The following is a 53,744-nucleotide window of genomic DNA, read 5'->3' on the forward strand; positions in this document are numbered from 1 at the left end:
AGAATCAGTTGGTGCCCGGGCCTTGGTAGCTCAAGGCATCGCGCTGATTCCGGCCCTCTTTTTAATTTCCTACAACAACGGCCCTATTGGTTGGCTCTTGCTAGCGCTTTCATTTGCCTCTGGGGCAGTCGCATTTGTGTCAGGCGTCTGGAATTGCATTTCATCCCGGTCGTTTGGCGGGGCCGGGCTATCCGCTGCAGCTCTTTTTATCGGCTTCTTCTCATTCCTAATCGGGGCTACTCTTGCTTTCAAAGTTGTCACAAAGTAGCGTCGTGCCTAACAATTCATTCCAGCGGAACAACACGGCTTGCAGCCGCGTTGTCCGCTAAATTCAGGCGTTAGGCCTTTGAGAAGAGTGGCAATCTACTGTTGGTCGATCTCTGCAGGAACTATTGGCTTTTTTATTGGGCTAGCGTTTCTTGGCAGCTATCATACTTTTGAGAATTGGCAAGTTGGCCTAGGCGGCTTCATAACCGCACTAGTTCTGGCAATTCCCGTGGCCATGGCCGTTTCTTTTTCTGCCAGAAAGCTCTCAACTTTCTGGCTTCGCTTGCTTGGCACCATTGGGGCGCTGCTCCTTTTAACCACGCAGGTCATGTTCTGGCAGACAGTAGTTCACTAGGCCAATCCATTTGCAGCGTACTGGCCTAACAATTCATTCCAGCGGAACAAAACGGCGAGCCGTTTTGTCCGCTAAATTCAGGCGTTAGGCCACAATGATTTCAGCACTTTCTCGCATCCCAGATTCTTATTCGAGGCCAAAAGCGCTCGCGCTCTTGTCTTGGATTGCGGGAATCCCTGGAGCGCTGATAGCTTGCGCAGGCATCGCTCTCCACTCCAACATGGTATTCCTAGTCGGCTTCTGGCTGGTCGGTCTAGCAGGTTCGGCGTTCTTCGTGTTTTTTGGCTGGGGCGTATGGGAATTTGTTACTGGCCGTCGCACTCCTTGGCGGCGGCCTAACTAGTCATTCAAGCCGACGCCTTCGGCGCGGCTTAACTCAGGCGTTAGGCCCTAGGAGCAAAGCATGTCCGCGACGGCAAAAATGTACGTCCTCGAAGAACACCATATTCCTGCCTTAGTCGCCTCTGCTCGCCCGGTAAAGCGATTCTTCTTGGCTCCGAAGGACGGATTCGTTGAACTACTTTCGGCCAATGCATTGGCCATTCCGTTCGACGCCGGATCCGGCTATATCTTTGCAACCCTGCTCCCGTTCCTCCAGACTCAGGGTGTTGATTTGTTGGGCGGAGCTTGGCGTTCCATTGCTGAGAATATTCAATCCGAGCGACGAGGCCTGCTCTACTTCTTTCTCACTCCTGAGCATCATTCGGCTCTGACAAGCTCAAGCCTTATACGCGAGGCATCAGCCGATTCCATGGCAGCGTTCTACTTTGACTTCAATGAATCGGACGATGCCAATGCAGGTCAGGAAATGGCCTTGGCGCTAGAATTCTTGATTTCAGCTGCCAGTCGAGTTACCAGCGGCAAGCTTGGCTTAGTTGCCATCAACTGATTGCGGCCTAACAATTCGTTCAAGGGGACCGCCCACCGCGGGGCGCGGTCAAAGCGTCATTGCATTATGCTTTGCTCGCGCCCCGCGGTGGGCGGCCCCTTAACTCAAGCGTTAGGCGCGAAAACAAATGCGAGCAGTGAACAGAATTCGGAGATGGGCAAATAGAGACGACGGACGGATATTTCGGGTTGGAAATGATTCCGTCAGCCTCGTTGCTGTTTTTGGGCTGCTCTTTCTCGTGGGCGCCCTCACTCTTTGGCAAGTTCACACTCAGATTGGCATGAGCGGCGTCTGGGCTGTCATTGTCGGCATTGTGGCCGCTTTGGTTTTCTTAATTGGGCTCGCGTTCAAAAAATGATCGCGGTAGCGCCTAACAAGTCATTGCAGCGGACGGCCGACGTCTGCCCGATTTCATTCAATGCTGCGGCGCGGCCGCCGCTAAATTCAGGCGTTAGGCGCCAAAAGCATTTTCCATGCGAATCAAGATTCTTCTCGCGGCAACACTGCTACTGGCAATTGGCCTGCTCTACTTCCCTGTCCGGTTCGCGCTCACGTTTGAGCTCTTCGGCAACGCAGTGCGGTCTCCCACTGCCGGCTGGCTCGGCCCTACTCCACGGAATGCTGGCAATTGCGCGTTGGATATCGGCAAGGTTAACTCCTGGCGGTGCGCAGACACCTCTGTGTTTTCAGAGCATCGCTATGGCTGTCAGTTGTGGCTTCGGGCTTTCGGCTACAGTGGCGCCTAACAAGTCATTCCAGCGGACGGCCGACGTTATGCTGATTTCAATCCACTGCTGCGGCGCGGCCGCCGCTAAATTCAGGCGTTAGGCGACATGAGCGAGCGCTCCACCGAAATTGAAGCCTGGGCAATGGCTTACATTGAGCTCTACGAAAGCGGGGCCCCGGTAAACGAGAAGCACGCGCTTTGGTGGGCCGCGGAGCAGTTCATGTTGCCCGAGGACGAGGCTGCCGCCGAGAAGTCTTGGGAGACAATTCTTGCAATAGTCGCTAGGAATCCATCGGGTACTGTGCTGAGCGTTCTAGCGGCCGGCCCGTTGGAAGACCTAATTCACTATTTTGGCCCCCTATTTGTCTCGCGAATTGAGCAACAGGCGCGAAGTGACCAAACATTCCGAGATCTGTTGGGCGGCGTATGGGAGTCTGGCCAGCCTGATATTTGGAAGCGCGTCGCAGCTTCGCGCGGACCGATTTGGTAGTGTCGCCTAACAATTCGTTCCAGCGGACGGCCGGGTGCGAGTTCGGCCGATCCAACCGTTCGCGGCCGGCCGCCGCTGAATTCAGGCGTTAGGCCTCAATAACCATGTACCCTGCGTACTTTGAAGACAGGTGGGCCGAGCTTCGCCGTCGGAAGCGCATTGAGCGCACTGGGTGGCTGGCCACCGCCTTACTTGGAGTTGGCGGCGGCTACATATCTGGCTTCCTTGAGGCATCTTGGGTCTTCTACGTTTTGGCCGGGCTGGGCGCACTCATCTTCATCGCTGTGTCCAACTACCGTCTTGCATTTCGCTGTCCCGGATGTGACAACCACTTCTTCTACTCCACTTTTTGGAGCAACCCGTGGTCTCGAAAATGTGCTCATTGCGGCCGGCATGTAGGCTGCTCGGCCTAACTAGTCATTCAAGCCGACGCCTTCGGCGCGGCTTAACTTAGGCGTTAGCCCCCATGTCCGACCAAAAGATGTCGCGCCCATCGCGGTACAAAGGCCACTTGTTTGTCGCGACGTCTGATCAGGTAGCAGCGATGGATCTTCTGGTCGGTCCAACGAAGCCGATGACTCCCCCAGCTACAACGCGAAGACAAGTTCCCTTCCGGGAGTGCTCCATTCCCGAAACGTATCCTCCAAATCTATTCAACGTCATGATCTCAGCCGTCATAAAAGACCCTGATTGCCAAAAGCTCAAAATGGTTAGGGAACAGGCTCAATTTGCTGTGTACATGTTTCCCAAAGAGGCGACCGATCTACTGTCCGCGTTAACGCCGAGCAGGGCAGACTTCACACGCCAAGAAGTGTTGGACATCACAAACCGAATGGCCCAGCACCCTGATGTTCAAGAGTCCTACGAGCCAACTGGTATTTCAACGGCGCTCCTTATTGTTCGTGGCCACGCATTGAAGGCCGTTCCCAGGCCTGGGCCGCTAGAAATGTATTATTGGTGCTCCAATGGGGGCTAACAATTCGTTCCAGCGGACGGCCGAGTGCTTGCTGGTTTCAAGCAACTGCCGCGGCGCGGCCGCCGCTGAATTCAGGCGTTAGGCCCTCAATGGAAAATCGGCAGAATATTGTTCCAAAGGCAGCACTGGCCATTACAGTTGGTTTCTTCTTCTACGCTTGGCTGACCGTTCCGAACAATACTGAGGGCAGTCCAGTTGCAGTTCTTGGCTGGGCAGGCGCGGCTTTCCTATACGCGGCAATTCTCGCTACCTTTGCAACTATGTTCGTCGCCGCCCGCCGCGCATATCATGCAGACAGCTGGCCCTGGGTTCTTGTCGTCATACTTTTCTGGCCGCTGAGCTATGTCTACGCGCTCGCGGTCAACCGCGGCGAGCAACGGGCCTAACAATTCATTCCAGCGGACGGCCGACGTCTGGCCGATTTCAATTCACTGCTGCGGCGCGGCCGCCGCTAAATTCAGGCGTTAGGCGTCATGAATCGACATCAGCCACCTGACGATGGGATATTTAGTTGGCTCGGCTTGGCTGCGTCGTGCTATGGGATGGGTGCGGCGCTAAGCAATTCACTAGCAACATTTGGGGTGACCGATTTTCCCGGCGATCACAGAGGAGAATGGGGTCTGGTAGTGACTCCGCTGCTTTCAATTGTCTCAGGATGCGCACTTCTCCTTTTCTATCGGTCGCTTGTAAAAAAACACTATTCGCGCCGGCTCGTCTGTTCTGTTTCCTTTATCGGCGTTGCTGCTTCCGCAATCTATCTAACCTGGCGATTTGCAAATGCCGCCTAACAAGTCATTCCAGCGGACGGCCGACGTCTTGCTGGTTTCAATCCACTGCTGCGGCGCGGACGCCGCTGAATTCAGGCGTTAGGCCTGGTCGGGCCCGGTCAATTTGAAAGCCATTCTTCAACAAATTCTTCAGTCGGCTTTCGCAGTTTCTGTAGCCTTTGCTGCCTTTATGCTCGCTCTGGTCGCAGCAATCTTAACCAGGATGTGGTGGCATCAATCCTGCCTCGGCCAGAGCAATGACAGCTCGTATTTGTGCCACTGGGCATTTGCTGCTTCCGACTGGTACTGGCGTTATTGGGTCTTCTTGTTCATCGCCTCTCTCCCAGCTGCGATTTGGTATGGCTTTCACAAGAAAGCCTAACAACTCATTCCAGCGGAAGAACGCGCCTTGCAGCCGCGTTGTCCGTTGAATCCAGGCGTTTGGCCGCACGCATCCTCGCCAAAAGCACCACAACAATATTTATAACCGTAAAAGCGCGGACTCTCGACCGGCGTTTGTGCTCGCCTGGCGCTTCCCTCTCCGTTAAGCTATCGATGTGCAGGAGGGTCGTTCGTTAGCCCTCCGCTCCCATCCTGAACAAGCCGCTTTTATCCTGCTCGTTCGTCAACAACCAGGCCTTCGTTGGCATGTGGAGACTCCCTGTGTTCCCAAAGGATGAAGAGCTTCCCACTTGGTTGCACTCTGCCCTACTTGCCATCGTGGTGGCGCCTTTCTCTGGCTTCCTACTGTTTCACGGTGTGCGCGCCATCTTCCGCGCACATCTGCCTGAAATCGAGGGACCTGACTTTGGCATCTACCTGGTCAGGGCGCCTCTTTTCGGCTCCCGCGCCGTGGTCGCAGGCATCGGACTTTTGTTCCTGTCATCTTCGTTTCTTGGCCTGGCCTACGCATACTCCAGATTCAGCCGTGATCATTGGCCAGGCAAGGTCTTGCCTTGGGTGCTGCTGGCAATCGGGCTGGGAATGCTAGTCGCCGTTCAATGAATCGACACCACCTAACCATTCGTTCAAGCTGAGATCGCTCTAAGGAATTCAGGCGTTACGCCTCGCGACCGCCCGTAGTGCATGCTAGCTGTTCGAATATCGATGCAACCCACTAGTCAGCTGTCCATCTCTTTGATCCGGTGCGCTCAGAGGAATGCATGAACAAGCCCTACTCGCTCGAACTTTTCTTTCTTTGCCTGGTTATGCTGATCAGCCTAGTCGGCTTCTCAAGCCTGTTTGTTGGCAGTGACGCCAGTATCACGGCGTACCATGTTGTGCATGTCATCACCATTCTGGGATGGCTCACACTCTTGGCGATTCAGCTATTTCTCATTCGGCAGGGCCGCTTCGACAGCCACCGCATCGTGGGCAAGACCATCTTCGTCGCCGGCCCGGTGCTGGTGGCTACCTTGACGTTTCTGACCGTCCACTCGGCAGCCAAGGATGCGGCGCTGGGTCGAGCTGACTTTATGGTGGTCCAGAACGTCATGGTCACGCTGGAGGTGGCGCTACTGGTACTTCTAGCATTCGCCCTGAGACGGAACCGCCGCATTCACGGTGCCTTGCTCCTGAGCACGGGCTTGCTGTTCATGGAGATTGCACTTTTTTTTGCCCTTATCAGCTATGCCCCCGGGTTCCGCGCATCAGGGCCAGGCGCTCCACCTAGTTTTGCGGCGGCCGGTCAGACCATCACCTGGGTCGGCGGCGGTGTCGCGCTGCTGTTTTTCTTCAGGAACTGGCGCATCGGCTGGCCGTGGCTGCTCGCAGGATCGTTCGCCTTTGTAAACGGACTTCTGCAGATGCTCTTGGCACGGTCCGAAGGCACCAAACCGCTGACCCTACTCGTCGCTTCCATCGGCAGACCGTCCGCCTTCGCCCTGGGCCTGCTGGTCTTCGCAGTACTGCTTTGGCTGGCATGGATCGCCGCCTCCCCAAAGCGGAGCCTGACTGCTCGCCCTGGTTGACTCCTTCATGGATACCCCGGCCCCAATTGGTTTCTTTGTGTCAATGTAAAGTAGGGTCCAACAAGTCATTCCAGCAGACGGCCGACGTCTGCCCGATTTCAATCCACTGCTGCAGCGCGACTGCCGCCACATTCAGGCGTTAGAGGCATTGAAGAACTGCCCACACTGCGACGAACCTGCCTTCCCGACGTGGCGCCTATGCATCGCACCCGGCCTTCTTTATTGCCGACGATGTCATAAGAGAAGCACGCTGTTGGAGGCAAAGCCAACTGCAGCGCAAATTGTTTTTGCAATGACGGCAGTGACATTGTCGCTTTTCTTCGGGATTGCATTTCTTGGCACTCGTTTTGCCTGGGCTGCCTGGTTGGCGTTTTCCTTCGGCCTCTTATCAGTCTTGTATTTCGAGAAGCAGCGAACTCTGTCCGCCACCCTGGTTCAGTCCGCCGATTCGTTGCCCGCCATTCGTACGGCGATGGCATCAATCCCCCTATCCTTTTGGCTGCGAATGCTGCTTTTCATGGTTGCAATACCTGCTTGGTTATACTTGGTGGCGCATGCAGCCCTGACATTCCATAGATGGCTCTAACGTTCGTTCAACCCGACCGCCGGAGTCGGACTAGTTGTTTCCCATTGACTCGGGCCGGCGACGGGTTATTTCAGGCGTTAGGCCACTATGCGAAAATTTCTTGGACGACTGTTTTCCAACTCAAAAGCGCACCTTTTGAGCGTCGCTGCCATTCTTCAATTCCCCGATGATGTCCAACGCCAGATGCGCAAGGCCAACGACGAGGAGTGTGAAAGCATCTTGCTGTCCCAAGCAGAAGGACGCCATGGCGGCCCCGTTGACTGGCGCGGCACTGCGGAAGACGTCTATGCGGTTGTCAGCCCCTGCCTCGCTGATGCGGAGCGCGCGCTCATGCCCCCGCTGTCTGGCCTTCCGGCTCAATCACCCGCGCAGATCGTTGCCGCCCTGGATGCACATCTTCTTCAAGGCCCGCGGGCACTGCGTGCACTCGAATCTTTCGGCGACTTCGTTATCGTGCTATTGGTTCCACGGCAGAAACTCCAAGAGTTTGATGATTCAGTAGGGTCATGGCTCGCGTAACCGGGACGCGGCCCAACCATTCACTCAAGCGGCAGCCGCTGCGCGGCCCGGCTTAATTCAGGCGATAGGCAGCAAAGCCATGTCACATCTGATCCTGCTAGCAGCTCTCCTCATCTACGCCGTCGGCCTCCTATACCTGTTCCGCCGCTTCGGCATTGGTCTTGCCATGTCGCTGGCGTCGGGTGTGGCTACGGTGGCTTTTGCCTGGGGCGCCCTGTATTTGGTGTACGCCTCTGACGTGCTGTATGCGCTTGGGGTCGCTGATATGCCGGCCGCCGTTCTTGCCACGGATGCTCGCTTTGGCTGGCTCCTGCGCTACATCGCCGTGAATGGCTGGATTGTTGGCATCGTGTATTTCGTGCCCATTTGGCTAGCGGCTGCGCTCATCCAGCTGCTGCGTCCAAACAACGCGTTCCGGTCGACCGCCGGGCTCGGTCGGCCTTGACTCGAAAGGCGAGCCATTACTCCCGGCGGATGGCCGCCGGCTTGCTGATTTGAGTCCGCGGCTGCGGCCACGCCGCCGCGATATTCTGGCGTTGGACGGCAATAGCAAGCATTGATAGCCTAACGGGCCATGACGACCACTCACCCCATCCGCTGCCGTTGCGGCGCATTCGAAGCGGCGGTGGACCGCCCTGACCTCGGCACGCGGGCTGTCTGCTATTGCCACGATTGCCAATCGTTTGCGCACTTCCTTGGACTCCCCGATGGGATGCTGGACAGCCTCGGAGGAACCGATATCGTCGCGGTCCGGCCAAGGCACGTCACGCTCTTGCGCGGAGTCGAGAATCTGACTTGCATGTCACTGTCGCCGAAGGGCACGCTTCGCTGGTACACAAGCTGTTGCCGTACCCCGATCGGAAACACGCCACGCGACTATCGACAGTCACATATCGGCCTGGTCCATACCTGCCTCGAACGCGGCGAAGCCAGCTTGGACGAATCCTTCGGACCGATACGCATGCGCGTCAACGTGCAAGGTGCCAAGGCTCCGCCACCGAAAGGTTCACGGATTGGCTTTGTCTTTGCCGTGCTGCGCTACCTGGCATCGATGACCTGGTCTCGCCTGAGCGGAAAATACCGGCTCAATCCGTTCTTCAAGCCCGACGGCAGCCCGAGTGCGGAGCCGCTCGTGCTCAGCCCCGGCCAGCGCACGACGCTGCGTAGTGATGTCTAGCCCCTCGCCAGAGTGGATCTGCACCCGCGGGGACCGCTTGGTTGGAACGTCTCTCATTACAGGGCAGCACGCCTGATCGCAGGGCCATTGAGATGCCGTCTTCCTACCTTTATTGGCTGATCATCGGGTGCGAAGTTTCATTTTGGCTGGTGCTCTTTTCGGGTCTTGCTGCGCGCTATCTGCTGCAGCACAGAAAGCTCAGTCACATTCTTCTGCTCGCCTTGCCCGCAATAGATTTGTCTCTGCTTGCATTCACTGCCATTGATCTGGGCTCGGGCACTCCTGCGAGCTTTGCGCATGGCCTGGCTGCTGCCTATGTGGGCTTCACGGTTGCTTTTGGGGGTATTGCCGTCTCCTGGGCGGACCAGCGTTTTGCGCACCGGTTTGCCAATGGGCCGGTTCCATCCAAGGCACCCACGCGTGGTTGGCCAGCGCTTCGTTATGAGTTGTTGCTGTGGTTTCGCTGCCTCGTCGCGGTAGCGATCACCCTGGTTTTACTTGCTGGCTTGATAGCCTTCGTCAACAATGAGCCTGCTACTGAAGCACTGAAGGAGTGGTTTGGAATCGCCATCGGCTGTGCAATCCTCTGGTTCCTCTTCGGCCCCGTGTGGGCACTGGTCTTCTCGTCTTGGCGCCGCCAGCCTGAGGGCTGACCACGCGCTTCAGAGGCCCTCCGTGGGACCAGCGGATTCAACCCGGTTATCATTGGGTGCGGAAGTTCCGCGTCTTGGGTGTCAGGTGCCATGAAGGTCCTGTACGAGTATCCATTTACCAAGCTGGGACTGCCTCCCGACGAGACCATTGTTTGGTCGGCGATGGACCGCACTTTCCATCGGGGCGGCGACTACGCACTGCTGGTCACCAATAGGGCTCTGTACTTGTACTCTCCATTCTGGATGTGGTTTTCCCGCTGGCGCCGGCTGGAATTTTCCGAGATTGAAGAGGTAGCGTTTCGTGATTCGAGATGGCGCCCCCAATTGCAGATTCGTCTGACCAACGGCAGGGCTACGCTCAGTACGCCGCCAGGCAGGAAAGATGAGATGGACTACGACCGAAGCAATCTGGCTCAAGCGGCGAATGTGGTGGCAAGGCAAATGCAGCAGACGCTGTCCTGATTTTTTTGCCAAGTCGCTCATTCATGCCGACGGCAGGGAATGGGCCCGATCACCAGCAAGCAATCACTTCCGGGAGCCATCATGAACCGCTCAAAGTCCTTGCTCCCCATGGCAGCGCTTTTATTTGTGATTGGCGCTTCTGGCCTATCTCACTACTCTGGCAATGTGAGGTTGCTTAATGTCGTCGGCCTGTCCGGCGCTGGATTTGCCATCGGCGTTGGGTTCGTTTTTCTCATACTGCAGTTTTCGAACAGAACCAGGCCGTAAGGAAGCGACGCCGGTGCACCCCTATCGTCTTGCCCTATTGAATGCCGTCTTTGCGTTGGCGATTTCGCCCGCGGCGCTTGCGTCAAGCAGCGGATGGCCTTTGGCACAAAGCCCCGCAGGCGCGTCTCAGCAGGCGCCCGCATCCGCGAATTCCCTGCCTGCAATGCGTTACACGCAGGAAGTGCCGTTGTGGCCCGAAGGCTCTAAAGTTCTGCTGGACGGAATCAGGGAACTCGCTGCCGAAAAATCACCTATCACGCGTCCGACATTTCTGCTTTATCGCCCGCGAGGAAAATCGACTCGATCTGCCGTCCTCGTCTTTGCGGGAGGCGGATACAAAGCCCTGGCGATTGGGCCACAAAGCACGATTGGATTGTACGGTGCGGATGTATGCAAATGGTTGACCGACGCCGGCGTCACCTGCGTTCTTGTGAAGTATCGCGTTCCCAATACTGGCTGCCATTGGAATGAAGTCACCCGCCGGCATGAGACCCCTCGCATTCCCATGGCCCTGCAAGACGCTCAAAGAGCGATTTCCATCGTGCGGTACAACGCAGCCAGATACGGTATTGATCCGAACAAGATTGGCGTCATGGGGTTTTCAGCCGGAGGAAATCTGGCGGTGCTTTCCAGCACGGCTTTCAACAAGCGATCTTATGCTCCGATTGATCGCATCGATCAAATCAGCAGCCGTCCCGACTTCGCGATTCCTGTTTATCCGGGGCACATGACGATGGAGCACAAGAACAAGACTCCAAAAGCAGTCGCCGCCCAAGAGTTGAATACCGACATCGAGATTTCAACTGAAATACCACCCACGCTTCTCATACACGCAAAAGATGACCCGGTAGATCCGGTTCATTATTCGGAAGTTTATGCGAGAGAGTTGAAGAAGGCTGGCGTCAGCGTGGACCTCATCATCTATCCAACCGGCGGACATGCTTTTGGGGTCAAGAAGCAGGGGAAGGCTACTGATCGATGGACGGATGATGCGCTCGCGTGGCTTAGGGCAATCAAAATGCTGTGACAGGGCAATTTCCAGTATAAGTTCACCTGCGTGCGCGCCCAACCACACGCCTGTTGCGACGTCCGTGTAAGACCAGTTTCCGCGTCTCATACCCGGTGCATCAGCACTTTATTGCGATTTTTTGCCCCCCCTTTGCGAAGAAGACCCCATGAACAACGAAGACCAGGTCGTCGCTGTGCTGAATCAAATTCTTGAAGTACAGCGCCAGACACTTGCCAACCAGCAGCAGGCCATTGCGCAACAACAAGTCGCCATTCAACGCCAGGCGACACACCTTCGCCTCTATAAAGCCGTCCTGATCGTGTCTGCTCCGGTCATTGCCTATTTCGTCTACACGTTTGTCATGCTGCTTCCGTCATCGCACTGAGCGACGGCCAAACCAGGGATCAGGCGCCATGCAAATCACCGCTGCCCAGCCCGCCGACCTCGAGCAGACCGTGAACTGCCTGGCCGCCGCATTCGCGGAGGACCCGATTACGGGATTCCTCTTGCAGACCGGCCCGAACTACCGAGAGCATTTGACGCGGTTCTTCTCGCTGCTGATGCGAGCCCGCATTGCGCTGGGCATGCCGGTGCTGATTGCGCGGGACCCCGGCGGCATTCATGGCGCGGCGATGGGGAATGCCGCCGCGCCGCCACCTTGGCCAGATGCGTTCGAGGAAGAATGGGGCGGCCTCGAGATGGCCATTCCCGGTTTCAATGATCGCTCGGCGATCTACGATGAGATCGCGCATCAAAGCAAGCCGGACGTGCCGCACTACTATCTTGGCGTGATCGGCATGGACCCGCGCATGCATGGCCTCGGCATCGGGACGCGGCTCCTCCAGTCGTTCTGCGACTTGTCGGCGTCTGACGAGAAATCCCGAGGTGTCTACCTGGAGACCGCGAACCCATCGAATGTCCGCTTCTACGAACGCGCCGGCTTTGCGGTGACCGGCCAGGGACGTCTTGGCAGCGCCAATCTATGGTGCATGTTCCTGCCCCATGAACAGCGCCGTTGAGCACGGTTTACACTCACGCAGTCAATCGCGGACGATAGCAAGCACGACAAGACTGCTCCCCGGAGAGAAGCCTCCATGCAAATGGCAAACATCCCCTTCGGAACCACCGATTGGTCGGCGATCGAGAAAACCGAGCGCCCGGGTGAGCGCGGCTCGGCTTTCTGGCGTACGCAACAGTTCGGCTCCGTTCGCGTTCGCATGGTCGACTACACGCCGGGCTATGTCGCCGATCATTGGTGCATCAAAGGCCATATCCTCCTGTGCCTTTCCGGCCGGCTCGACACCGAACTCGAAGATGGTCGCAAGTTCACGCTGACGCCGGGCATGTCTTACCAGGTCGCAGACAACGCGGAGCCACATCGCTCGTCCACTGAGTTGGGTGCGACGTTGTTTGTCGTTGATTGAGCAAGTGTTTGTCAGGAACACCCGAGCGCAGGAAGATTCCGAATTTCGATAACGCTGCTGGAGACTGCAAATGAGCACCCTTCCCGCTGGCACCGAATTCATGCGGCCGTTCCTGCCGGCGAAGGATTTTGAGTTGTCCAAGAAGTTCTACGAGGCGCTGGGCTTTGAGAAGCTGCTCGACGCCAGCGTGGCCATCTTCCGAATGGGGCGCGGCGAGTTCCTGCTCCAGCCCTACTATCAGAAGGACTGGGCCGAGAATTTCATGATGCAGCTCATGGTCGATGACCTCGACCTGTGGTGGCGCCACATTCAATCTCTGGACCTGGCGAGGCGCTTCGGCGTCGGTGCGCCCAAAGCCCCCGCCTTGCAGCCCTGGGGACTGCGCGTTGCCTATGTGACCGACCCCGCAGGCGTCTTGTGGCACGTGGCGCAACGGCGACCCGATGCCGATCACGATTGAGCCCAGCCAAATACGACGAACGAGACAGACGTTGGCCCTTACAAGCTGCGACGCGGCCGCCACCAAATTCAGCCCTTGGACCCGAACGGAGGCGACAGTGACGGCCTTCGTTGGACCAAGGCCGGCTCATGAGTGCCTTCTCCTTCTCCGAGTCCTGGGCGACGTGGGAGCGACATCCCGCCGGCGAAGAATTGGTCCTGCTGCTGTCGGCGGCGATGACGGTCGGGCTCGACGAATCCGGCCAGGAACACGCCATAGCACTGGATGAGCCAGGCGCGTATGTTCTGGTGCCGAGAAACCTCTGGCACACCGCCAGGACTACCGTCCCCCCCCCCCCACCGTGCTGTTTCTGACGCCCGGCGCCGGGACGGAGCATAGGGCGGTGGCGGCAAGCTGATTCCACCGTCATGCACCACACGCACCCAGGAAGGAGATCCCATGGCAACGCGAGAACAGGAAAACATCCAGCTAATCCGGGAATACCTGAAGGCGCTGGAATCGGCCGCGACAGGCGAGAACCTGGCCCGGTTCTTCACGACCGATGCGGTACAGGTGGAACTTCCGAATCGGCTCAACCCGCAGGGGGGCCGCAGTGATCTGGCCACGCTCTTGCGTCGCGCCGAGCTGGTTCCCAACCTCTTGCGATCCCAGAATTACGCTATTGTCTCCGAGCTGGCCGCAGGCGAGCACGTTGCCGTCGAGGCGACATGGTCGGCGACGCTTGCCACGGGCTTCGGGTCGGTCGCGGCAGGAACGGAAATGAGGGCACATTTCGCCATGTTTTTCCGGATCGAGAACGGTCGCATCCAGTCGCAACGCAACTACGATTGCTTCGAGCCTTGGACATGAGCGTCGCCGAGCAGATCAAGAACTATATCGCCGCGCAACCAGAGCCCAAGCGAAGCGATCTTCAGGCGCTTCACGACCTAGTTCTTGAGATCATGCCGAACGGCCGCCTATGGTTTCTTGACGGCAAGGATGAGAGCGGCAAGACGGTGGCCAACCCCAACATCGGCTATGGCGTTCAGACGATGCCCCTCGCCGGCGGCAAGAGCCGGGAGTTCTATCAGATCGGCACCAGTGCCAACACGACCGGCATCTCGGTCTACATCATGGGCTTGAAAGACAAGAAGGCCTTGGTCGAAAAATTCGGGAAGAAGATCGGCCAGGCCAGCGTCACCGGGTACTGCATCAAGTTCAAGGCCTTGCAGAACATCGATGTCGGTACCCTCGCCGATGCCATGCGCTATGGCATCGAACAGACGCGCCGCTGACGAGTCGTTCGCACGGTCATGACCCACGACCTCGCCTCTCTGTGCCTCGCCATCGCCGTCGGGTCTGATGCCGGCGATGATCCTCGGCCTGGCCACGGTCGCCATTCCGTTTCTGGCCTTTGGATTTTTGATGTGAAGTCCGCTTTGCTGCTGGTTGTCTGGCTCGGCTTCCTGTCCGGTGCGGCCCAGGCCGCCGACCTGTACAAGTGCAGCGTCGGTGGACACACGTCGTATCAGGACCGTCCGTGCGCGCCGGCGAGCCGTCAAACCCGCGTGGACACGCGCCCCGCGGGATCGATGGTCGGGTGCTACGTCGCGAAATTCTCGGCTTTCGACGGCGGGGGCAGCGGCAGGTCGGAGCGATTTGAAATCCGGGCCACGGCGCCCTCCGAATTCGAGCTGCGGATGCAAGGCGAAACCCTGCCCATGAAGACGGCGACACCCGAGGAGCTGCGTGACCTGTCCAAAGGGTTTCAGGTGCGCCTGCTCGACGGCGTCAGCATGAAATGGCCGGCGGGGACGCCCGATCAGAAGCCGGTCGGTGTCTATCGCGGGCGCGACAAGGACGGGAAGGAGCTGATCCTGGCTTTTTTCTTCCTGAGCAATGGCCCAGCGACCCGGGTCGCCTGTCACTGAGCGCAGTACTGTCTCACGGAGTACGAAACACCCTCATGCTCAAGATCATCGTGCTGGCGCTGCTGGTCATTCCGCCCTGGGTGGCGAGCGAATTCGATGCCCCGAAATGGGTCCTCATCGTCTCGGCCGCGCCGTTCTTTCTTTACGCGATGACCCTGGACGATCCGGACGAACACCTGCTCGGCGAAGCCTCGGGCGCTTTCCGCAAGGGCGCCCTGGTGGGACTGGGCATCGGCGGGCTGGTTCTGGGTATCGGTTTCTATATTCTCTGGAAGGCGCTGGTCACCGGTGCGTAAGCCATCAGCACCCCCACTGCAGGAGGACACGACGATGAGCAAAGAAGACTGCCTCGAACAGCAATTGGCCCATCACATCGCGTGGTTCGAAAGGGAATCCACGGCGCATAAGCGCCTGCATCGCCGACTGCGCTACATCGTCTTTTCGCTGACGGCCCTGTCCACGGCCCTCGCCGGACTGGCGTTGGCCATGCCCGAACTGCAACGGCCCAGCAATATCGCCATCGTGCTGACCACCGCCGCCGTCGGCCTGGTCACGTCGATCGAGGGCCTGCGCAAGCCCAGTGAACTTTGGCTACACGAGAGAACGCTTTATTACTCGCTAAAAGATCTGCAGCGCGACCTGCAGTTCCGTACGGCCGAAGGCAAGGACCCGAAGGTCGTCGAAGTCATTTTTGCGCAGATGCAGGATGTGCTCGGCTCGGCGCGCGATCGTTGGAGCCGACAGGTGTCGGGAAGTTCGAAACCCGAACCCTGACTTTCTTGGACCTATCATGGCCCCTGCGCCAAACACCGTTTCCACGCCGCCGATGCGAAACCCCGACGAATTCGTGTACGTCAACCAGGATGGCTCGGTTCGCGAACTGACGCCTGATGAGCGCCAATATTTAGCGGAAGACTTCGAACCCGGCGATGGTGCGCGTCCCTACATCAAATGTTTTTTCAGCAGTCGGAACGGCTGGGGCAGCCTGTCGGGATTTCTGCCGCGCAAGCGTGTTCCGCGCAAGCACCTGATCGAACCTGCCAATCCCGACTACCGGCCTGTGGAAGTCGATACGCTTCGCCAGCACATCGCGGACGGCCGGCTGGTCGGCGACCTCGTTACCGAGAACGTTGATGGCTCGGTCACTGTCGCACCCAACCCCCACATTTCGCGCCAGGAGCGGTTCGACCGGCTGCGCAAACTGCAACTGAGCCGCGAGCGGGAACGTGAGAAACTCGCCAGACATCCCGACACTGCTCGCGAGCCCTAGATGCGCGCGTCGGTCAGGCGGCGCGAATCGCTGCCGCCACGGATCACTGGATTTTCTGTTCGTTCTCGACACACCGCTTAACCCGCAAGGAGCCGTCCATGAAAGCCGTGAGCATCGCCCTGTTGGCCTGCGTGATCGTCACCGCGTGCGCGAGCACAGGCTGGCCGTCCAAGACCGATCCGTCGGTCATTTCCGGCACGCCGGATCATTTCCTGGTGTTCGACGCGGCCTCTGGGGCCTTGTCGGAGCCCGCCGGTCCAGATTGCCGCAACCCGATGACCGATCCGCGGGACGGCACCCGCCTGACCCTCATCCGGTCGAAGGCGGGCTTCGGCGACTACCAGACGACCACGCCCAAGTACGGCCTGACGGGCGACCAGTTGTTGCGCATCGACTGTCGTGACGGCCGTCCGGTTGGCGCGACGCAGGGCGCGTCCTGAACATCGGTGGCGGGCGGCGGCGAACGCCATGACCCGGGTGTCCTTGCGCACGTGGGCGCGCGCGCTGAAGCAGCAGACCCTGGTCATCTACTTCGTGGCGCGCAACCCGAAGACTCCCTGGCCGGTGCGCCTGCTGGCCCTGCTCATCGCGGCCTACGCCCTGAGTCCGATTGACCTCATCCCCGACTTCATCCCGGTCATCGGCTACCTGGACGATCTCATCCTGATTCCGCTGGGCCTGGCATGGGTGATCCGGCTGACGCCACCGGACATCGTTGAATCGTCGCGCGCGCAGGCGCAGCGGGCGTCACAGAAGCCGGTCAGCTATCCGGCGGCGGCATTTATCCTCGTCCTGTGGCTCGTGCTCCTGGGGTGGCATGGACGGTGGTTGCTCGGTATCGTGCATTCGACGTAGCGCTGGGCCGCGGGCCGCGCGGCAAGACTTCAGGAATGGCTCCGATGAATCCACCCCTCTGGCTTTGTGGCGTTCTTGCCCTTGCGTCGCAGTGCGCCCTGGCCCAGGACTGTGTCGTCGTGGACTGCGGCAAGGGCGACCGGTGCGACGTGGCGCCAACGCACCTGACAGCAACATTGCCGGCGGGCTTGGTCATCCGGTCCATTCGCGGCGACACCCAGCTTTTCCTGCGAGATGGCGCGAGTGATACAACGTGTCGACGCGTGACTCGCCTGTCGGCTCCGGTATCCCTGGATCATTCCCGTGTCTACGGCGCGATCGCGCTCACCGGAACGCTCCGTGTCCGGGGCCTGGTTCGGTTCGAACCTAACGATGGTGGGGTATTGGAGTTTCGGCCGGCGAAAAGAACCTTCCTGCGCACCGGGAAGTTCTTCAACGCCAACTTCCAACGCATCAAGCTCGACGAGGCCATGCCGCCCGTGCACCTCGTTCCGCCGAAACGCCTGGGCAACGCCGACTGTTGGCAGGCGAGCGCCACGGCGGAGCTTTCCGGCTTCCACGTGCTCGTCGGTGATTCATCCTCGGCGGGATCGTACGCGCAACGCGCACGCCTCACGAACCTGGGCGACTTCACCCGGTGCCAGTGGGGTGGCGACTAAGGCCTGACGGAGGACGTATGACTCACGATCCGATGTATCACGAAGGGATGCGGCGGCTGCAGGATGCGCGCGAGACCCGCGTGCTGGCAGACCGTCTCGAACAGGTGGTCGTGCGTACCGCCTTCACTGAGGAAGATCGCGCGTTCATCGCGCGCTCGGCGATGTTCTTCATCGCGACCGCGGACGATCACGGCAGCCCGGACTGTTCCTACAAAGGCGGCCTGCCCGGATTCGTGCGCGTGGTCGATGACCACACGCTCGCGATCCCGGACTACGACGGCAATGGCATGTACCGCAGCTGGGGCAATGTGCTCGTCAATGCCCAGGTCGGACTGCTGTTCCTGGATTTCGAACAGCCCAAGCGGCTGCGCGTGAACGGCACGGCGGTGGTCGTGCAAGACGATCCGCTTTGCGCGGAATTGCCAGGTTGCGTGTTCGTAGTGCGTGTCACGGCCGAAAGAATCTTCCCGAACTGCCCGCGCTATCTGCACAAGATGCAGTTGGTGGAGCACTCGACTTACGCGCCCCGCCCCGACTACACACCGCCCGTCCCGGCCTGGAAGACGTATGAGGTTTTTCGTGATTCCCTGCCGACCCGGGATCGATCGGGCAACGAGGACGCGAAGTAGCACCTGTGGTTCCGCGCATGGACGGAAATCCCCGCGATTCCCGTCTACTTGAACGGGGCATTGCGACGCGACTTTCCGCGCCCGCCCTTTGAGATCCAACCCATCAGGAGCAGGCACATGGCGTGGAAGAAAGTGGAGAGCTACAGCTTCGGCTACCGGCACAGCGACAAGAAGTTCTGGGTCTACTACACCCTGGAGAACACCAACACCACGACCCAGCTGTTCGTGACGCCCACGCAGTTCACGGCCTTGGCGCAGTTGTTCACGTCCAGCCAGTCGGTGAACTACGAAACGACCGGCGGCTATTTCTCCACCGGCGCGCATACGCTGGCATGAGCGCGGTCGCGTTCAAGAATTCTCTCGAGCCGGCGCCGATTCTCGGCCCGGCTCTTTTTCTCGTTTAGACCATGCCCCCACTCCTGCGCAAACTCCTGCTCGTCCTCGGCGCGATCCTCATCGTGATCGGCCTGACCTGCCTGCCTTGGCTGATCCTCGATCACCTGACCGGCCCGATCAGCACCTTCGTGGGCATGACGGCGATCCTCTGGGCGCCACTCGCGCTGATCCTCGGCGTCCTGCTGGGCGGCTTGTTTGCCATGATCCTCTGGCCCCGGGAATACTGAGCGCGACCCTGCCGGCGCAGTACACTGGCTCCAGACCCCACATCGGAGACGCTCATGAAGCGAGTCACGGGAATCGGCGGCATCTTCTTCAGCGCGAAGAATCCGGCGGCGCTGCAAGCCTGGTACAAGCAGCATCTGGGCATCGATGTGCAGTCCTGGGGAGGTGCCGCGTTCGACTGGGTCGACGCCGACGGCAAGCCGACCCCCGGGACAACCGCGTGGTCGATCGGCGCCGACGATGGCAAGCACTTCGCGCCGAGCCAAGCGACCTTCATGGTCAATTACCGCGTCGACGATCTGGACGCCCTGCTGCAGGCGCTGCGTGACGAAGGCTGCCACGTCCTGGACAAGGCCGACGACTCCGAATACGGAAAGTTCGGCTGGGTCATGGACCCCGAGGGCAACAAGGTCGAGCTCTGGGAGCCGCCGGCAGGGCAATAAACTCTTCGAAAGCAACGGCCTTGTAACGGCCTCATTCCAGAATCCAACTCAGACTGCGAGAGAGCACCATGACTGAAAGAACTGGCCGCTGCTTGTGCGGCGCTGTGAGTTTCACGCTGAGTGCGGAGCCGTTGGCGGTGCGTGTGTGCTGGTGTCGGGATTGCCAGCATCTCGCGGCGAACGGAACGGTGAACCTGTTGGTCGCGGCGGATGCGCTGACGGTGTCCGGCACGCTCTCCGAATTCCTCAAGACCGCGGACAGCGGCAACGAGATCTCGCGACAGTTCTGCGCGACCTGCGGCACGCATGTTCTCGCCAGGTCCTCCGCGCGACCGCAGTTCCGCGTGCTGCGCGCGGGCAATCTGGACGAGCCCTCGTCCATTCGTCCGAACATGAACATCTGGGCCGCGAGCGCGCCCGACTGGGCTTGCCTGGATCAGGCACTGGAACGCATCGAGCAGCAACCGCTGCCGCCCAAGCCCGCGCCGTCTGCAGAGGCCTGACTTTTCATCGCCCCCCGTAGGAGAACGACCCATGCCCACCGGCACCGTGCGACTCCACCGCGTTCTGCGCGCCCCGCCCGATCGCGTCTACCGCGCCTTTCTCGACGCCGAAGCTTTGGCGAAATGGCTGCCGCCTTACGGTTTCACCTGCAAGGTTCACCATCTGGACGCCCGAGTAGGCGGCACATTCCGAATGTCGTTCGCGAACTTCACCACCGGCAATGGCCACGCGTTCGGCGGCGAGTATCTCGAGCTCGTGCCCGGCGAGCGACTTCGCTACACCGACAAGTTCGATGACCCGAACCTGCCCGGCGAAATGCAGGTCACCGTCGTGCTGGGCAAGGTCGCCTGCGGCACCGAACTTCACATCGTGCAGGAAGGCGTGCCCGAGATGATCCCCGTCGAGATGTGCTACCTGGGCTGGCAGGAATCGCTGGCGCAGCTGGCGACTCTGGTCGAGCCGGAAATTCCGGATTGAGCTGCCGTCGACCGGTCGCGCTTCTCCGCCGGTCCCCGTTCACGGCGCTACACTGACGCCATTGCGTCAGCTGCCTCCCGGAGGATCCCCATGGCTGCTCTCGTCGGTTTCCTGCTCGCCGTCGCGGTAGGGATATTCGCCACTGCACTTCGCCTGGATCGTGACCGGGCGTTCTATCCGGTGGTGACGATTGTCGTCGCGGCGTACTACGCCTTGTTCGCGGTGATGGGTGCGTCCACGCAGACCCTGGTGCACGAAGTGCTGGCCGGCGCGGTGTTTCTTTCCCTCGCTGTCGTGGGCTTCCGGAGCTCGTTGTGGATCACGGCAGTGGCGCTCGCCGGGCATGGCATTTTCGATTTTTTCCATGATGCGGTCATCGCCAACCCCGGTGTGCCGTCGTTCTGGCCTGCGTTCTGTGGCAGCTACGACGTGACGGCGGGCGTATATCTCGCGGGCTTGCTGTGGAGTGGAAGAGTGCGCGCGACCGCGTCGGAATCGGATAGCATCTGACCTCGAATCCGGCCCTGTCCCGAGGACACCATGAAGTTTTTGCTTGCCACCGTCGTCGCCTTGACGGTGCTGTGCGCGCCGCCAACGCTGCGTGCGGCCGATGACATTTCCGCAACAGCCGTCGAAAGCCGGCAAGCGACACGCTGTGCGGTGTTCTATCTGCTGATGGCGAAGATCCCGGCCTTGTCGAACGAGTCCGCGCGATTCAATGCCTTGGTCGATCGCCTGGGGGCGATCGCCGTGCGCAATGCCGCGACGGGCGAAGACATCGATCGCTGGGCCAAGGAATTCATGACAGAAGCCACCACGAACGCGCAGCTGCCCGCCAGCACCTTCAACCAGGATCAGTCGGGGCTCTGCCAGTCGTTTCTGGACAGTCACGCCGCCACCGCCCCGGTGCCTGCGACGGCGGTAGCGCCGGTCGCACCGGCGACGGCATCGACGAATGGCGTCGTCGACCGGCATCCGGACGGACGGCCCGCCACGATCGCGACTGGGGGACAGCGCGTGAGTTTTGACACCGGCCGCGGCGCCTCCTGCGACGCCCCGGTCGGGATGACGAATGCCGAGAACAGGGAAGCGCGGATCCGCTCGCAGTATGTTTGGCTGGACGACGTGTCGCCGGGATGGAAACTCGTGAGCCGGGCCACCCGCTACAGCGAACCACCGAACGAGGCGAACATCGACCGTGTGCGGATCTACTCCTGGTTTTCCCTCACGGACAACGCCGGAAAGCCGTTCGAGGTCTGTTTCGACACGACCCAGGGCATGCTACCCACGCTCAAAGCCCTCACCCGCTAACCTCCAAGGCATGCCCATGAAAACGTCGGACGCCATCTCGGGCCCAGCGGCCTCGGAAAAAATTACGAAGCGCATCGCCGAACTCGGCGACTGGCGCGGAACCACGCTGGCGCGAATGCGTCAGCTGATCCACGAGGCCGATCCCGCCGTCGTCGAGGAATGGAAATGGATGGGCACGCCGGTCTGGTCGCACGACGGCATCCTGTGCACCGGCGAGTCGTACAAGAAGGCCGTGAAACTCACCTTCGCCAAGGGCGCCTCGCTGAAAGATCCCAAGGGCCTGTTCAATGCGAGCCTCGACGGCAACACCCGCCGCGCGATCGATATCGTCGAAGGCGCAGACGTCGATGCGACCGCTTTCAAAGCGCTCATCCGCGAAGCGATCGCCTACAACGCCGCGAACCAGCCGAAGTGCGCGAAGAAAAAGAGCCCCTGAGCGCCCGACTGCCGATGCCGCGCCCGACCACGATCGCCGAATACCTCCAGGCCGCTCCGCGCGAAGGCCAACCGCATTTGCGTCGCCTCTACGCACTGCTCAAACGCGTCGCACCGAACGCGCAGGAAGCGATCAAATGGGGCAATCCGTTTTTCGTCGAGCCCCGGTTCGTGTTCGCATTTTCCGCGCACAAGGCGCATGTCAATTTCGTCCCGTCGGCGGCGAGCCTGGCCGCCTTTGGCGAGGAACTGAAGTCCTACCGCACCACGCAGAACATGCTTCAGCTTCCCTATGACCAGCCACTGCCGGAGGACCTGATCCGCCGGATCGCCGAGCATTGCGTCCAGACGGTCAGCGAACGCGAAGACGCGGGGTTTTGGTAGTGTCGCCAGCCTCTGCTACCGCCGGGAATGCGCTGTCGGCGAACCAGGCGATTGTTCTGTTGATCGTGCTGCATGCCCTGTTCGGAGCGGGCCAGGGGCTTGCCATTGGCGAGGAGGGGGCAGGCAACGTCCTGGAAGTCCTCCACTTTGTCGCTACGGCGGGCGTGATTTTTTATTGGGCCTCGCTCGACGCCCGCGCCCGACCACAGGCGCTAAGCGCGATGCAAAGCGTGGGTATCGTATTGCTCGGCTACTTCGCAATGCCGTTCTATCTGGCTTCCGCGCGCCCACCCGACACCTGGCCGCGGTGGCTGAGCAAAGGCCTTGCGGCCTTGGCCTGCATCATCACGGCATTTTTCGTCGCGTTTTCCCTGGCAGCTCGCTACCTGGGTTAAGCCGCCACGCAGACCATGACTTAGGGCACACCCCCTGCGCTCCACATCGCCGTACCCTTCTCGCGAACCGATCCGGTTTGTGCTCGCCGACAGGAACCCTCCATGTTCAAGAAAATGGCCATCGGTTTTCTCGCGGTCGCGATCGCCTGCGGGCTCGCCGCGTCGGGCTATTCGTTCGGCAAGTACCTGGCGGAGCGCGACAACGCTGGCGACGCGAAAGAGCAAGCGCGCGCCTGAGCAGGCCGCGGTCGGCAGGACGGCGCCCACGCGTTTTCCATTCGCCTGCCGAACGGGGATTGGTTAACCTTTGGGGCAACCTCGACCTGACGCCTTCGCGCCCGGGAATCGCCGCATGAAGATCACCGTTGAAACCACGATCCACGCGCCCGTCGCCGACGTCTGGCGCGCCTGGACCACACCTGACGACATCAAACAATGGAATGCCGCGTCGGACGACTGGCATACCACGCAGGCCTCGGTGGATCTGCGCGTGGGCGGCGGTTTCTCCTCACGCATGGAAGCCCGGGACGGCAGCATGGGCTTCGACTTCGCGGGCACCTACACCGCCGTCGTGATACATGAGCGGCTCGAAGCGGTCTTCGGCGACCGGACCCTGCGCGTGGACTTCATCCCCGGCGATCACGGCGTGACCGTGCGGGAAACCTTCGACGCAGAAACCACCCACCCTATCGAACAGCAACAAGCGGGCTGGCAAGCGATCCTCGATCGTTTCGCGCGGCACGTGGAAAGCCAAGCCCCCTCCCCCTCGGACCTCCCATGAACAAGCCCAACAGCAAGTACCTCCTGATCGCGCTCGTACCCGCCGTGCTCACACCGATCGCGTTGCTGATCGAGAAGCAGCACCAGGCGACGTATTTTCTCGGCCTGAGCTCGAGCTTCTGGTCCGGCACGGCGATCGGCGTGTCGATCGGCGCCGGCGTGGTGGCGATCGCGTTGCTGGCGCGCGCGATGCACAGCGACGGCGGACGCCCCTCCGCCTCATGAGGATCGAGGTCGACGACCTGTCGCGTCCGGAAATCCATGCCCTGCTCAACGAACACCTGCAGAGCATGCATGCACTGTCGCCGCCGGAAAGTGTGCATGCCCTCGACCTGGACAAGCTGCGGCAGCCCGAAATCACCTTCTGGTCCGTGTGGGAAGGTGCGCAGCTGCTCGGCTGCGGCGCGCTGAAGGAACTCGATGCCCGGCATGGCGAAGTGAAATCCATGCGCACGCCTGCCGCGCTGCGCCGCACCGGTGCCGGGCGCGCGGTGCTGGCGCATATCATCGAGGTCGCGAAATCGCGCGACTATGCGCGCCTGAGCCTGGAAACCGGATCGATGGAGGCGTTCCGCCCGGCGCAGGCGCTCTACGAAAGTTTCGGTTTCAGCTATTGCGGGCCGTTCGGCGATTACACGGACGACCCGAACAGTGTGTTCATGACCAAAACGCTGTAGTTGCCCGGCGACCGAATTGATGCCGGACCTGACCGACGTCCTGTGTTACGGCTCGGCCGTCCTGGTCGAACCGCTGCCGCCGGCGTGATCCGCGCCATCCCGCGGTCGGGGCGCAGGGCTTAGACTGCGACGATGCAATATCAACTTGTCCTGCGATTCCGCAAAGCCTCGATCGAGAGCCCGGACACGATGCCGGCGCTCGAGCGTGCCCTGGCCGAAGCGCTAGGCGAGCTCGCGCGCCTCGACGGCCACGACACCGGCGCGCGCGACATCGATCTTTTCATGCTGACGGCCGATCCGGCGACGGCGTTCCGGCGATCGAAACCGGCGCTGGAAAAGCTGGCCCTGCTCGATCGGGTGACGGCCGCGTATCGCCTGGAAGGCGGCGCCCGCTTCACGGTAGTCTGGCCGCTCGGCTACGGCCGCAAATTCACGCTGTCCTGATCCGGTGAGTCGCAGATGATCTTTTTCGTCATCCTCTTCCTGTTGGCCGGCATCGCGCTGGTGATCGGCGGTCGCCAGCAGGCAACCGAGGCGCTGCGGGCCACGAAATGGCCCGTCACCGAAGGAAAGCTGGAACAGTGCGAGGTGGTCGTGTCCCCCGGCATCGGTTCGGACAGCTACAGCAGCTGGCGACTGCAGTTGCGCTATTCCTATGTGGTGCGCGGCGTCACCTACCACTCGACGCGCTACGCGATCGGCTACAGCGAAAGCGCCGATCACACCCAGCATCGCGATATCGCCGAAGAACTCAACCGCAATCCCACCGTGTCCGTGCACTACGACCCGGCCCATCCGGCGCAAGCCGTGCTCAGCGTCGCCCCCCAGGGCAATGTCGCCTTGCTCGGCTATTGGTGCCTGGGATTGGCGGCCCTGTCGGCCGTGATCGCGATGGTGTCCGGCTGATGCGCAGCGTGTCGGCATGAGGCTGATCGGTTTCAGGAATCCCGTCTGGCGCAAACGCGCCTGGACCCTGGCAACGATCGTCCTGGTGATCGTGCTCGCCTCGCATCCCGAATTGCGCCTGCTGGTGCCGTTCCTCGAGGCGATCGGGCTCGATGTTTTCTTCGCCTTGGCGGGATTGCAGATCGTTTCTGCACTGTCCGGCGCGTTGATGCCGGTGATCTTCGCCGTGTGGCGCAAGAGCCTTCCGTCCCTTCGCCGGGCCCATCGGCTGTCGTTGACGGTTTTTCCGCTGGCGTTCCTGCGGGAGTTTGCGCGCTACGCCGTTTTCCACTGGCTGGGCGATCCGGGACCCCGGCTCTGGCTGCGGTTGCACACCCTCGGGCGGCTGGCGAGACTCGGTCCTAGGCCGGCCTGGGGCCCCGCGCTCCGCCAAGAAACGGCCTAAAACACTGAATTGACTGAAAAATATCCCGGAGCAGGCCAAGAGAGCCTGTTCGGCTTGTGGCGGTTGACGTACTGTGTGTCTCACAGTACTGTGCCGACCATGGTGACCTGGCACCCAGGCTCGCCGCCGTTCGAGGAGCCCGCCATGACCACGCCCGCCACAGACCGCTTCCATGCGCTCGACGCCGCCCGCGCCTTCGCGCTGCTGCTCGGCATCGTGCTGCACGCGACGATGTCCTTCTTCCTGCCGATCCCCGCGCAGGATGTTTCGCAGAGCACGACGCTGGCGGTGAGCTTCTACGTGATCCACAGCTTCCGCATGAGCCTGTTCTTTCTCATCGCGGGATTCTTCGCACACATGGCTTTCCATCGCCGCGGTCTGCGCGCGTTCGCGAAGGACCGTGCGAAGCGCATCCTCGTGCCGATGACGGCGGGCTGGCTGGTGCTGGCGCCGATCACCGTGGCGATCCTCGTCTGGGGTCTGTCGCGCACCTTTCCGACGGCGACCGCGACCGACGCGGCGGCCGCGCCGCAGGGGTTCCCGCTGACGCATCTGTGGTTCCTGTACTACCTGTGCGTGTTCTACGTATCGGCGATCGCACTACGGGCGGCCTTCGTCGCCGGGATCGATCGCGACGGCGCCCTGCGCGCTCGTCTGGACACCGTGCTGCGTGCGGCCTTGGCCAGCACCCTCGCACCGCTCGCCTTCGCGCTACCGCTGTTCGCGGTGTTGGCTTTCGATCCGGCCTGGCCGGTGTGGTTCGGCATCCCGACCCCCGACACCGGACTGCGTCCGCAGCTGCCCGCGCTCGCGGGATTTGGCACCGCCTTCGTGCTGGGCTGGCTCGTGCATCGGCAGACGGACCTGCTCGAGATCTGGCGTCGGCAGTGGGCGATCAATCTCGCGCTGGCCGTCGCGTTGAGCACGCTGTGCCTGGTGCTCGTCGGTCTCTTGCCGGCCGCCGACCCGACCACGATTGCCGGCGCGCCGATCAATCGCCTGGTGTATGCCTTGGCCTACACCGCGTCCGTCTGGTACTGGGTGTTCGGCCTGATCGGCGCGACGCTGCGCTTTTGCGCGAACGCGAGTCCGGCGCGTCGCTACCTGGCCGACACGTCGTACTGGTTCTATCTCGTGCACCTGCCGATCGTGTTCGGCCTGCAGGTGATCATGATGCGCTGGCCGCTGCACTGGACACTGAAATTCCCGTTGATCGTCGCGATCACGCTGGGCCTGCTGTTCGCGAGCTATCACTGGCTCGTGCGCCCGACTTTTATTGGCGAAATTCTCAACGGCCGCAAGGTCCCGCGTTATGCGCCGAAGCCATCGCCGCACGTGCTCCCGATCGAGGAAGGCACGACGGCGGTCGCGCAGCTGTTGGGCGTGACGAAACGTTTCGGTACGACCGTCGCGCTGGACGATTTCAGTTTTTCTGCAAAGGCGGGCGAGCTCGTTGCCGTGCTGGGTCCGAACGGCGCGGGCAAGACCACGGCCCTGGGCCTGTGGCTGGGCACGCTCGAGCCCGATGCCGGCCAGGTCCGTGTGATGGGCGGCTCGCCCTTCGACGTGCACAGCCGGCTCGGCGTCGGCGTGATGATGCAGGACGTGAACCTGGCACCGATGCTCAGTGCGCGCGAACACATCGCGCTCGCCGCGAGCTACTACCGCGATCCGCTGTCCGTCGCGCAGACAGTTGCCCTGACCGGCATCGAAGCCTTTGCGGGCAAGCGCTACGACAAACTTTCGGGCGGACAGAAGCGCCAGGTGCAGTTCGCGATCGCGATCTGCGGCCAGCCGAAACTGCTGTTCCTCGACGAGCCCACCGTCGGACTGGATATTCCAGCGCGCGAAGCCCTGTGGCGGACGATCGCTGCATTGCGCGACGGCGGCTGCGCGATCGTGCTCACCACGCACTACCTCGAAGAAGCCGAAGTCCTGGCCGATCGGGTCGCGGTGCTCGCCGAGGGGCGATTGATCGCCGAAGGCAGCGTCGATGCGATGCGCGCCTTGATCCTGTGCAAGCGCGTGCGTGCGGCCTGCCAGGTCGATGTCGAGCAGGTCCGGCGCTGGCCGGGCGTGGTCGATGCCATGCACGACGCCGGTGTGGTGACCGTCACCGGATCGGATGCCGAAGAGATCGTGCGCCGCCTGTTCGCGGCCGATCCGGGATTGCGCCAGCTCGAAGTCAAACAAGCCAGCCTCGCCGAGGCCTTCACCGAACTGACCAAGGAGGTCGCATGAACGCCGCCCTCGCTCCCCTTCCAGACCGCACGATGGTTGCCGATCGCGCGCCGCTGCCCTTGTCCCGCCTGCTGCGCGCCTACGTCATGGAGATGCGCTACGAAACCCTGGGTGCGCTGCGCACGCCGGGCTTCTCGATCCCCTTCGTCGCGATGCCGGTGGTGATCTATGTCTTGTTCGGCGTCGTGATCAACGGCCAGGCCGGCGATCACAGCGAGTTCGGACCGGCGATCGCGAACTACCTGTTCGCGGGCTTCTCGGTACTGGCGGCGGTGATGCCCGGCATCTTCAGCGGCGTGATCCTTGCGCAGGAACGCGATGGCCATCTGCACAAACTCAAGCGCGCGATGCCCCTGCCGCCGGGCGCGACGATCATCGCGAAAGTGGCGATGGCGATGTTCGTCGCGGCGCTGGCGGTGACCCTGGTATTCGCGGCGGCGCTGATCGCGGGCAAGATCACGCTGACGCCGGCGCAGATCGCGATCATCGGGGCGGTGCTGATCGTCGGCACGATTCCGTTCTCCGCGATCGGCCTGCTGATCGGCTCGCTGTCCTCGGGCTCGGCCGCGCCGGCGTACGGCAACCTCGTGTTCCTGCCGATGATGTGGCTGTCGGGCCTGTTCATTCCCCTGCCCGACTCGCTCAAGACCTGGGTGATCCTCTGGCCTTCGTTCCACCTCGACCAACTCGCGCTCGGCCTGGCCGGCGTGGCGCAGTTCACCTTCATTCCACCGGCGCTCGCAGCGGGCGTGTTGGTCGGCGTGACTGTGCTGTGCGGCGGACTCGCGATGCGCCGTCTGGCCCGTGTGGGCTGAAGTCCCGCGGCGGATGGCCATCGAATCGCATAAACAGTACTGTGCACGCCATGGCTGAGGCGGATGCGTTCGCAAAACTGGAGCTCGAGCTGCGACGCGGTGTCGTCGTGCTCGCGACGCTGTCGCAGCTGCGTACGCCGCGCTACGGCTACGAGTTGCGGCAGGCACTGGCCGAACGCGGCATGCCGATCGAAGAAGGCACGCTGTATCCGCTGCTGCGCCGCCTGGAAACGCAGGGCGTGCTCAGCAGCGAATGGAAGATCGAAGAGGGTCCGCCGCGGCGCTACTACGCGTTGAATGCCGATGGCCTGGCGCTACTCGAAAAGCTCACGGGTGCCTGGCGCGGCATGAACGGCGCCATGGACCGATTGCTGGACAAAGGCTGACGATGAACGCGAACGAGGTGATCGAATCCTATGTCGCCGACGTGGCCGTGCAGTTGCCGCGCAAGCAGCGCAACGACGTGGCCTTCGAACTGCGCGCCCTGCTGCACGAGGAACTGCTCGCCCGCGCCGAAGACGGCGGACGCGCCGTCGACGCGACGCTGGCCATCGAACTGTTGCAAGCGTTCGGCCGACCGGAAGACGTTGCTGCGCGCTACCAGCCGGCGTTGACGATCATCGATCCCGCCGACGGCCACCGGTTCCTGCGCGCGACGCTGATCGGTCTGGCGATCATCTGGAGTCTGGGTCTGTGGGCCTGCCTGCAGGCGCCGATCGGATCGGGCGGCGCATTCCTGCGCGCGATCGGCCAGTGGTGGGGCCAGGTCGTCATTCCGTCGCTGTGGTGGCCGGGCATGCTGGTCGTGGGCTTCGCGATCGCCGCGTGGGCGCGTCGCCGCTGGCCGCAAACCGCCGCCTGGCAACCGCGCGCAAGCGATCGTCTGCAGGGCGGTCGCGTGGGCAAGGCGATGGCCTTGCTCGGCGTCCTGTGCGGCGTGTACCTGCTGGTGGATCCGCGCTGGATACTCGATGTCGCCTTCAACGGGCGCGCGGCTCCGGCGGCGTACACCGCGCTGACTTACACCGACACTTTCCTGCAGCGGCAGGCGCCGTGGCTGCTTGCCTTGCTTCTGCTAAACGTTCCCCTGTTCGCGCTGGTCATCGTGCATGGCCGCTGGTCGCCGCTGCTGCGTCGCATCGAAACGGTGCATAGCCTGGTCCTGTGCGCCGTCATGGCATGGACGGTGTTCGATGGTCCGATCTTCCTGACCATCGCGGCCGACAAGACGGCGAAATTCTTCCTGGTGCTGTTGCTGGTGTCGATCCTGATCACCCTGGGCTTGAACCTGCATCGGCGGGTCAGGCCACGGCCCAACTGACTACTGCGAGTTTCCGCCATGAGTCTTCCCAGCGCAGCGGCCGTGATCTTCGTCGACAACGTCGAGCGGATGACGGCCTTCTACCAGGCGATCGCCGGCATGGCGATGGTGTTCTGGCGTGATGGTTGGTCGGAGCGATGGCCCTGATCGAGCCGAACAAAGTACGCCTGCAACTAAGCCTCTACCTGTCGCCCTCGCAGAGTGCGGCAGTTGAAGCCCTGCGTGCGGTGCTCGATCCCGTGCAGCACCGGCTGATTCCCGCGCATGTGACGCTGTGCCGCGAGGACGAACTCGCCGCACTGGACCTCGCCGCTCTCGGCGCGAAATTTGCCGATGCCGACCTCCCGCCCTTGACGCTGCATTTCGGGCGACCGGAAGCCTTCCACGAGCATGGCATCCTGTTGCCTTGCATCGATGGCGAGGCGGATTTCCATCAACGGCGCGAACGAATACTGGCAACGTCCCCTGTCCGGCACCAGGCCGCGCATATCACGCTCGCGCATCCGCGCAATCCCAAGGCGGCGGGCAATCATCTCGACCGCGCGTTGCAGCTTCCGCAGGAGCTGTGCTTCACGTTCACGAGCGTCTGCCTCATCCGGCAACAGGGCGCCTCGCCCTGGCAGGTGCTGGAGACCTTCGCGTGGGCGGCGCCGCGCTGATGCCAATGACGGCGATACTCCATGGCAGCTGCCACTGCGGCCGACTACGGATCGCTTTCGATACCGGCGTGGCGCTGGCGGATTTCGCACCGCGCGCCTGCGATTGCGCGTTCTGTCGCAAGCATGGAGCGGCCTATATTTCCGATCCGGCAGGCCGACTGACGGTGATCGCCGACGAAGGTGCGCTCAAACGCTATCGGCAGGGTTCGCATACTGCCGACTTCCTGATCTGCGGCGAGTGCGGCGTGCTGGTCGCGGTGACGTTCGAGGATGACGGCCGCCGATTCGGTGCGGTGAATGCGGGCTGCCTGGACGAAGCGTCGGTGTTCGCCGCAGCGGTCAATGCGTCGCCGCAATCGCTGACCGCCGAACAGAAGGTTTTGCGTTGGCGACAACTCTGGATCCCGGACGTCGTGTTCGAATTTTCCCCTCGGTGATCGCCACGGCCTCGCACCCTCGGACGGACCCGGCTGGTCGAATTGCGGCGGCACCTCCTGATGGCGGCGGAGTCGTCGACCTCTGCCCTCCGCGGGGTGACCTAAGGCACGGGGCGGGTGCGCGGCGCTCGCCTACGATGAGGCGCCCCGCCGGATCCCCACCGCATCGCCGCATCAGGAGCACACCGTGAAGCCGAGCACGACACGCGCCATGGTTCTGGAAGACGTCATGGCGCTCACGATGCCCGGCGCACGGAATTTCCATCTGTGCCTGGACCTCGTCGAAATCGCACAGTCTGTGCTCATCGTCGGCTATGCCTGGCGCTGGCCGAAGCAGGCGGCCGCATGAACACGAACGCGTCGACCGCCCGTCTGGCGGGCCTGCTCTATCTCATCGTCGTCCTGACTGGCATTTTCAGTCTCGCGTATGTGCCTTCGCAGCTGATCGTCGCCGGCGATGCCGCTGCGACGTTCGAGCGCCTCGTCGCCGGGCAGTCGCTGTTCCGGCAAGGCATCGCGGCGGGTTTCGTCTGCTACACGGCGTTTCTCCTGCTGCCGCTGGTGCTGTACCGGCTGCTCAGTCCCTCCGGCAAGACGGCGGCGGTGCTCATGGTGGCATTCGCCATCGTCAGCGTGCCGCTGTCCCTGGTCAACCTGGGTCACAAGCTCGACGTGCTGACGCTGATCAGCGGCGCCGACTACCTCCACGTCTTCACTGCCGAACAATTGCAGACGCAGGTGATGCTGGCGCTCGCGGCCTACAGCAGCGGTCTGCTGGTCGCAAAGATTTTCTGGGGCCTGTGGCTGCTGCCCTTCGGCTATCTCGTTTTCACCTCCCGCCTGCTTCCGCGCGTATTGGGTCTGCTGCTGATGGCGGGCTGCGTGGGCTATCTGATCGATGTCGCCGGCCGCTTGCTGGTTCCGGCCTATCCCGACTCGCTCCTGGCGGACTACGCGACGCGCCCCGCCGCCTTGGGCGAAATCGGCACCTGTCTGTGGCTGCTCATCTTCGGTGCGCGCGCGTCGGCCTTCACGTCGGATACGACCCGCCGCATGACGTGATCCCTCGTCTTCATAGAGCGCCCCGGCAATGGCGGATTTCACCCGGGGCAGACCGCTCTTGTTTTCACGAGGCTTTTCCTTGACCTTGCACACCGGACGGGGAACAAAACACCTCCGGGGAGCAGGACATGACTGTGACACCGATCTATGCGGGGCTGCTGGCGCTGATCTATCTCGTGCTGAGCGTGCGCGTCATCAAGATGCGCGGGCCGGGACAGCCCAGCCTGGGCGACGGCGGCGATCCGGTCTTGTTGCGACGCATTCGCGCCCACGGCAACTTCGCCGAATACGTGCCCTTCCTGCTGCTGATGATCGGCCTGCTCGAACTCGGTCAATGGCCGACGATCCTGTTGCATGGCCTGGGCGCGACCCTGGTCGTCGCGCGCCTGCTGCACGGCTATGCGCTGTCGTTCACCGAATCGTTCAAGTTCGGCCGCTTCTGGGGCACGGCACTCACCTTCGGCCTGCTGATCATCTGCGGCGGCCTGTGCCTGTTCCAGGCGACGCAGCCTTACTGGTCAACGACACCGGCTGCCTGAGCGTTGTTGCGAACGCCGGCGCTGCTGTATGGCGGGGCCACCCTTCCCTTTGATCCGACTGGCGAGCCGACCATGCAACGAATCTTTCTGGGACTGTGGCTGGCGACCTGCTTGCACGTTACGGCGCTCGCCGCCACACCGGGTGAACGCTACACCGCGTCGGCCCCGGCGGAAGCGATCCATCTGGTCCTGCTCTCGCAATCGGAAGAGCTGTTGCGCTTGGACCCCGAATCGGAAGACACCGCCTTGCGCCAGTGGTCGGTACAGCGCCCGGCGCCCGGAGATACGCCGGACAAGGCCGCGACGTTCATCGTTTCCCTGAGCATCGACGGACGCGCGCTCGGCGCGTGGTACGTGAACACCGAGGAAGGCACCGTCGAGCCGCACGAGGCAGGAAGTCCGGAAGAGTCGGTCGCGGCGACCGCGCGCATCGACGCCGACATCACCTACGTCGCCACGATAGGCCGCTGGCAAACGCCGGACGGGCAAGGAAGCTATCGCATCACGACCTGGAACGAAGGCTTCGAACATGTCTCCACCGCCGTGCGCGCGGACTGGATTGCCGACGCCACCGACGCCAACGCACCGGCGCGGACGCGATCGTCGTCGGTGCTGGTGATGCCCGGTCTCTATCGCCTGCGCGCGCCGAAACTCACCGAGCGCCAAGGCGAGCTTCACGTCGAACTGCAGGGCGTCAATACCTACGACGCGAAGCAGACCGTGTCCTGCCAGTTCGATCTGTTCCCGGACGGACAGGTCACCCACGTGAAGCCTTGCGGACCAGCGGACAAGCGCGGGCATGACTGACGGCAGGAATCTGTTCCTCGTCGCCGGCGCCGCGCTGAGCGCGCTCGCGTCCTTGTTGCACCTGGGCTGCATCGTGTTCGGCGCCTCGTGGTACCGGTTTTTCGGCGCCGGCGAGCGAATGGCGCAGATGGCCGATGCCGGCCGCTGGCGTCCGGCGTTGATCACGCTGTTCATTGCGGGCGTGCTCGCGCTGTGGGCGGCCTACGCGTTGTCCGGCGCCGGCGTGATCGCGCGACTGCCGCTGCTGCGTACCGCGCTTTGCGCGATCACCGCCGCCTACCTGCTGCGCGGCACCGTGATCCTGCCGGTCATGAAGCTGTTTCCGGACAACAGTCCCGCCTTCTGGTGGTGGAGTTCGGCGATCTGCCTGAGCATCGGCCTGACGCATCTGGTGGGTCTGGTGCAGTCCTGGTCGCGGTTGTCGACGCACTGAATCACGGCGCGTGATCGCGCTAGCATCGCGTTTGACCGTCCCCGGAGCACCCTCATGAGCACGGACCCCGATCGGCTGCCCGACGATGTCCTCGCGGCCTTGCGGCAAGGCGAGACGATCGAGGCGATCAAGCGCCTGCGTGCTGCCACGGGACTTGGGCTGAAAGAAGCCAAGGACATCATCGACGCGCATCTGCACGGACAGCCGCTAAGTTTCCCCGCGCCTGCCGCGCCCGTGGATGCGACCGAGCCGGTCATGGCGGCAATCCGGCGCGGCAACAAGATTGAAGCGATAAAACAGCTGCGCGAACAGACGGGACTGGGCCTGAAGGAAGCCAAGGACGCCGTGGACGCGCTGGCGGCAGCGTTGCCGGCGACCGCGCCCGCCGGCCATCGTCCGGCGATCGAACGCGCGGATTCCTCGCGCGGCCTGTCATGGCTGGTTGGCTTGCTGTTACTTGCCGCCGCGATCTACACGGTGCTGCATTATTTCAGCTGACCGCCCCTGTTTCTGCCGCGCGCGGCGGAACGGCAGCGCCCGTTTCGCGCCCATGGAATTGCACCGCGGCAAGCGGTAGCCTGTGCGTGGCGGAGGGGCGCCGGCCGTCCGCCGAACCTTCGACACCGTGCCCTTCCTCGCCAGGGAGACTGCTCATGATCGACACTCCTCAGATCGCAAGGACGGCGGCCCAGCACACCGCCTGCATTCACCTGACCATTCCGCGTTCGGACATTCGAGAGGTCATGGGTCCGGGCATCACGGAAGTTTTCGCTGCGCTCACCGCGCAGGGTCTTGCGCCGGCAGGGCCGTGGTTCACGCATCATCTGCGCATGGACCCGGGCATCTTCGATTTCGAAATCTGTGTGCCGGTGACAACGCCGGTGACGCCCGTGGGCCGGGTGAAAGCCGGCCAGCTGCGCGCCGCGACCGTCGCGCGCACGGTGTTCCACGGCGGCTACGAGGGCCTGGGCAATGCCTGGGGCGAATTCGCGCAATGGATCGTTATCCAGGGCCACACGGCCGCACCGGATTTGTGGGAGGTCTATGTCGCCGGACCCGAATCGAGTGCCAATCCCGCCGACTGGCGCACCGAACTCAATCGTCCGTTGTTGGACGCCGCCTGATGCACCGCACGCCGGTCATCGATCTCACCAAGGAATGTCCATGCGCTCTTCGCGTCTGATCGCTCTCGCCCTGTTGCTCGTGCTGCCGTGTGCAACGGCCGGTGCGGCCCCCGATGCCTTCGAAGCCAATCTCGCGATCGCGAGAAAGAATGTCGCCACTGAAAAGGGCGCGGCCTACGACCAAGCCCTCGGTGCCGCGATGCAGGCGATGCCGGAGGTTTCGTCGAAAATGATGGATTGCCTCGTGGAGAATTCCGACGGGCCGCCGGTGTACGGCTATTTCGAGTTCACCTCGGCGAAGCAATACAAAGTCGTGCTGCGGCCCAAGAGCCCGCTGGCCGATTGCGTGACCGACGCGCTCGAAGGCCAGTCGGTGCCGGCGCCGCCGAGCCTGCCGTGGCTAAACGTTTTCGAATTGAGCCTGTGATGGCCGCTCAGCCCGGCCGGGAGCCGACACCGTGATCGCACGCCTTTGGCATGGCATGACCCCGACAGCAAAAGCCGACGCCTACCTGGCGTTCCTGCAGGAACGCGCCCTGCCCGACTACCGCAGCATTCCCGGCAATATTTCCGCGTACATCCTGCGACGCCAGGACGGCGAGGTCACGCACTTCACCACGCTGACGTATTGGTCGTCCGTGCAGGCGATCGCCGCCTTCGCCGGCGCCGACATCGCGCTGGCGAAATACTATCCCGAGGACACGGACTTCCTGATCGAGTTCGAGCCGACGGTGCAGCACTGCGAACTGTACTCGTAGCGCGGGCCGTATCGAGCATGACCGTTCCGGCGAAGACCCCGGTCGCGACGAAGAAACCTGCGCGCGCAAAAGTCGCCAAGCGCTGAGTCGCGCCACCGGACTCAGAAATGCGGCACGCGCCGTTCCGAGGCGCCAAAACCCCAAACGGCGAACAGACTGATCGCGAGCGAGAGCAGAAGCGGCCACGGCATCGCATGCATCAACGGCAGGCGCCAGAGCTCGGCGAACCACGCCGACAGCGGCGGCAAGGCGAAATAGATCGCACCCGCGGCCATGCTCACCCACATCAGCATCGTCAGTCCTTCCTCGAGCACGGAAGCGTCTTCGCGCACCGGCCGACGACGCGCGACCTGCGCGGCAAAATCCGCGGGCAAGGCCGGCGGCAAGGGGCGCTGCAAGGCCCGCCAGACCAGGCGATAGGCATCGACCTCGACATCGCCGGGCGCGCGCGCTTCGCGCTCGGCGCGTTCGGCATCGGCCTGCAGGCGTTGGTGACGCTGTTCTTCTTGCGGATTCATGCGGTGACTCCCAGCGAGACTTCCAGGGTTTGACGCAGACGATGGCGTGCACGGAAGAGATAGTTCTTGACCGTGCCCTCGGGCAGATCGGTGATGCGGGCGATATCGGCGATGCCCAGTTCGTCGAGGTGGAACAGAGTGACCAGGGTGCGTTGCAAGGGCGGCAGGCGCTCGATCGCGCGCGTGAGGTGGGCCATACGCTCGTCGTCGAGGGTCGCGGCCTCGAGATCGAAGCCGTCGCCGATGCGATCGAACAGGCTGGCTTCGCCCTCGTCCTCGTCGGCGCTGACCAGGGGCAGTTTCTTTTTCTGCAGGTGGCGGGCCGCGACCGAGAACGCGACGCGGCCGATCCAGGTCGCCAACGAGCTTTCGAAGCGGTACTGGTGCAAACGGTCGTGCACGCGCAGGAACACGTCCTGGCACAGCTCGCGCGCGTCCTCGGGGTGCTGGACCATGCGGAACACCATGTGCCAGACCAGGGCCTGGTGGCGCGCGATCAGACGCTCGAACGCACCCGGCCGGCGCGCCAATACCTGTTCCACGATGTCCTGGTCGTCTGTCATCGGGGGATGGATACCAAAACCGTGCCGACGGTTGCAGCCTAACGCATGCCCCGGGGCCAGGCCGGGATCCGGGGCAAATCAGGTGCAACCGAGCGCGCCCTGCCCCTGTCCATCGTGCTGAACCGGGGCGTGGCCCCAGACACAGGAGCGTTTCATGCAATTCGAATATCTGATCCCGATCTCTTTCTTCATCTGCGTGACGGTCGCGATCAAGGCGATCGTCGACGCGCGGGTGCGCCGGCGCATGGTTGAAACCAATACCAATGACGAGCTGATCAAGTCGATGCTGCTCGCCGACGAGCAGAGCCGTCGCCTGTCCGCGCTGAAATGGGGCCTGGTGCTGGTCCTGCAGGCCCTCGCCTTCGCCGTCATCGATGCGATGAACCTGAGCGAGCCGACCCCGGGGGCATTCGCCCTGATCCTCGGCGCCGCCGGTGTGGGCCTGCTCGGCTATCACTTCGTCGCCAAGCGGCTGGGCTGATGTCGCCAGCGCAAATGGTAGGAGCGGGCTACTAGCTGCGCGAGGCGCGCTGTTCGATGAGGGTCAGCGCGACCTTGTTGCGCAGGTAGGCCGGTTCCAGCAGGTCCGGTGCGATGGCTTCGCCGCGTGCGTAGCCGCGCGCGCCGAGGCGTGCGACGTCCCGGGCATGCGGCAGCGCCGCGGCATCGAAGCGCTGCAGTCGTGCTGTCAAGGCTGCCGGCAGTGCACCGTCGGCGGCGGAGAAGCCGGTGCCGACACCGAGGCAAAGCCCGTCCCCCGGCAGGCCGGGCGTCGCCGGGGCGGCCATCCATTCTTCGCCGATCGCGCTGACCAGCGCATCGGCATCGCGGCGATAGCGGCCGAGATACACCTCGCCCATGCGCGCATCGATCGCGGCAAGAATTTCCGACGCGCCTGCATCATCCGCGACCGGCAACGCCAGCGCGGCCAGCGTCGAGACCGGCACGACCGGTCGATCCAGCGCCAGCGCCATGCCCTGCACCAGGGCCACGGCCAGGCGCACGCCGGTGAACGCGCCGGGGCCGCGCGCGACGACCAGGCCGTCGAGCTGCGATTTCGCCACACCCGCCGCCGCGAGCAATTCGTCGGCCCAAGGCAGCACGAGCTCGGTGTGTCGGCGCGGCGCGATCTCGTAACGCGCCTGTACTTCGCCATCGAGCCACAGGGCGACGGAGCAGGCTTCGGTGCTGGTATCGATGGCGAGCAGTTTCATGCGGTCTCAGTCCCAACGGTCGGCCGGATACGACGCGGCGATGGCCTGCCATTCGTCGTCTTCCTCGACCTCGGGCGGTGAATGTCCGAAAAAGCGCTGCACGTCGGCCAACGAACGTGTGCGCGGCAGCGGCGGCAGGCTGTCGAGGAAGAGACGACCATAACTCTTTCCCAGCAGTCGCGGATCGCACAGCACCAGCACGCCGCGATCCTCGAAGGTGCGGATCAGGCGCCCGGCGCCCTGTTTGAGCGCGATCACGGCCTGCGGCAGCTGCTCGTCGCGGAAGGGATTGCCGCCGGTACGGCGCACGGCTTCGAGCCGCGCCTCCAGCACCGGATCGTCGGGCGCGGCGAACGGCAGGCGATCGATGACCACGACCGACAGGGCCTCGCCGGCGACGTCGACACCCTCCCAGAAACTGGCCGCGCCCAGCAGCACGCCGTTGCCGGACGCGCGGAACTGTTCGAGCAAGGTATTGCGCGGCGCCGTGCCCTGCACGAACAGCGGCCAGGGCGAATCCTTCATCGCCTCGGCTGCTTCGCGCAGCGCGCGATGCGAGGTGAACAGCAGGAAGGCTCGCCCGGCCGAGGCTTCGAGCACCGGCCAGACGGCATCGATGAGCGCCGTGCCGTAACCGCGCACATTCGGCTCGGGCAGGCCGCGTGGCAGGAAACACAGGGCCTGTTTCTTCCAGTCGAACGGACTGGGCTGCAACAGCGTGCGCGGGGCATCCAGACCCAGGCGCGTGGCGATGTGTTCGAAATCACCGGCGACGGCCATCGTCGCCGAGGTGAAGATCCATGCCGCGCGCGACTGCTCGCGATACTGGCGCAGCGGGCCGGACACATCCAGCGGGGTGCGCTGCAAGGTGAAACCGCGCTGCGTGAGCTCGTACCAAAGCACGGAGCCGTCCTCACTGGGTTGCCGCCAACGTCGCAGACGCTGCAACACATCGACGGCGCGATCGGACAACGCGGTGAAGCCCGGCGAGGTCTCGCTCAGCGGCGCGAGGCCCTTCGCGAGTTCGTCCAGCGACGACTCCAGCATCGTCACCGCTTCGGTCACGCCCGCATGCTGCTGCATGCGCAGCGCGCTGCCGCGTTGCGGGAAGGAATCCATGCGTAGACGAAGTTCGCGCACCGCCTGCTCGACCGCGCGCACGGGCTGCTGCACGCTCGCGAGTGCGCCGGGCACGGTCGCCGATTCCTTGATCGCGTCGCGCGCGAGTTCGGCGAGCTGGCGTGCACCGACGCCTTCGCCGAAAAACTGCGCGGCGAGTTCGGGCAGCTGGTGCGCTTCATCGAGCACGAACGCGGACGCGCCCGGCAAGATTTCGCCGAAGCCCTCCTGCTTGATCGCGAGATCCGCGAGCAGCAAATGATGGTTCACGACGACGATGTCGGCCGACTGCGCATCCTGGCGCGCCTTGACCACGAAGCACTCCGACCAGAACGGGCATTCGCTGCCCAGGCAGTTGTCGGCCGTGGACGTGACCTGCGGGAACACCGGGCTGTCTTCGGGGATGTCGGGTAGTTCGGACAGATCGCCGCGCTGGCTGCGCCCGCTCCATGCGACCACGCGCTGGAATTGCGCGGCCGCTTCGCGGCTGACGAATCGCTCGCCCTTCGCCTGTTCCATGCGATAGCGGCACAGATAATTCGCGCGCCCCTTGAGCAGGGCCGTCTTGCCCGTCGCGCCGAGCGCGGCCCGCACTTTCGGCAGATCGCGATGGTAGAGCTGGTCCTGCAATGCGCGCGTGCCGGTCGAGATGATCACGCGCTCGCCCGACAGCAGGGCCGGGACGAGATAGGCATAGGTCTTGCCGGTGCCGGTACCGGCCTCGGCGATCAGGGTCGCACGCGCATCGATCGCCTCGGCGACGGCTTCGGCGAGATGCTTCTGCGCTTCGCGCGGCGCATACCCTTCGAGTTTGACGGCGAGCGGACCCTCCGCAGCCAGCGCGGCGCCCGCGCGTTCGGACAGGTCGGACACGGCTTTACATGCGGACCGGCGGCGTCACCGCGCAGCCGGGCACGCGCTGTTGCGCCTGCGCGGCGCCGGCGGCATCGCCGCGGGCTTCGCGGGCGAAGCGAATCGTCGTCCAGCTGCGGCGGCACAGACCACCGAGCTTGGGGCCCTTGTTGTACGACAGCGTCGCGATCTGTTCGGCCTGCGCCCAGTTGCGCGTGACCAGGGCCAGTTCGGCCTGCCACTGCAGCAAATCCGGATCGTTCGGCACGAGCGTCAACGCCTGCGACAGCGAACGGGAGGCGCCGTCGAAATCGCCGCGGCCCTCGGCCTGCGTCGCGGTCTGGCGCAGGTCTTCGACTTGCGGATCGCGCAGCGGCTGCACGTCGAGTTCGATGCCGATCTGGCCGGCCGCGCGTACCTGCGCCAGCATTTCCACCGGCGTGAGTTTGCGCGTCGTCGCCGTGCCACCGGAGCTGCAGGCCGAGAGCGTGGCGGCCAGGATCAGCGAAAACAAAACCAGGACGGACGGTTTCATTGCGTGGGCTCCTGCGGCGCATCCGGCGGCGGTTGCGCGCCGTCGCCATTGAGTCGGAACCAGTCGAGCCAATTGCTCTCCTGGCAGGTCTTGTGTTCGTTCGGCAGATAGCCGCTGACGAAGGCCGCGCGACGCGCGCCCGGGCAGCCTTCTTCGGTCGTCGCGAATTCGCTCGCGTCCAGCCACGCCCATTCGATGCCCTGCCCGCTCACGCTCAGCGGCTGCGTGGGCAACTTGTCGAACAGCGCCGACCACACGCGCATCGCGCCGGTCGCGCCGTACAGACCCGTCGACAGATTCTTGTCGTTGCCGACCCAGACCACCGCGAGGTGATCGCCGGTGTAACCCGCATACCAGCTGTCGCGACCGTCGTTGCTGGTACCGGTCTTGCCGGCCGATTGCAGCGGGCCGAGGCCGTCGGCCACAAGCTGATGCGCGGTGCCGTTGGTCACCGTGCCCTGCAGGGCAAGCGTCACCAGACGCGCGGCGATCGCATCGCCTTCCTGCGCGGGTTCGGCGCGGAAATCGTAGCGGTTGATCGCCTGGCCCTGAGTGTTGAGCACACCGCGTACCGCGCGCAGTGGCTGGATCTGGCCGCCGGATGCGAGGAACTGGTACATCTGCGCCATCGAGAACACCGACAGATCGACCGACCCGAGTATCAGCGACGGCCGCGGTTCGGCCTTCAATCCACCGAGCACCTGCAGCAGCTGCGCGAGACGGTCCGGACCCACGTCCATGCCCACGCGCACCGTGGCCTGGTTGTAGGAATGCGCGAGCGCCGAGCTCAAGGTCACCGTGCCATGCGATTTGTTGTCGGAGTTCTGCGGGCGCCAGGGGCGACCGTTGGACTGCGTGACTTCGACCGGACTGTCGTCGACCCAACTCGCGAGCGAATAGCGCTCGGGCTGTGCGAGTGCGAGCAGATACACGAAGGGCTTGAGCAGCGAGCCGACCGGCCGCTGCGCCTCGAGCGCGCGATTGAAACCGGGTTCGTCGGATTTGCGGTTGCCGACCATCGCGAGCACTTCGCCGTTGCCCGTATCGGTGACGACCATGCCCGCCTGCAGCGGCGGACCGTCCTTGCGTTGCACGGTGAGGAGCGTGCCGGCGACAGCGCGTTCAGACAGGGTCTGCGCGGACGGCGCGAGCGTGGTCATGACCGACAGGCCGGCCCCACGCAGGGCATCGGCCGGATAGTCGCGCGCCAGCTGACGGCGCACCAGATCCATGAACGCTGGCGCGCGATTGCGCGCCACGCCGGGGCGACTGCTGACGCCGAGTGGCGCGGCCTTCGCGCGCTTGGCTTCTTCGGGCGAGATCAGGCCCAGTTCCACCCAGACATCGAGCACGGTCGCGCGACGGATCAGCGCGCGATCGGGATGCTTGCGCGGATCCCAGTAGCCCGGGCCCTGGATCACGCCGACGAGCAGGGCGAGATCTTCGGTCTTGAGCGTGTTGAGATCGCGACCGAACCAGAATTCGGAACCGGCGGCGACGCCGCGCACCGACTGGCTGCCCGACTGACCCAGGTACACCTGGTTGAGATAGGCCTCGAGGATGCGGCGCTTGTCGAAGCGCGCCTCGATGATCAGCGCATACAGCGCTTCCTTGACCTTGCGCGACACGGTCTTGGTATTGCTCAGGAACAGGCTGCGCACCATCTGCTGGGTGATCGTACTCGCGCCCTGTTCGAACTCGCCTTCGCGGATGTTGACCCAGATCGCGCGCAGCACGCCCCAGGGGTCGATGCCGTGGTGGTACTTGAAGTTGCGGTCTTCCACCGCCTGCAAGCCGCTGATGAGCAGCTTGGGCACTTCTTCCATGCGCACGAGGCGACGCTCTTCTTCGCTGTTGCCATAGAGCGTGGCGATGCGCGCGGGATCGAGGCGCGCACTGTCGATGCGGCGTTTGCGGTCGGCATCGCGCACCTGGGCGATACGACCGCCGCTGATCGTGACTTCGAGCCGGCGCGCATGCACCGGACCGTCGAGGTCGACGAAGTCGCGCGTGCCGAGCTTGAAGCGGCCGCCATCGCGCGCGTAGGTGCCGGGCAATTGTCCGCTGCCGTCCTTGCGATAGGACGCGGCGGCGAGTTCGAGTTCGAACGTATCGCCGTCCAGACGCACGCCTTCTTGCAGCAGCAACGGTCGGGCGTAGACGCGGGTCGGCACCTGCCATTGCAGTTGCGCGAATTCTCGCTGCACCTGCTTGTCGAGATACCAGACGTAGGGGCCGCCGACACCGATCAGCAGGCCCAGACCCAGCAGGCCGATGCGCCAGGTCCAGCGCCAGAGTCGGAGCTTCAGCGGTTCAAATTCGGGCCCGAGGGCAGCGTTGTCGGTCAAGGATGTGGATAATCTGATGTTTGCCGAAGTTTATCAGGCCTTCCCGGCCGCACCCTCTTCCCAGGCTGAATAATGCAAGATCCGCCACTGCCCGTCCTCAGCCTGTGGTCCGCACGACCGGACGGGCGCAAGGGCAGGTTCCCCGACACGCTCGAGTGCCTGGCGACCGTCGCCGATTCTCCGCTCGCCGCGCTCCGGCAGGCGGCGCAGCAGCGACCTGGCCGCGACGTGCTGGTCTCGCGTGCCGATGCGCAGTGGCCGGCCGATGCCTGGGTTCGCCTGGGCGCGGCCTGGCACGAAGCCGCTCATGCGACGGTGATGTCGCCGCTCGACAGCGGCCTGCTGCCGGCCCTGCCCGACGCCGACGCCGACACGATGGATGCCGCGTGCTGGGCGTATGGCGAACACGCGGCCTTCCCGGTCGATGTTCTGTCCGGCGTGGGCAGCGTGTGGCGCGCTTCGGCGGCCGCCGCGTTCGTCGCGGAAACCGCCGCAGTACCGGCCTGCCCCGACGGCGCCTATGTACTGCCCTGCCTGTGGGTCGGTCCGGCGGACGAACCCGCCGTCGACGTCGCGCACCTGGCGGTGCTCGCCCTGCGCGATCGCCTGGCAACGCTCACCGCCGCCGGTGTTCCGCGCGTCGCCCGCGATCGTCCGGTGGTGCTGCATGCCCTGCACAACTGGGGTGGCGGCATCGAACGTTTTGCGCGTGACTTCGCGCGCGCCGACGACGGCCGTCAGCACCTGCTGCTGATCGCCAGTGCGGAAACCCACCTGCCGCCGTACGGCCAGATTCTGAGCCTGTACGACGACCTCGATCAGCCGCCGCTGTGGCAATGGCAATTGGCCGCGCCGATCGCCGACACCGAATCACATTCCCGCGAAGTCGCCGGCCTGCTCAGCCAGATCATCGCCGAATGGGGCGTGAGCGCGGTGCTGGTTTCGTCGTTGATCGGCCACAGCTTGGACCTGCTGCGCACGGGGCTGCCGACGGCGATCTGCACCCACGACGCCTACCCCTTCTGGCCGCTGCTGCATCGTTTCCCCGAAGGCGCGGCGGACGCGGTCGCCGATGCCGAACTCTCGGCGGCGATCGAAAGCAGTCAGCCACCCTTCCTGTTTCCCCATCGCGACCCGGCGCACTGGCGACGATTGCGCGACGATTTTCTGCAGGCGCTGATCGACAGCGACAGTCTGGTCGTCGCGCCGTCGCCGTCGGCGCAGCAGCGACTGCAAACCCTGATTCCCGGCCTGGCGGGTCTGCGTCGCCGCGTGATCGCGCACGGCGCCGCGCCCCTGATGGCCGTGCCGGACTGGCAGCCCGATCCGCAGCGTCCTTTGCGCGTGTTGTTGCCGGGGCATCTGTCCGGCGGCAAGGGCGAGTGGGTGCTGACGGCGCTGCTGCCCCTGCTGCCGGAGAACATCGAACTGATCCTGCTCGGCTGCGGCAATTCGGCAGCGGACCGGTTTGCAGCGAGCGGACTGGAAATCCATCCACGCTATCGGCGCGAAGAATTGCCCGCGTGGATCGCGCGCCTGCAGCCGGACATCGCGTTGCTGCCCTCGACCGTGCCGGAGACATGGAGCTACACACTGTCGGAAATGACCGCGCTCGGCATTCCCTGTGTCTGCCCGACCCTGGGCGCGCTGGCCGATCGCGTTCGCGCGGATGGCTTCGGTTGGCTGGTCGCGCCGGAGGCGGACGCCTTCGCCGCGTGCCTGCGTGGTCTCGCCGACGATCGCGCGCAGATCGCGCAGATGCGCGCGCGTCCGCGCCCTGCACTGCGCAGTCTGGCCACGATGGCGAACGACTGGCGAGAGGCCTTCGATTTTCCCGCGCGCACCCCGCGCCTGGGGCCGGCACATCCGGGCGAACTCGCGCGCCTGGGTCCGCTGCGCAGCGCCCGTCGTCTGCAACATGACGTGCACGAGCGCGAACAACGCCTGCAGGCCCTGCACGACCAATTCGAACAACAGGCGGCAGCGATCCTGGCGCTACGCCACGAACGCGAAGCCGCTCTCGCCGCCCACCAGCAACTGCAGGACGAACGGCAGACACTGCTCGCCGAATTCGAGGCGATCCGTGGCGAACGCGACGCGGCGCTCGCGACGAACACCCACACCCGCACGCAACGCGACGAGGCCCTCGCTGCCCTTGCCATCGCCGAGAGCCAATGTCGCGACGCGCTCGCGCAAGCCGCGGCCGCGCAGTCGCAGCACGACCTCGCGCTGATCCGGCAAAGCGAGACGGAAGCGCAGTACCTCGCGGCCCGCGCGCAGGCCGAAGCCTGCGAACAGGACGTCGCGCAACTGCGGCAAGCCCTCGCCCTCGCGGCGGCGGCTAGCGCCGAAAGCCGACACCTCGCCGAGCAGGCGCAGCAACAGCTTCAGTCGTTGCACGAACAACTGCGCGATGAGCGCACCCGCCTGGCGACGCTCAGCCAGGATCTCACGCGCTCTTACGGATTCTACGAACGCGATACGCGCGACCTTGCCCGTCAACGCGACATCGCCTTGCAGATGCGCGATGCGCTCGAAGTGCAGCTCGCCGTGTATCGTCGCAGCCGCTCCCTGCGCGTGACCAAACCCTTGCGCGACATCGCGCGGGTCCTGCGCCGCGCGGTGGCGACGACGCAGTACCGCGTACGCAGCGTGCTGGCCTGGACCTTGCGCGGCGTACACAGCCTGCGCACGCGCGGCCTGCGCCAGACCTGGCGACGCCTGCAGCAATGGCGCGCGCCCGCGGCGATTGCCGAACCGCTGCATCTGTCCCTGCCCGACCAGCAGGTGCCCGTCGATACCGAGCATCTGGGGTTGGCCGCGAACGCGCAGCCGCGCGCGAGCATTATCGTTCCGGTCTACAACCAGCTCGAGGTCACGCTGCGTTGTCTGGAATCGCTGGCGGCTGCCGGCGACACGACCACGTTCGAGGTCATCGTCGTCGACGATTGCTCCAGCGACGACACGCCGCAGGTGCTGCCGGGCCTGGACGGCCTGCGCTACCACCGCAATGCGCAGAACCTCGGCTTCATCGGCGCCTGCAATGCCGGCGCGGAACTGGCGCGCGGCGAATTCCTGGTGTTCCTCAACAACGACACGATCGTGCAGCCCGGCTGGCTCGATGCCCTGCTCGACACCTTCGTCAGTCATCCCGATACCGGCCTGGCCGGCAGCAAACTGGTTTATCCCGATGGCCGTCTGCAGGAAGCGGGCGGCATCCTGTTTGCCGACGGATCGGGCTGGAACTACGGCCGTTTCGACGATCCCAGCCATCCGCGCTTCAATTTCGTGCGGGAAGTCGACTATTGCTCGGGCGCGGCGCTCGCCTTGCGTCGCGAGCTGTTCGCAGCGATCGGCGGTTTCGACACGCACTACGCGCCGGCCTATTACGAAGATGCGGACCTCGCGATGCAGGTGCGCCAGCGCGGACTGAAAGTGCGCTATCAGCCGGCCTCGATCGTCGTGCACCTCGAAGGCATCACCTCGGGCACCGATCTCACGCAAGGCGTGAAGGCCTACCAGGTCAGCAACCAAGTGAAGTTTCTCGAACGCTGGCGGGAGGTGCTGGCCCGCTCGCATCCGCCGCGCGAATGGACGGCCGACATCACGCGCGCCGCACAACACCGCTGCCGCGGCCGCGTGCTCGTGGTCGACGCGACCACGCCGACGCCCGATCGCGACGCCGGCTCGCTGCGCATGATCGAACTCCTCGGCATCCTGGTCGAAGACGGCCTGGCCGTGGATTTCTTCGCCCAGAACCTTTCACACGACCTGCCTTACGCCCAGGCGCTACAGCAACGCGGCGTGCAGGCCTGGTGGCATCCCTGGGTTGCCGGCGTGCCCAAGTGGCTGGCCGAGTACGGTCCGGCCTTCGACCTGATCATCGTCAGCCGCCATTACGTGCTCTCGCCGCTCCTGCCCCTGCTGCGCGAATACGCGCCGCAGGCGCGCATCGTGTTCGACACGGTGGACCTGCATTTCCTGCGCGAACAACGCGAAGCGGCGCATGCCGGCGAATCGGCGATGCGCAGCAATGCCGAACTCACGCGTGTCGCCGAACTGCGCCTGGTGCGCCAGTGCGATACGACCTTCGTGGTCAGCGATACCGAAAAAGCCCTGCTCGCCGAACTCGTGCCCGAGGCGCGCGTGGACGTGGTGTCGACCATCTCGCGCGTCGTCGAGGCCACGCCGGGCTTCGTGCCGCGTGCCGACCTGGCCTTCGTCGGCGGCTACCGGCATCCGCCGAACGTCGACGCCGCGCGCTGGCTGGCCGAAGACATTTTTCCGCGACTGCGCGCGCGGCGTCCGGAACTGCGCCTGCACCTGGTTGGCGGTGATGCGCCGGATGCGGTGCGCGCGCTCGGCGAACTCGATGGCGTCGTCTTCCACGGCCATGTGCGCGATCTCGATGCCTTGCTCGACAGCATGCGCGTCAGCGTGGCACCACTGCGCTTCGGCGCGGGCGTCAAGGGCAAGATCAACCAAAGTTTGGCGCGCGGCCTGCCGGTCGTGGCGACCTCGCTCGCAGTCGAAGGCATGTATCTGCACGACGGCATCGACGTACTCGTTGCCGACGATGCCGAAGCCATCGCCGACGCCGTGCTTCGTCTGTACGACGATGCCGCCTTGTGGCAACAGCTGCGCGCGGCAGGCTTTGAGAACACGCGCCGGCATTTCTCCCGCGACGCGGCGCGCACCGCGCTGCAACCGCTGCTGTCGAACCTGCGCCCGCGCTAGCGCGCCTGGCCTTCGGCCTGGCGCAGGCGGCGTTGCAGGGCCGGCAGCGCCGGATGCGCGGGCTGCAGCCAGACCAGATTGTTGATCGCCTGATGTGCCGCCGGGTAGTCGCTCGCGGCGATGCGTTCCTGCGCACGCGCCAACCAGCGCTCGGCGAGATCGGCCCGGGCCTGCGGCAGGTCGCGCGCGGTCGGATCGACGAGGATGCGCGCCTCCAGGCACGACTGCGCACGCACGATTCGGCCTTCGGCCATCGCCTGGGTGACGCAATGGCGACTGCGCTGATCGAAGGCCGCCCGCAGCTTGAGCACGCCCGCCGAGTGCGGCGCGATCGCACTGGCGACGCGCAATTTGTCCCAGGCGCTGCTGCCGGGCGGACTGACGAAGTCCTCGCGCTCCAGCGCCGCCTGCCCTTCCGCGAGCAAGGACGGCAGACGTTTTTGATCCACGCCGCGTGTTCCAGCTTCGGCCTGACGCAGTCGGGCCTGGGTGATCGCGTGCTCGGCCGCGGCGATTTCCGGCAGGCGTGGCGACCAGCGTCGTGCCTGTCCGAGCGCTTCGGCCGCGGCGCGGAAATCCGCATCGGCCGCATAGGCCTGCGCCCGCAGAGCCAGGGCGCGTGCGCAACGCGACAAACCCGCGCTCGCCTCCGCCAGTTCCGGATCGGCCTTCAGCAGTTGCTGGTAGATCGTCGCGGCGCGTTCGGTCGCGCCGCGCTTTTCCAGATCGGCGGCCGCGGCCAGTCGCTGTTCGCGCGCGCGCTGCACCTGCGCGAGCTGTTCGCCCAAGGCCGCCTGGACATCGGGCAAGTCCAGATGCGCGGGATCGTGCGCGATCACGTCGGCGACCAGGCGTTCGGCCTCGGCGGTCGCACCGCGCGCCAAGGCGGACGTCGCCTGCGCCAGCCGGTGTCCGAGCACGATGCGACGCCCCTCCAAGGCGATCGCATTGTCGGGATCGATCTCGAGGCTTCGTTCGTACAGCGCCAGCGCCACGGCATCGGAGGTGCCGGGCCGGCCAGCCTGTTCGAGCCAGGCGGGAATATCGCTGCCGGCCGCACGCAGGTCGGCCAGCTGTGCCTGCAGCGGCTGCATCTGCACTTTCGGCGCGGACAGCGACTGCGCCAACGCCAATGACGTTTCCGCCGCTGCGGCATGCCGCTCGCGCAGGGCCCGCGCGGCGCGCGCCAGGGCCGCTTCGCGCACGCGCACCAGGCCATCGCGCGCGATGGCACGATCGGGATCGACAGCCAGCGCCGCTTCGAACAATTCCTTTGCGCCGCGCCCGTCCGCGCGCGACAGCTCGCCGCGTTGCAGGGCCGCTTCGGCCTGTTCGATCTGCTGGTTGAGTCGCGGATCCGGGATCAGGCGTTCGCTGAGCGCGCCCCGCCAATGCCACAGACCGAAGCACGCAACGAGCACGACCAGCACCAGCAATCCCGCGCGCCAGGCGTTCCGGCGCGCGCGCTCACCCGAGGCGTCGTGCATCCTGCACTCCCGGCACGGCATCGAGTTTTCCGAGCAACTCGCTGAGCTGTTCGTAGTCGCTGACCTTGAGCACGAGCTTGATCTCCGCCAGGCCACGGGCTTCGTCGGCGCGCGAACTCATGCTCAGGATGTTGATCTCCGCCTGCGCGATGACATTGGTCAGATCCTTGAGCAGCCATTTGCGATCGTAGGCGCGCACGAGCACGTTGACTTCGTAACGCGAACTCGCGGCCTGGCCCCAGTTCACCGGCAACTGCCGTTCGGGCTGCGTGGCGACCAGACGCTGGCCGCTGGCGCAGCTCAGACGATGGATGCTGACGCCGCGCCCGCGCGTGAGGTAGCCGATGATCGCGTCGCCAGGCACCGGCTGGCAGCAGCGCGCCAGTTGCACGAGCAGGTTGCCCACGCCCTCGACGGTGAAACGACTGCCATCGGTCGGCGGCCGGCTGCGCGCGACAGGCTTGGCCGCAGCGACCGGCTTGGCCGGCTGGGCGGCCAGCAGCAGCGCCTGCGCATGATCGTGCAGCGTGCGGCTGACCTGGCTCGGACCGATGTCGCCCAGGGCCAGCGCGACGTGCAGATCGTCGAGCGAATCGACGCGCAACTTTTCCAGCACCGGCGCGAGATCGGCATTGAGCATGGCGACGCGGCGCAGTTCTTTTTCCAGCAGGTCCTTGCCGGCCTGCAGATTGCGGGCGCGATCGAGCTTGTGGAACCAGGCGCGCACCTTGTCGCGCGCGCGGCCGGTGGCCAGGAATCCGTTCGCGGCCAGCAGCCAGTCGCGGCGCGGCTCGCCGGTCTTGCTGGTGATGATTTCGACGCGGTCGCCGGTGGCCGGCCGGAAATCCAGCGGCACGATGCGGCCGTTGACCTTGGCACCGCGGCAGCGATGACCGACCTCGGTGTGCACGGCATACGCGAAATCGAGCACGGTCGCGTTCTGCGGCAAGTCGATGACTTCGCCGCGCGGCGTCAGCAGATAGACGCGGTCCTCGATCAGCGCGGTGTTGAACCCGGCGAGCAAGGCGTTTTCGTCGTCGCCCTCGCGGCCCTCGAGCAGTTGGCGCATCCAGGCGACCTTGCGCTCGAAACTTGCCTCGGCCTTGCCGCCTTCCTTGTAGCGCCAGTGCGCGGCGACGCCGAGCTCGGCGTGTTCGTGCATCTGGTGCGTGCGGATCTGCACTTCCAGCGTGCGGCCCTCCGGATCGACGAGCGCCGTGTGCAGGGAGCGATAGTCGTTGCCCTTGGGCTGGGCGATGTAGTCGTCGAACTCCGAGGCGATCGGCGTCCACATCTGGTGCACCAGGCCCAGGGCGGCATAGCAGTCGGCGACATCGTCGACGAGCACGCGCACCGCGCGGATGTCGTAGAGCTCGCTGAAGGGCACGCCCTTGCGCGTCATCTTTTTCCAGATGCTGAAGATGTGCTTGGGCCGGCCGGCGACGTCGGCGTGGATGCCGGCCTCGGCGAGCGTGTCGCGGATCTTCTGTTTTGCTTCCTCGATGAAACGCTCGCGGCCGGTGCGTTTCTCATCAAGCAATTTGGCGATGCGCTGGTAGGTTTCCGGCTGCAGATAGCGGAACGCGAGATCCTCAAGCTCCCACTTCAGCTGCCAGATGCCCAGGCGGTTCGCGAGCGGCGCGTGGATGTCGGCGGTGAGTTCGGCGAGGGCGATCTGCTCCTCGCGCGGCGACTTGCCGGCGGCGCGCAGGCGCGCCAGCTGCACCGACAGCAGGATCAGCACCACGCGCAGATCCCGGATGATCGCCAGCAACAGGCGTCGCAGGCCCTCGGCATTGCCGCGACCCTCGCGCTGCGCATGCAGGCTCCAGACCTGTTCGGCCGCGCGCAGTCCGTCGAGCAGCAAGGCCAGACCCGACGCTTTCTTGAGCGTGTCCGCCGGCAGACGCTCGCGCAATCCTGGCGTCAGATGCACGATCGCGGCGAGCTGCACTTCGCTGTCGGCACGCAGACGTTGCAGGGTTTCCAGCGTTGGTCCGAGCAAGGCGGGTGCGGTCACCGCCGGCGCCGCGCGCAACACCGCGATCAGTTCCGCAGGCACGGCGCCGTCCTGGCGGTCGAGCCAGTCGGCGAGCGAAGCGGGAGGAGTGGTCAGGGGCACGGCGCACGACGGCTGGGGAATGGGTCAAAGCTATCCCGCATGCGTCGAGCACACAACCGCTAGGGCGCAGTTTCGACCTGTCGGGCCAATCGCTTGTGCGAGACCGGCCGGCGCGTGCCGAGTTCCTGGGCGAAGGTCTGCACGCGCAGTTCCTCCAGGTCCCAGCGCAGCGCCAGCCAATGCGGATGACCGGCCTTGCCTGCGGCGACGGCCTTTGCCAGCGCTTCGCTGTACGGACGCAATTCGAGCATGCGCGCCTGGTCCTTGAGCGGATCGGCGAGCGCGCGTTCGGCGCGTAGCTTGAGGGCCTTGAGATAGCGCGGAAACTCGGCGAGGAACTCGGCCGGCGTGTCGCGCAAAAAGCCCGAATGCACGAGGCTGTGCAGATGCGCGGCGAGATCGTCGAGATTGCCTTTTGCCCAGCCGATCAGTTTGGACTCCAGGCGCGGCTTGATCTCGGCGTACGCGGCCAGGATCGACTCGGCCAGCTGCAGGCGCTGCATCGCCGCGGGGAAAAGCTGCCGGCCGATCGCCGCAATGCCGGCATCGAAGGCAGCCTTGTCACGCACATCGGCCAATCCGCCGGCGAGCTGCGCGTTGAGCGCGGCTTCGACGATGTCGGCACGCAGGCGCTCGGAGGATTCGATGGCCGCATACAGCAGGCCCAGTTTTGGCGAGACCGGCAATTGCTTGCGCGCCTGCTTGACCTTGTCGGCCAGCGCGAACTCGGCCAGGCGACGCACGCCGCGCGCATGCTGGGCGCGGGCCTCGTCGGGGTCGGCGAACACGCGCAGGGCCACGGATTCCTGCTCGTCGACCAGGGCGGGATACGCCGGTACGCCGGCGGCGCCGGATACCTGGATCGCAATGGGCTCGTCGGGGAAGGTGGTCAGGCCATCGCGTGCGAGACGCTCGCCGGCGCGTTCGGCGAAGGCCTTTTCCGCGGCGCCGCCGAAACGCTGCTTGAGTTCGGACAAGTCACGCGACATCGCCAGCACACGGCCATCGCGCTCGGCCAGACGCAGGTTCATGCGCAGATGCGACGGCAGCGAGGACTCGTCAAAGTCGATGGCCGCCACCGGTGCACCGGTCGTGCGCGTGAGAAAACGCGCGAGTGTTCCGGTCATTGCATCGGCTTCGGGAACAGGATGTGCCTGCGCGAACGCGCGTGCGAAATCCGGCGCCGGCACATAGTTGCGGCGCTGGGCCTTGGGCAGGCCGCGAATGAGCTCGGTGGCTTTTTCTTCGACCAGGCCCGGCACCAGCCAGCCCAGGCGCGCGGCATCGAGCGCCATGAGCAAATGCAGGGGCACGTCCATCGTGACGCCGTCATCGGGCGAGCCCGGTTCGAAGCGGTAGTGCAAGGCGAGTCGGGAGTCGCCCAGCGGAAAATATTTCGGGAAACGGTCGGCCTCGCTACCTTCGCCCGGCAGCAGGTCGGTGACCGTCCACTCCAGCCCTTTCTTTTTCTCCGGCGGCAATTTGCCAAACCAGCTGTCGAGCCCCTGCACGGAATTGATGTCTGGCGGCAGTCGGTCCAGGTACCAGCGGGCCTGCCAGTCCTCGTCGGCGATCAGGCCGGCGCGGCGGCGTTTCGCTTCCTCTTCCTGCGCCTTCGCGAGCGTGGCGAGATTGCGCGCGACAAAGGTCGCGCGTGTGTTGATCTCGCCTGGCAACAGCGCCTGCCGCACGAAGATTTCCCGCGCCTCGACCGGATACAGGCCACCGTAGTGCACGGGCTTTTTCGGCGCGAGCACAAGGCCGAACAGGCTGATCTGTTCGGAGCCGAGCACGCGACCCTGGGCTCGCGACCAGTGCGGATCGAAATGCTTGCGCGCAAGCAGATGCGACAACTCGGCGATGACCCAGTCGGGTTCGACCTTCGCGCCCATCAGGCCCCAGACCTTCTGGGTATCGAGCATCGTCGCGACCAGCAGCCAGGCCGGTGGCGCCTTGGCGAGGGTCGAGCCGGGGAAGATCTGGAATTTGCGCTGCCGCGGCGCGTCGTAGAACCCTTTCTCGGCGCGATGACCGATCTGGCTGGGCAGGCCGGCGATCAGTGCGCGATGCAACAGCGCGTATTTCGAGGTCAGCGCGGCATCGCCCTTGCGATCGCCGGTGGGCAACTCGATCGCGGCCTCGCCGATGTCCCAACCCAGTTCCTCGCAGCTCAGCAGCAATTGCCGATGCAGTTCGCGCCATTCGCGCATGCGCAGGAAGCCGAGGAAGCGTTTTTCACACCAGGTGCGCAGCTTCGATTGCGTGAGCTCTTCGTGTGCGGCGCGATAGGCTTCCCAGAGCTTGAGCACGCCGAGGAATTCGGAACTGGCATCGGCGAACTGCGCGTGCGCGGT

At 64.0% G+C, this 53,744-nt stretch carries 70 protein-coding genes (1 of these 70 running past the window's edge); 61 read left to right on the forward strand and 9 right to left on the reverse strand.

What is annotated here, in order from left to right:
• From G467_RS18260 to G467_RS0112245, 59 genes are all read left to right on the forward strand, one after another.
• A partial coding sequence (locus tag G467_RS18260) for a hypothetical protein (RefSeq protein ID WP_211214066.1) occupies window positions 1-268 on the forward strand: 268 nt, incomplete at its 5' end.
• A 757-nt stretch (window positions 269-1,025) separates the two neighbouring features.
• Entirely contained in the window at window positions 1,026-1,511 is a 486-nt protein-coding gene (locus tag G467_RS0111945; RefSeq protein WP_026802635.1) for a hypothetical protein, read from the forward strand.
• Between the two features lie 833 nt (window positions 1,512-2,344).
• On the forward strand, window positions 2,345-2,728 hold the full coding sequence (locus G467_RS0111950; RefSeq protein ID WP_022969975.1) for a DUF6869 domain-containing protein: 384 nt from the start codon (window positions 2,345-2,347) through the stop codon (window positions 2,726-2,728).
• A gap of 1,065 nt (window positions 2,729-3,793) precedes the next feature.
• A complete protein-coding gene (locus tag G467_RS18080) occupies window positions 3,794-4,090 on the forward strand; it encodes a hypothetical protein (RefSeq protein ID WP_155844893.1) in 297 nt (98 codons plus the stop codon).
• A 1,044-nt stretch (window positions 4,091-5,134) separates the two neighbouring features.
• A complete protein-coding gene (locus tag G467_RS0111960) occupies window positions 5,135-5,476 on the forward strand; it encodes a hypothetical protein (protein ID WP_026802636.1) in 342 nt (113 codons plus the stop codon).
• A 158-nt stretch (window positions 5,477-5,634) separates the two neighbouring features.
• Window positions 5,635-6,441, forward strand: a complete 807-nt coding sequence (locus G467_RS0111965; RefSeq protein WP_022969978.1) for a hypothetical protein — start codon at window positions 5,635-5,637, stop codon at window positions 6,439-6,441.
• A gap of 673 nt (window positions 6,442-7,114) precedes the next feature.
• Entirely contained in the window at window positions 7,115-7,546 is a 432-nt protein-coding gene (locus tag G467_RS18085) for a hypothetical protein (RefSeq protein WP_155844894.1), read from the forward strand.
• A gap of 79 nt (window positions 7,547-7,625) precedes the next feature.
• Window positions 7,626-7,991, forward strand: coding sequence for a hypothetical protein (locus G467_RS0111980; RefSeq protein WP_022969981.1), 366 nt, complete (start codon window positions 7,626-7,628; stop codon window positions 7,989-7,991).
• 129 nt (window positions 7,992-8,120) lie between these two features.
• Window positions 8,121-8,723 carry a DUF6151 family protein gene (locus tag G467_RS0111985; protein WP_022969982.1) on the forward strand — a complete coding sequence of 201 codons (603 nt, stop codon included), beginning with the start codon at window positions 8,121-8,123 and terminating at the stop codon, window positions 8,721-8,723.
• A 92-nt stretch (window positions 8,724-8,815) separates the two neighbouring features.
• Window positions 8,816-9,376 (forward strand): hypothetical protein, encoded by a 561-nt coding sequence (locus G467_RS0111990; protein ID WP_022969983.1) that lies wholly within the window; start codon window positions 8,816-8,818, stop codon window positions 9,374-9,376.
• A gap of 90 nt (window positions 9,377-9,466) precedes the next feature.
• Window positions 9,467-9,838, forward strand: coding sequence for a hypothetical protein (locus G467_RS0111995; RefSeq protein WP_022969984.1), 372 nt, complete (start codon window positions 9,467-9,469; stop codon window positions 9,836-9,838).
• Between the two features lie 178 nt (window positions 9,839-10,016).
• A complete protein-coding gene (locus G467_RS17875; RefSeq protein ID WP_081644677.1) occupies window positions 10,017-11,132 on the forward strand; it encodes an alpha/beta hydrolase in 1,116 nt (371 codons plus the stop codon).
• A 148-nt stretch (window positions 11,133-11,280) separates the two neighbouring features.
• Entirely contained in the window at window positions 11,281-11,499 is a 219-nt protein-coding gene (locus tag G467_RS0112005; protein ID WP_022969986.1) for a hypothetical protein, read from the forward strand.
• A 28-nt stretch (window positions 11,500-11,527) separates the two neighbouring features.
• Window positions 11,528-12,133, forward strand: coding sequence for a GNAT family N-acetyltransferase (locus tag G467_RS17605; protein ID WP_022969987.1), 606 nt, complete (start codon window positions 11,528-11,530; stop codon window positions 12,131-12,133).
• An 81-nt stretch (window positions 12,134-12,214) separates the two neighbouring features.
• Window positions 12,215-12,538 carry a DHCW motif cupin fold protein gene (locus G467_RS0112015; protein ID WP_245559075.1) on the forward strand — a complete coding sequence of 108 codons (324 nt, stop codon included), beginning with the start codon at window positions 12,215-12,217 and terminating at the stop codon, window positions 12,536-12,538.
• A 70-nt stretch (window positions 12,539-12,608) separates the two neighbouring features.
• Window positions 12,609-12,998, forward strand: a complete 390-nt coding sequence (locus tag G467_RS0112020; RefSeq protein ID WP_022969989.1) for a VOC family protein — start codon at window positions 12,609-12,611, stop codon at window positions 12,996-12,998.
• Between the two features lie 438 nt (window positions 12,999-13,436).
• On the forward strand, window positions 13,437-13,847 hold the full coding sequence (locus G467_RS0112030) for a nuclear transport factor 2 family protein (RefSeq protein ID WP_022969990.1): 411 nt from the start codon (window positions 13,437-13,439) through the stop codon (window positions 13,845-13,847).
• A complete protein-coding gene (locus tag G467_RS0112035; protein ID WP_022969991.1) occupies window positions 13,844-14,272 on the forward strand; it encodes a DUF1801 domain-containing protein in 429 nt (142 codons plus the stop codon). The genes G467_RS0112030 and G467_RS0112035 overlap by 4 nt, the downstream gene beginning before the upstream one ends.
• 18 nt (window positions 14,273-14,290) lie before the next feature.
• Window positions 14,291-14,908 (forward strand): DUF4124 domain-containing protein, encoded by a 618-nt coding sequence (locus G467_RS0112040; protein WP_022969992.1) that lies wholly within the window; start codon window positions 14,291-14,293, stop codon window positions 14,906-14,908.
• A gap of 35 nt (window positions 14,909-14,943) precedes the next feature.
• Window positions 14,944-15,204: a hypothetical protein gene (locus tag G467_RS16655; protein ID WP_022969993.1), complete on the forward strand. Its 261-nt coding sequence runs from the start codon at window positions 14,944-14,946 to the stop codon at window positions 15,202-15,204.
• Window positions 15,205-15,238: 34 nt separating this feature from the next.
• Window positions 15,239-15,682, forward strand: coding sequence for a DUF4231 domain-containing protein (locus tag G467_RS0112050; RefSeq protein ID WP_022969994.1), 444 nt, complete (start codon window positions 15,239-15,241; stop codon window positions 15,680-15,682).
• Window positions 15,683-15,698: 16 nt separating this feature from the next.
• On the forward strand, window positions 15,699-16,178 hold the full coding sequence (locus tag G467_RS0112055; RefSeq protein ID WP_026802637.1) for a hypothetical protein: 480 nt from the start codon (window positions 15,699-15,701) through the stop codon (window positions 16,176-16,178).
• A gap of 98 nt (window positions 16,179-16,276) precedes the next feature.
• Entirely contained in the window at window positions 16,277-16,618 is a 342-nt protein-coding gene (locus G467_RS0112060) for a hypothetical protein (protein WP_022969996.1), read from the forward strand.
• A 28-nt stretch (window positions 16,619-16,646) separates the two neighbouring features.
• Window positions 16,647-17,033 (forward strand): YkvA family protein, encoded by a 387-nt coding sequence (locus tag G467_RS16660; RefSeq protein WP_022969997.1) that lies wholly within the window; start codon window positions 16,647-16,649, stop codon window positions 17,031-17,033.
• 44 nt (window positions 17,034-17,077) lie between these two features.
• Window positions 17,078-17,692, forward strand: a complete 615-nt coding sequence (locus G467_RS0112070; RefSeq protein ID WP_026802638.1) for a hypothetical protein — start codon at window positions 17,078-17,080, stop codon at window positions 17,690-17,692.
• A gap of 17 nt (window positions 17,693-17,709) precedes the next feature.
• A complete protein-coding gene (locus G467_RS0112075) occupies window positions 17,710-18,321 on the forward strand; it encodes a pyridoxamine 5'-phosphate oxidase family protein (protein WP_026802639.1) in 612 nt (203 codons plus the stop codon).
• 117 nt (window positions 18,322-18,438) lie between these two features.
• Window positions 18,439-18,657, forward strand: coding sequence for a hypothetical protein (locus G467_RS0112080; RefSeq protein ID WP_022970000.1), 219 nt, complete (start codon window positions 18,439-18,441; stop codon window positions 18,655-18,657).
• Window positions 18,658-18,728: 71 nt separating this feature from the next.
• Window positions 18,729-18,944: a hypothetical protein gene (locus G467_RS0112085; protein ID WP_022970001.1), complete on the forward strand. Its 216-nt coding sequence runs from the start codon at window positions 18,729-18,731 to the stop codon at window positions 18,942-18,944.
• A 54-nt stretch (window positions 18,945-18,998) separates the two neighbouring features.
• Window positions 18,999-19,385 (forward strand): VOC family protein, encoded by a 387-nt coding sequence (locus tag G467_RS0112090; protein ID WP_022970002.1) that lies wholly within the window; start codon window positions 18,999-19,001, stop codon window positions 19,383-19,385.
• A 68-nt stretch (window positions 19,386-19,453) separates the two neighbouring features.
• Window positions 19,454-19,888, forward strand: coding sequence for a GFA family protein (locus G467_RS0112095; RefSeq protein ID WP_022970003.1), 435 nt, complete (start codon window positions 19,454-19,456; stop codon window positions 19,886-19,888).
• 31 nt (window positions 19,889-19,919) lie between these two features.
• Window positions 19,920-20,366: an SRPBCC family protein gene (locus G467_RS0112100; RefSeq protein ID WP_022970004.1), complete on the forward strand. Its 447-nt coding sequence runs from the start codon at window positions 19,920-19,922 to the stop codon at window positions 20,364-20,366.
• A 90-nt stretch (window positions 20,367-20,456) separates the two neighbouring features.
• Window positions 20,457-20,876 (forward strand): hypothetical protein, encoded by a 420-nt coding sequence (locus G467_RS0112105; RefSeq protein ID WP_022970005.1) that lies wholly within the window; start codon window positions 20,457-20,459, stop codon window positions 20,874-20,876.
• Window positions 20,877-20,915: 39 nt separating this feature from the next.
• Window positions 20,916-21,677, forward strand: coding sequence for a hypothetical protein (locus G467_RS0112110; RefSeq protein WP_155844895.1), 762 nt, complete (start codon window positions 20,916-20,918; stop codon window positions 21,675-21,677).
• A 16-nt stretch (window positions 21,678-21,693) separates the two neighbouring features.
• Window positions 21,694-22,113 carry a DUF1801 domain-containing protein gene (locus G467_RS0112115; RefSeq protein ID WP_026802640.1) on the forward strand — a complete coding sequence of 140 codons (420 nt, stop codon included), beginning with the start codon at window positions 21,694-21,696 and terminating at the stop codon, window positions 22,111-22,113.
• Window positions 22,114-22,127: 14 nt separating this feature from the next.
• The gene (locus G467_RS16665) at window positions 22,128-22,496 is read left to right on the forward strand and encodes an iron chaperone (protein ID WP_022970007.1); all 369 of its coding nucleotides are present in this window, start codon (window positions 22,128-22,130) and stop codon (window positions 22,494-22,496) included.
• Between the two features lie 59 nt (window positions 22,497-22,555).
• Window positions 22,556-22,891 carry a hypothetical protein gene (locus tag G467_RS0112125; RefSeq protein ID WP_155844896.1) on the forward strand — a complete coding sequence of 112 codons (336 nt, stop codon included), beginning with the start codon at window positions 22,556-22,558 and terminating at the stop codon, window positions 22,889-22,891.
• A 102-nt stretch (window positions 22,892-22,993) separates the two neighbouring features.
• Window positions 22,994-23,128 carry a hypothetical protein gene (locus G467_RS18430; protein ID WP_022970009.1) on the forward strand — a complete coding sequence of 45 codons (135 nt, stop codon included), beginning with the start codon at window positions 22,994-22,996 and terminating at the stop codon, window positions 23,126-23,128.
• 115 nt (window positions 23,129-23,243) lie between these two features.
• Window positions 23,244-23,672: an SRPBCC family protein gene (locus tag G467_RS0112135; RefSeq protein WP_022970010.1), complete on the forward strand. Its 429-nt coding sequence runs from the start codon at window positions 23,244-23,246 to the stop codon at window positions 23,670-23,672.
• Window positions 23,669-23,896 carry a hypothetical protein gene (locus G467_RS0112140; RefSeq protein WP_022970011.1) on the forward strand — a complete coding sequence of 76 codons (228 nt, stop codon included), beginning with the start codon at window positions 23,669-23,671 and terminating at the stop codon, window positions 23,894-23,896. Before G467_RS0112135 ends, G467_RS0112140 begins: the two co-directional genes overlap by 4 nt.
• Window positions 23,893-24,348, forward strand: coding sequence for a GNAT family N-acetyltransferase (locus tag G467_RS0112145; RefSeq protein ID WP_022970012.1), 456 nt, complete (start codon window positions 23,893-23,895; stop codon window positions 24,346-24,348). Before G467_RS0112140 ends, G467_RS0112145 begins: the two co-directional genes overlap by 4 nt.
• 132 nt (window positions 24,349-24,480) lie before the next feature.
• Complete coding sequence (locus tag G467_RS0112150; protein ID WP_022970013.1) at window positions 24,481-24,792, forward strand: hypothetical protein; 312 nt, start codon at window positions 24,481-24,483, stop codon at window positions 24,790-24,792.
• 15 nt (window positions 24,793-24,807) lie between these two features.
• Window positions 24,808-25,254 carry a DUF3592 domain-containing protein gene (locus G467_RS0112155; protein WP_022970014.1) on the forward strand — a complete coding sequence of 149 codons (447 nt, stop codon included), beginning with the start codon at window positions 24,808-24,810 and terminating at the stop codon, window positions 25,252-25,254.
• Window positions 25,255-25,270: 16 nt separating this feature from the next.
• Window positions 25,271-25,699, forward strand: coding sequence for a hypothetical protein (locus G467_RS16670; protein ID WP_022970015.1), 429 nt, complete (start codon window positions 25,271-25,273; stop codon window positions 25,697-25,699).
• Between the two features lie 144 nt (window positions 25,700-25,843).
• Window positions 25,844-27,940 (forward strand): acyltransferase family protein, encoded by a 2,097-nt coding sequence (locus G467_RS18345; RefSeq protein WP_245559077.1) that lies wholly within the window; start codon window positions 25,844-25,846, stop codon window positions 27,938-27,940.
• Window positions 27,937-28,755 carry an ABC transporter permease gene (locus G467_RS0112175; protein WP_026802641.1) on the forward strand — a complete coding sequence of 273 codons (819 nt, stop codon included), beginning with the start codon at window positions 27,937-27,939 and terminating at the stop codon, window positions 28,753-28,755. The genes G467_RS18345 and G467_RS0112175 overlap by 4 nt, the downstream gene beginning before the upstream one ends.
• Window positions 28,756-28,805: 50 nt before the next feature.
• Window positions 28,806-29,141: a PadR family transcriptional regulator gene (locus tag G467_RS0112180; RefSeq protein WP_022970017.1), complete on the forward strand. Its 336-nt coding sequence runs from the start codon at window positions 28,806-28,808 to the stop codon at window positions 29,139-29,141.
• A gap of 2 nt (window positions 29,142-29,143) precedes the next feature.
• A complete protein-coding gene (locus G467_RS0112185) occupies window positions 29,144-30,076 on the forward strand; it encodes a hypothetical protein (RefSeq protein WP_022970018.1) in 933 nt (310 codons plus the stop codon).
• 18 nt (window positions 30,077-30,094) lie between these two features.
• Entirely contained in the window at window positions 30,095-30,223 is a 129-nt protein-coding gene (locus G467_RS17885) for a glyoxalase/bleomycin resistance/dioxygenase family protein (protein WP_022970019.1), read from the forward strand.
• On the forward strand, window positions 30,214-30,735 hold the full coding sequence (locus G467_RS0112195; RefSeq protein WP_022970020.1) for a 2'-5' RNA ligase family protein: 522 nt from the start codon (window positions 30,214-30,216) through the stop codon (window positions 30,733-30,735). The genes G467_RS17885 and G467_RS0112195 overlap by 10 nt, the downstream gene beginning before the upstream one ends.
• A 5-nt stretch (window positions 30,736-30,740) precedes the next feature.
• Window positions 30,741-31,172: a GFA family protein gene (locus G467_RS0112200; protein ID WP_026802643.1), complete on the forward strand. Its 432-nt coding sequence runs from the start codon at window positions 30,741-30,743 to the stop codon at window positions 31,170-31,172.
• A gap of 187 nt (window positions 31,173-31,359) precedes the next feature.
• On the forward strand, window positions 31,360-31,521 hold the full coding sequence (locus tag G467_RS18090) for a hypothetical protein (RefSeq protein ID WP_155844897.1): 162 nt from the start codon (window positions 31,360-31,362) through the stop codon (window positions 31,519-31,521).
• Window positions 31,518-32,234 (forward strand): DUF4386 domain-containing protein, encoded by a 717-nt coding sequence (locus tag G467_RS16680; RefSeq protein ID WP_022970023.1) that lies wholly within the window; start codon window positions 31,518-31,520, stop codon window positions 32,232-32,234. Before G467_RS18090 ends, G467_RS16680 begins: the two co-directional genes overlap by 4 nt.
• Window positions 32,235-32,362: 128 nt before the next feature.
• Window positions 32,363-32,773, forward strand: coding sequence for an MAPEG family protein (locus G467_RS16685; RefSeq protein WP_022970024.1), 411 nt, complete (start codon window positions 32,363-32,365; stop codon window positions 32,771-32,773).
• 72 nt (window positions 32,774-32,845) lie between these two features.
• A complete protein-coding gene (locus G467_RS0112220; protein ID WP_026802644.1) occupies window positions 32,846-33,580 on the forward strand; it encodes a hypothetical protein in 735 nt (244 codons plus the stop codon).
• The gene (locus G467_RS0112225) at window positions 33,573-34,013 is read left to right on the forward strand and encodes a hypothetical protein (protein WP_022970026.1); all 441 of its coding nucleotides are present in this window, start codon (window positions 33,573-33,575) and stop codon (window positions 34,011-34,013) included. The genes G467_RS0112220 and G467_RS0112225 overlap by 8 nt, the downstream gene beginning before the upstream one ends.
• Before the next feature lie 54 nt (window positions 34,014-34,067).
• On the forward strand, window positions 34,068-34,511 hold the full coding sequence (locus G467_RS18470) for a ribosomal protein L7/L12 (RefSeq protein ID WP_022970027.1): 444 nt from the start codon (window positions 34,068-34,070) through the stop codon (window positions 34,509-34,511).
• 155 nt (window positions 34,512-34,666) lie between these two features.
• Window positions 34,667-35,137 (forward strand): GyrI-like domain-containing protein, encoded by a 471-nt coding sequence (locus G467_RS0112235; RefSeq protein ID WP_022970028.1) that lies wholly within the window; start codon window positions 34,667-34,669, stop codon window positions 35,135-35,137.
• 40 nt (window positions 35,138-35,177) lie between these two features.
• Entirely contained in the window at window positions 35,178-35,564 is a 387-nt protein-coding gene (locus G467_RS0112240; protein ID WP_022970029.1) for a hypothetical protein, read from the forward strand.
• Between the two features lie 31 nt (window positions 35,565-35,595).
• On the forward strand, window positions 35,596-35,895 hold the full coding sequence (locus G467_RS0112245) for an antibiotic biosynthesis monooxygenase family protein (RefSeq protein ID WP_022970030.1): 300 nt from the start codon (window positions 35,596-35,598) through the stop codon (window positions 35,893-35,895).
• 101 nt (window positions 35,896-35,996) lie between these two features.
• Here the strand turns inward: G467_RS0112245 and G467_RS0112250 are convergent, their stop codons facing one another.
• Window positions 35,997-36,413, reverse strand: coding sequence for a hypothetical protein (locus G467_RS0112250; protein WP_022970031.1), 417 nt, complete (start codon window positions 36,411-36,413; stop codon window positions 35,997-35,999).
• Window positions 36,410-36,976, reverse strand: a complete 567-nt coding sequence (locus G467_RS0112255) for an RNA polymerase sigma factor (RefSeq protein ID WP_022970032.1) — start codon at window positions 36,974-36,976, stop codon at window positions 36,410-36,412. Before G467_RS0112255 ends, G467_RS0112250 begins: the two co-directional genes overlap by 4 nt.
• A gap of 154 nt (window positions 36,977-37,130) precedes the next feature.
• Here G467_RS0112255 and G467_RS0112260 point away from each other — a divergent pair, with 154 nt between their 5' ends.
• Window positions 37,131-37,457 (forward strand): hypothetical protein, encoded by a 327-nt coding sequence (locus G467_RS0112260; RefSeq protein WP_022970033.1) that lies wholly within the window; start codon window positions 37,131-37,133, stop codon window positions 37,455-37,457.
• A gap of 31 nt (window positions 37,458-37,488) precedes the next feature.
• On the opposite strand, the gene tsaB is transcribed toward G467_RS0112260, so the two are convergent.
• From tsaB to mrcB, 4 genes are read right to left on the reverse strand one after another with little or no spacing between them, the layout of a single operon-like run.
• Window positions 37,489-38,190, reverse strand: coding sequence for a tRNA (adenosine(37)-N6)-threonylcarbamoyltransferase complex dimerization subunit type 1 TsaB (gene tsaB / locus G467_RS0112265; protein WP_022970034.1), 702 nt, complete (start codon window positions 38,188-38,190; stop codon window positions 37,489-37,491).
• Window positions 38,191-38,196: 6 nt separating this feature from the next.
• Window positions 38,197-40,182, reverse strand: coding sequence for a DNA repair helicase YoaA (gene yoaA, locus G467_RS16695; RefSeq protein WP_022970035.1), 1,986 nt, complete (start codon window positions 40,180-40,182; stop codon window positions 38,197-38,199).
• A 4-nt stretch (window positions 40,183-40,186) separates the two neighbouring features.
• On the reverse strand, window positions 40,187-40,696 hold the full coding sequence (locus G467_RS0112275; protein ID WP_022970036.1) for a tetratricopeptide repeat protein: 510 nt from the start codon (window positions 40,694-40,696) through the stop codon (window positions 40,187-40,189).
• On the reverse strand, window positions 40,693-43,044 hold the full coding sequence (gene mrcB / locus G467_RS16700; protein WP_022970037.1) for a penicillin-binding protein 1B: 2,352 nt from the start codon (window positions 43,042-43,044) through the stop codon (window positions 40,693-40,695). The genes G467_RS0112275 and mrcB overlap by 4 nt, the downstream gene beginning before the upstream one ends.
• A gap of 72 nt (window positions 43,045-43,116) precedes the next feature.
• Here mrcB and G467_RS18520 point away from each other — a divergent pair, with 72 nt between their 5' ends.
• Entirely contained in the window at window positions 43,117-47,781 is a 4,665-nt protein-coding gene (locus tag G467_RS18520; RefSeq protein ID WP_022970038.1) for a glycosyltransferase, read from the forward strand.
• Here G467_RS18520 and G467_RS16705 read toward each other — a convergent pair.
• From G467_RS16705 to hrpA, 3 genes are all read right to left on the reverse strand, one after another.
• Window positions 47,778-49,268, reverse strand: a complete 1,491-nt coding sequence (locus tag G467_RS16705) for a hypothetical protein (protein WP_022970039.1) — start codon at window positions 49,266-49,268, stop codon at window positions 47,778-47,780. The genes G467_RS18520 and G467_RS16705 overlap by 4 nt on opposite strands.
• Window positions 49,249-51,330, reverse strand: a complete 2,082-nt coding sequence (locus G467_RS16710) for a RelA/SpoT family protein (protein WP_245559079.1) — start codon at window positions 51,328-51,330, stop codon at window positions 49,249-49,251. The genes G467_RS16705 and G467_RS16710 overlap by 20 nt, the downstream gene beginning before the upstream one ends.
• 119 nt (window positions 51,331-51,449) lie before the next feature.
• Window positions 51,450-53,744, reverse strand: the 3' portion of a protein-coding gene (hrpA, locus tag G467_RS16715; RefSeq protein ID WP_022970041.1) for an ATP-dependent RNA helicase HrpA. It continues 1,623 nt past the right edge of the window; only the last 2,295 of its 3,918 coding nucleotides appear in the window; the start codon falls outside the window, past its right edge; it ends in the stop codon at window positions 51,450-51,452.

This window comes from Arenimonas oryziterrae DSM 21050 = YC6267, assembly GCF_000420545.1.
In the GTDB taxonomy this organism is placed as follows: Bacteria; Pseudomonadota; Gammaproteobacteria; order Xanthomonadales; family Xanthomonadaceae; genus Arenimonas; species Arenimonas oryziterrae.

Bases quoted from the DNA above. Each gene is read 5' to 3' on its own strand.
- G467_RS0111945 (WP_026802635.1), top strand. From the start codon at position 1,026: ATGTCCGCGACGGCAAAAATGTACGTCCTCGAAGAACACCATATTCCT.
- G467_RS0111950 (WP_022969975.1), top strand. From the start codon at position 2,345: ATGAGCGAGCGCTCCACCGAAATTGAAGCCTGGGCAATGGCTTACATT.
- G467_RS18080 (WP_155844893.1), top strand. From the start codon at position 3,794: ATGGAAAATCGGCAGAATATTGTTCCAAAGGCAGCACTGGCCATTACA.
- G467_RS0111965 (WP_022969978.1), top strand. From the start codon at position 5,635: ATGAACAAGCCCTACTCGCTCGAACTTTTCTTTCTTTGCCTGGTTATG.
- G467_RS18085 (WP_155844894.1), top strand. From the start codon at position 7,115: ATGCGAAAATTTCTTGGACGACTGTTTTCCAACTCAAAAGCGCACCTT.
- G467_RS0111980 (WP_022969981.1), top strand. From the start codon at position 7,626: ATGTCACATCTGATCCTGCTAGCAGCTCTCCTCATCTACGCCGTCGGC.
- G467_RS0111985 (WP_022969982.1), top strand. From the start codon at position 8,121: ATGACGACCACTCACCCCATCCGCTGCCGTTGCGGCGCATTCGAAGCG.
- G467_RS0111990 (WP_022969983.1), top strand. From the start codon at position 8,816: ATGCCGTCTTCCTACCTTTATTGGCTGATCATCGGGTGCGAAGTTTCA.
- G467_RS0111995 (WP_022969984.1), top strand. From the start codon at position 9,467: ATGAAGGTCCTGTACGAGTATCCATTTACCAAGCTGGGACTGCCTCCC.
- G467_RS17875 (WP_081644677.1), top strand. From the start codon at position 10,017: ATGTCGTCGGCCTGTCCGGCGCTGGATTTGCCATCGGCGTTGGGTTCG.
- G467_RS0112005 (WP_022969986.1), top strand. From the start codon at position 11,281: ATGAACAACGAAGACCAGGTCGTCGCTGTGCTGAATCAAATTCTTGAA.
- G467_RS17605 (WP_022969987.1), top strand. From the start codon at position 11,528: ATGCAAATCACCGCTGCCCAGCCCGCCGACCTCGAGCAGACCGTGAAC.
- G467_RS0112015 (WP_245559075.1), top strand. From the start codon at position 12,215: ATGGCAAACATCCCCTTCGGAACCACCGATTGGTCGGCGATCGAGAAA.
- G467_RS0112020 (WP_022969989.1), top strand. From the start codon at position 12,609: ATGAGCACCCTTCCCGCTGGCACCGAATTCATGCGGCCGTTCCTGCCG.
- G467_RS0112030 (WP_022969990.1), top strand. From the start codon at position 13,437: ATGGCAACGCGAGAACAGGAAAACATCCAGCTAATCCGGGAATACCTG.
- G467_RS0112035 (WP_022969991.1), top strand. From the start codon at position 13,844: ATGAGCGTCGCCGAGCAGATCAAGAACTATATCGCCGCGCAACCAGAG.
- G467_RS0112040 (WP_022969992.1), top strand. From the start codon at position 14,291: ATGACCCACGACCTCGCCTCTCTGTGCCTCGCCATCGCCGTCGGGTCT.
- G467_RS16655 (WP_022969993.1), top strand. From the start codon at position 14,944: ATGCTCAAGATCATCGTGCTGGCGCTGCTGGTCATTCCGCCCTGGGTG.
- G467_RS0112050 (WP_022969994.1), top strand. From the start codon at position 15,239: ATGAGCAAAGAAGACTGCCTCGAACAGCAATTGGCCCATCACATCGCG.
- G467_RS0112055 (WP_026802637.1), top strand. From the start codon at position 15,699: ATGGCCCCTGCGCCAAACACCGTTTCCACGCCGCCGATGCGAAACCCC.
- G467_RS0112060 (WP_022969996.1), top strand. From the start codon at position 16,277: ATGAAAGCCGTGAGCATCGCCCTGTTGGCCTGCGTGATCGTCACCGCG.
- G467_RS16660 (WP_022969997.1), top strand. From the start codon at position 16,647: ATGACCCGGGTGTCCTTGCGCACGTGGGCGCGCGCGCTGAAGCAGCAG.
- G467_RS0112070 (WP_026802638.1), top strand. From the start codon at position 17,078: ATGAATCCACCCCTCTGGCTTTGTGGCGTTCTTGCCCTTGCGTCGCAG.
- G467_RS0112075 (WP_026802639.1), top strand. From the start codon at position 17,710: ATGACTCACGATCCGATGTATCACGAAGGGATGCGGCGGCTGCAGGAT.
- G467_RS0112080 (WP_022970000.1), top strand. From the start codon at position 18,439: ATGGCGTGGAAGAAAGTGGAGAGCTACAGCTTCGGCTACCGGCACAGC.
- G467_RS0112085 (WP_022970001.1), top strand. From the start codon at position 18,729: ATGCCCCCACTCCTGCGCAAACTCCTGCTCGTCCTCGGCGCGATCCTC.
- G467_RS0112090 (WP_022970002.1), top strand. From the start codon at position 18,999: ATGAAGCGAGTCACGGGAATCGGCGGCATCTTCTTCAGCGCGAAGAAT.
- G467_RS0112095 (WP_022970003.1), top strand. From the start codon at position 19,454: ATGACTGAAAGAACTGGCCGCTGCTTGTGCGGCGCTGTGAGTTTCACG.
- G467_RS0112100 (WP_022970004.1), top strand. From the start codon at position 19,920: ATGCCCACCGGCACCGTGCGACTCCACCGCGTTCTGCGCGCCCCGCCC.
- G467_RS0112105 (WP_022970005.1), top strand. From the start codon at position 20,457: ATGGCTGCTCTCGTCGGTTTCCTGCTCGCCGTCGCGGTAGGGATATTC.
- G467_RS0112115 (WP_026802640.1), top strand. From the start codon at position 21,694: ATGAAAACGTCGGACGCCATCTCGGGCCCAGCGGCCTCGGAAAAAATT.
- G467_RS16665 (WP_022970007.1), top strand. From the start codon at position 22,128: ATGCCGCGCCCGACCACGATCGCCGAATACCTCCAGGCCGCTCCGCGC.
- G467_RS18430 (WP_022970009.1), top strand. From the start codon at position 22,994: ATGTTCAAGAAAATGGCCATCGGTTTTCTCGCGGTCGCGATCGCCTGC.
- G467_RS0112135 (WP_022970010.1), top strand. From the start codon at position 23,244: ATGAAGATCACCGTTGAAACCACGATCCACGCGCCCGTCGCCGACGTC.
- G467_RS0112140 (WP_022970011.1), top strand. From the start codon at position 23,669: ATGAACAAGCCCAACAGCAAGTACCTCCTGATCGCGCTCGTACCCGCC.
- G467_RS0112145 (WP_022970012.1), top strand. From the start codon at position 23,893: ATGAGGATCGAGGTCGACGACCTGTCGCGTCCGGAAATCCATGCCCTG.
- G467_RS0112150 (WP_022970013.1), top strand. From the start codon at position 24,481: ATGCAATATCAACTTGTCCTGCGATTCCGCAAAGCCTCGATCGAGAGC.
- G467_RS0112155 (WP_022970014.1), top strand. From the start codon at position 24,808: ATGATCTTTTTCGTCATCCTCTTCCTGTTGGCCGGCATCGCGCTGGTG.
- G467_RS16670 (WP_022970015.1), top strand. From the start codon at position 25,271: ATGAGGCTGATCGGTTTCAGGAATCCCGTCTGGCGCAAACGCGCCTGG.
- G467_RS18345 (WP_245559077.1), top strand. From the start codon at position 25,844: ATGACCACGCCCGCCACAGACCGCTTCCATGCGCTCGACGCCGCCCGC.
- G467_RS0112175 (WP_026802641.1), top strand. From the start codon at position 27,937: ATGAACGCCGCCCTCGCTCCCCTTCCAGACCGCACGATGGTTGCCGAT.
- G467_RS0112180 (WP_022970017.1), top strand. From the start codon at position 28,806: ATGGCTGAGGCGGATGCGTTCGCAAAACTGGAGCTCGAGCTGCGACGC.
- G467_RS0112185 (WP_022970018.1), top strand. From the start codon at position 29,144: ATGAACGCGAACGAGGTGATCGAATCCTATGTCGCCGACGTGGCCGTG.
- G467_RS17885 (WP_022970019.1), top strand. From the start codon at position 30,095: ATGAGTCTTCCCAGCGCAGCGGCCGTGATCTTCGTCGACAACGTCGAG.
- G467_RS0112195 (WP_022970020.1), top strand. From the start codon at position 30,214: ATGGCCCTGATCGAGCCGAACAAAGTACGCCTGCAACTAAGCCTCTAC.
- G467_RS0112200 (WP_026802643.1), top strand. From the start codon at position 30,741: ATGACGGCGATACTCCATGGCAGCTGCCACTGCGGCCGACTACGGATC.
- G467_RS16680 (WP_022970023.1), top strand. From the start codon at position 31,518: ATGAACACGAACGCGTCGACCGCCCGTCTGGCGGGCCTGCTCTATCTC.
- G467_RS16685 (WP_022970024.1), top strand. From the start codon at position 32,363: ATGACTGTGACACCGATCTATGCGGGGCTGCTGGCGCTGATCTATCTC.
- G467_RS0112220 (WP_026802644.1), top strand. From the start codon at position 32,846: ATGCAACGAATCTTTCTGGGACTGTGGCTGGCGACCTGCTTGCACGTT.
- G467_RS0112225 (WP_022970026.1), top strand. From the start codon at position 33,573: ATGACTGACGGCAGGAATCTGTTCCTCGTCGCCGGCGCCGCGCTGAGC.
- G467_RS18470 (WP_022970027.1), top strand. From the start codon at position 34,068: ATGAGCACGGACCCCGATCGGCTGCCCGACGATGTCCTCGCGGCCTTG.
- G467_RS0112235 (WP_022970028.1), top strand. From the start codon at position 34,667: ATGATCGACACTCCTCAGATCGCAAGGACGGCGGCCCAGCACACCGCC.
- G467_RS0112240 (WP_022970029.1), top strand. From the start codon at position 35,178: ATGCGCTCTTCGCGTCTGATCGCTCTCGCCCTGTTGCTCGTGCTGCCG.
- G467_RS0112250 (WP_022970031.1), bottom strand. From the start codon at position 36,413: ATGAATCCGCAAGAAGAACAGCGTCACCAACGCCTGCAGGCCGATGCC.
- G467_RS0112255 (WP_022970032.1), bottom strand. From the start codon at position 36,976: ATGACAGACGACCAGGACATCGTGGAACAGGTATTGGCGCGCCGGCCG.
- G467_RS0112260 (WP_022970033.1), top strand. From the start codon at position 37,131: ATGCAATTCGAATATCTGATCCCGATCTCTTTCTTCATCTGCGTGACG.
- tsaB (WP_022970034.1), bottom strand. From the start codon at position 38,190: ATGAAACTGCTCGCCATCGATACCAGCACCGAAGCCTGCTCCGTCGCC.
- G467_RS0112275 (WP_022970036.1), bottom strand. From the start codon at position 40,696: ATGAAACCGTCCGTCCTGGTTTTGTTTTCGCTGATCCTGGCCGCCACG.
- G467_RS18520 (WP_022970038.1), top strand. From the start codon at position 43,117: ATGCAAGATCCGCCACTGCCCGTCCTCAGCCTGTGGTCCGCACGACCG.
- G467_RS16705 (WP_022970039.1), bottom strand. From the start codon at position 49,268: ATGCACGACGCCTCGGGTGAGCGCGCGCGCCGGAACGCCTGGCGCGCG.